General features: G+C 56.2%; 53 protein-coding genes (2 of these 53 cut by a window edge). 39 read left to right on the forward strand and 14 right to left on the reverse strand.

Annotated elements, in window-relative coordinates:
- Positions 1 to 235, reverse strand: partial view of a GSH-dependent disulfide bond oxidoreductase gene (yfcG, locus tag QRN24_RS06545; RefSeq protein ID WP_020883132.1) — the 5' portion only. 395 nt of this gene lie to the left of the window's left edge; 235 of the gene's 630 nt are visible here — the first part of the coding sequence; its start codon is at positions 233 to 235; the stop codon falls past the left edge of the window.
- Positions 236 to 375: 140 nt separating this feature from the next.
- Between yfcG and yfcF the strand changes: the two genes are divergently transcribed.
- The 3 genes from yfcF to yfcD are packed head-to-tail and all read left to right on the forward strand — an operon-like array spanning position 376 to position 2,236.
- The gene (gene yfcF, locus QRN24_RS06550) at positions 376 to 1,020 is read left to right on the forward strand and encodes a glutathione transferase (protein ID WP_044857736.1); all 645 of its coding nucleotides are present in this window, start codon (positions 376 to 378) and stop codon (positions 1,018 to 1,020) included.
- Between the two features lie 54 nt (positions 1,021 to 1,074).
- Positions 1,075 to 1,626 (forward strand): phosphodiesterase, encoded by a 552-nt coding sequence (gene yfcE, locus QRN24_RS06555; RefSeq protein WP_020883134.1) that lies wholly within the window; start codon positions 1,075 to 1,077, stop codon positions 1,624 to 1,626.
- Between the two features lie 55 nt (positions 1,627 to 1,681).
- On the forward strand, positions 1,682 to 2,236 hold the full coding sequence (gene yfcD / locus QRN24_RS06560; protein ID WP_014171016.1) for an NUDIX hydrolase YfcD: 555 nt from the start codon (positions 1,682 to 1,684) through the stop codon (positions 2,234 to 2,236).
- 3 nt (positions 2,237 to 2,239) lie between these two features.
- Here yfcD and QRN24_RS06565 read toward each other — a convergent pair whose 3' ends face one another.
- On the reverse strand, positions 2,240 to 3,259 hold the full coding sequence (locus tag QRN24_RS06565; RefSeq protein ID WP_014171015.1) for a LacI family DNA-binding transcriptional regulator: 1,020 nt from the start codon (positions 3,257 to 3,259) through the stop codon (positions 2,240 to 2,242).
- Positions 3,260 to 3,497: 238 nt separating this feature from the next.
- Between QRN24_RS06565 and QRN24_RS06570 the strand changes: the two genes are divergently transcribed.
- The 5 genes from QRN24_RS06570 to QRN24_RS06590 all read left to right on the forward strand — a co-directional run bounded on the left by QRN24_RS06570 (position 3,498) and on the right by QRN24_RS06590 (position 7,479).
- Positions 3,498 to 3,941, forward strand: a complete 444-nt coding sequence (locus tag QRN24_RS06570; protein WP_032678615.1) for a PTS sugar transporter subunit IIA — start codon at positions 3,498 to 3,500, stop codon at positions 3,939 to 3,941.
- 79 nt (positions 3,942 to 4,020) lie between these two features.
- Entirely contained in the window at positions 4,021 to 4,293 is a 273-nt protein-coding gene (locus QRN24_RS06575; RefSeq protein ID WP_014171013.1) for a PTS sugar transporter subunit IIB, read from the forward strand.
- A 21-nt stretch (positions 4,294 to 4,314) separates the two neighbouring features.
- A complete protein-coding gene (locus tag QRN24_RS06580) occupies positions 4,315 to 5,706 on the forward strand; it encodes a PTS ascorbate transporter subunit IIC (protein ID WP_020883137.1) in 1,392 nt (463 codons plus the stop codon).
- Entirely contained in the window at positions 5,703 to 6,533 is an 831-nt protein-coding gene (locus QRN24_RS06585) for a transketolase (RefSeq protein WP_073396196.1), read from the forward strand. The genes QRN24_RS06580 and QRN24_RS06585 overlap by 4 nt, the downstream gene beginning before the upstream one ends.
- Positions 6,526 to 7,479, forward strand: a complete 954-nt coding sequence (locus QRN24_RS06590) for a transketolase family protein (RefSeq protein ID WP_025203581.1) — start codon at positions 6,526 to 6,528, stop codon at positions 7,477 to 7,479. The genes QRN24_RS06585 and QRN24_RS06590 overlap by 8 nt, the downstream gene beginning before the upstream one ends.
- A 44-nt stretch (positions 7,480 to 7,523) precedes the next feature.
- Here QRN24_RS06590 and pta read toward each other — a convergent pair whose 3' ends face one another.
- Positions 7,524 to 9,665: a phosphate acetyltransferase gene (gene pta, locus QRN24_RS06595; RefSeq protein WP_014171009.1), complete on the reverse strand. Its 2,142-nt coding sequence runs from the start codon at positions 9,663 to 9,665 to the stop codon at positions 7,524 to 7,526.
- 76 nt (positions 9,666 to 9,741) lie between these two features.
- On the reverse strand, positions 9,742 to 10,944 hold the full coding sequence (gene ackA / locus QRN24_RS06600) for an acetate kinase (protein WP_014171008.1): 1,203 nt from the start codon (positions 10,942 to 10,944) through the stop codon (positions 9,742 to 9,744).
- Positions 10,945 to 11,281: 337 nt separating this feature from the next.
- Between ackA and yfbV the strand changes: the two genes are divergently transcribed.
- From yfbV to QRN24_RS06620, 4 genes are all read left to right on the forward strand, one after another.
- On the forward strand, positions 11,282 to 11,737 hold the full coding sequence (yfbV, locus tag QRN24_RS06605) for a terminus macrodomain insulation protein YfbV (RefSeq protein ID WP_008502875.1): 456 nt from the start codon (positions 11,282 to 11,284) through the stop codon (positions 11,735 to 11,737).
- Between the two features lie 92 nt (positions 11,738 to 11,829).
- Positions 11,830 to 12,324 (forward strand): YfbU family protein, encoded by a 495-nt coding sequence (locus tag QRN24_RS06610; protein ID WP_020883140.1) that lies wholly within the window; start codon positions 11,830 to 11,832, stop codon positions 12,322 to 12,324.
- An 11-nt stretch (positions 12,325 to 12,335) separates the two neighbouring features.
- Complete coding sequence (locus QRN24_RS06615) at positions 12,336 to 12,995, forward strand: sugar phosphatase (protein ID WP_044857016.1); 660 nt, start codon at positions 12,336 to 12,338, stop codon at positions 12,993 to 12,995.
- 75 nt (positions 12,996 to 13,070) lie between these two features.
- Complete coding sequence (locus tag QRN24_RS06620; RefSeq protein ID WP_014171004.1) at positions 13,071 to 14,903, forward strand: SLC13 family permease; 1,833 nt, start codon at positions 13,071 to 13,073, stop codon at positions 14,901 to 14,903.
- A gap of 40 nt (positions 14,904 to 14,943) precedes the next feature.
- Here the strand turns inward: QRN24_RS06620 and yfbR are convergent, their stop codons facing one another.
- Positions 14,944 to 15,543, reverse strand: coding sequence for a 5'-deoxynucleotidase (gene yfbR, locus QRN24_RS06625; protein WP_014171003.1), 600 nt, complete (start codon positions 15,541 to 15,543; stop codon positions 14,944 to 14,946).
- A 93-nt stretch (positions 15,544 to 15,636) separates the two neighbouring features.
- Entirely contained in the window at positions 15,637 to 16,851 is a 1,215-nt protein-coding gene (gene alaA, locus QRN24_RS06630) for an alanine transaminase AlaA (protein WP_284942516.1), read from the reverse strand.
- 941 nt (positions 16,852 to 17,792) lie between these two features.
- Between alaA and lrhA the strand changes: the two genes are divergently transcribed.
- The 14 genes from lrhA (at position 17,793) to nuoN (ending at position 34,303) form a co-directional block, all read left to right on the forward strand.
- Positions 17,793 to 18,731 carry a transcriptional regulator LrhA gene (gene lrhA, locus QRN24_RS06635; RefSeq protein WP_014171001.1) on the forward strand — a complete coding sequence of 313 codons (939 nt, stop codon included), beginning with the start codon at positions 17,793 to 17,795 and terminating at the stop codon, positions 18,729 to 18,731.
- Between the two features lie 630 nt (positions 18,732 to 19,361).
- A complete protein-coding gene (gene nuoA, locus QRN24_RS06640; protein WP_014171000.1) occupies positions 19,362 to 19,802 on the forward strand; it encodes an NADH-quinone oxidoreductase subunit NuoA in 441 nt (146 codons plus the stop codon).
- 15 nt (positions 19,803 to 19,817) lie between these two features.
- On the forward strand, positions 19,818 to 20,492 hold the full coding sequence (gene nuoB, locus QRN24_RS06645; protein ID WP_003861482.1) for an NADH-quinone oxidoreductase subunit NuoB: 675 nt from the start codon (positions 19,818 to 19,820) through the stop codon (positions 20,490 to 20,492).
- An 89-nt stretch (positions 20,493 to 20,581) separates the two neighbouring features.
- A complete protein-coding gene (nuoC, locus tag QRN24_RS06650; RefSeq protein ID WP_014170999.1) occupies positions 20,582 to 22,384 on the forward strand; it encodes an NADH-quinone oxidoreductase subunit C/D in 1,803 nt (600 codons plus the stop codon).
- A gap of 2 nt (positions 22,385 to 22,386) precedes the next feature.
- Positions 22,387 to 22,887, forward strand: a complete 501-nt coding sequence (nuoE, locus tag QRN24_RS06655) for an NADH-quinone oxidoreductase subunit NuoE (RefSeq protein WP_014170998.1) — start codon at positions 22,387 to 22,389, stop codon at positions 22,885 to 22,887.
- Positions 22,884 to 24,221 carry an NADH-quinone oxidoreductase subunit NuoF gene (gene nuoF, locus QRN24_RS06660; protein WP_014170996.1) on the forward strand — a complete coding sequence of 446 codons (1,338 nt, stop codon included), beginning with the start codon at positions 22,884 to 22,886 and terminating at the stop codon, positions 24,219 to 24,221. The genes nuoE and nuoF overlap by 4 nt, the downstream gene beginning before the upstream one ends.
- Before the next feature lie 53 nt (positions 24,222 to 24,274).
- Complete coding sequence (gene nuoG, locus QRN24_RS06665) at positions 24,275 to 27,001, forward strand: NADH-quinone oxidoreductase subunit NuoG (RefSeq protein WP_040018032.1); 2,727 nt, start codon at positions 24,275 to 24,277, stop codon at positions 26,999 to 27,001.
- Positions 26,998 to 27,975 carry an NADH-quinone oxidoreductase subunit NuoH gene (gene nuoH, locus QRN24_RS06670; RefSeq protein WP_014170994.1) on the forward strand — a complete coding sequence of 326 codons (978 nt, stop codon included), beginning with the start codon at positions 26,998 to 27,000 and terminating at the stop codon, positions 27,973 to 27,975. Before nuoG ends, nuoH begins: the two co-directional genes overlap by 4 nt.
- A gap of 13 nt (positions 27,976 to 27,988) precedes the next feature.
- Positions 27,989 to 28,531 carry an NADH-quinone oxidoreductase subunit NuoI gene (nuoI, locus tag QRN24_RS06675; protein WP_003861491.1) on the forward strand — a complete coding sequence of 181 codons (543 nt, stop codon included), beginning with the start codon at positions 27,989 to 27,991 and terminating at the stop codon, positions 28,529 to 28,531.
- Between the two features lie 10 nt (positions 28,532 to 28,541).
- Complete coding sequence (gene nuoJ, locus QRN24_RS06680) at positions 28,542 to 29,096, forward strand: NADH-quinone oxidoreductase subunit J (protein ID WP_014170993.1); 555 nt, start codon at positions 28,542 to 28,544, stop codon at positions 29,094 to 29,096.
- Positions 29,093 to 29,395 carry an NADH-quinone oxidoreductase subunit NuoK gene (nuoK, locus tag QRN24_RS06685; RefSeq protein ID WP_003861496.1) on the forward strand — a complete coding sequence of 101 codons (303 nt, stop codon included), beginning with the start codon at positions 29,093 to 29,095 and terminating at the stop codon, positions 29,393 to 29,395. Before nuoJ ends, nuoK begins: the two co-directional genes overlap by 4 nt.
- A complete protein-coding gene (nuoL, locus tag QRN24_RS06690; protein ID WP_014170992.1) occupies positions 29,392 to 31,233 on the forward strand; it encodes an NADH-quinone oxidoreductase subunit L in 1,842 nt (613 codons plus the stop codon). The genes nuoK and nuoL overlap by 4 nt, the downstream gene beginning before the upstream one ends.
- A 76-nt stretch (positions 31,234 to 31,309) precedes the next feature.
- Complete coding sequence (gene nuoM / locus QRN24_RS06695; protein WP_014170991.1) at positions 31,310 to 32,839, forward strand: NADH-quinone oxidoreductase subunit M; 1,530 nt, start codon at positions 31,310 to 31,312, stop codon at positions 32,837 to 32,839.
- Between the two features lie 6 nt (positions 32,840 to 32,845).
- A complete protein-coding gene (gene nuoN, locus QRN24_RS06700; RefSeq protein WP_014170990.1) occupies positions 32,846 to 34,303 on the forward strand; it encodes an NADH-quinone oxidoreductase subunit NuoN in 1,458 nt (485 codons plus the stop codon).
- 102 nt (positions 34,304 to 34,405) lie between these two features.
- On the opposite strand, the gene QRN24_RS06705 is transcribed toward nuoN, so the two are convergent.
- Complete coding sequence (locus QRN24_RS06705) at positions 34,406 to 35,410, reverse strand: chemotaxis protein (protein ID WP_284942517.1); 1,005 nt, start codon at positions 35,408 to 35,410, stop codon at positions 34,406 to 34,408.
- 64 nt (positions 35,411 to 35,474) lie between these two features.
- Positions 35,475 to 36,392, reverse strand: a complete 918-nt coding sequence (rbn, locus tag QRN24_RS06710) for a ribonuclease BN (protein WP_284942518.1) — start codon at positions 36,390 to 36,392, stop codon at positions 35,475 to 35,477.
- 70 nt (positions 36,393 to 36,462) lie between these two features.
- On the opposite strand from rbn, the gene QRN24_RS06715 reads away from it, so the two are divergent.
- From QRN24_RS06715 to menE, 8 genes are all read left to right on the forward strand, one after another.
- Positions 36,463 to 36,924: a GNAT family N-acetyltransferase gene (locus QRN24_RS06715; RefSeq protein WP_284942519.1), complete on the forward strand. Its 462-nt coding sequence runs from the start codon at positions 36,463 to 36,465 to the stop codon at positions 36,922 to 36,924.
- Positions 36,925 to 36,977: 53 nt separating this feature from the next.
- Positions 36,978 to 37,283, forward strand: a complete 306-nt coding sequence (gene elaB / locus QRN24_RS06720) for a stress response protein ElaB (RefSeq protein WP_020883147.1) — start codon at positions 36,978 to 36,980, stop codon at positions 37,281 to 37,283.
- A gap of 95 nt (positions 37,284 to 37,378) precedes the next feature.
- Entirely contained in the window at positions 37,379 to 38,674 is a 1,296-nt protein-coding gene (menF, locus tag QRN24_RS06725; protein WP_068794837.1) for an isochorismate synthase MenF, read from the forward strand.
- Between the two features lie 88 nt (positions 38,675 to 38,762).
- Complete coding sequence (gene menD, locus QRN24_RS06730; RefSeq protein WP_047356567.1) at positions 38,763 to 40,433, forward strand: 2-succinyl-5-enolpyruvyl-6-hydroxy-3-cyclohexene-1-carboxylic-acid synthase; 1,671 nt, start codon at positions 38,763 to 38,765, stop codon at positions 40,431 to 40,433.
- Positions 40,430 to 41,206: a 2-succinyl-6-hydroxy-2,4-cyclohexadiene-1-carboxylate synthase gene (gene menH, locus QRN24_RS06735; RefSeq protein ID WP_284942520.1), complete on the forward strand. Its 777-nt coding sequence runs from the start codon at positions 40,430 to 40,432 to the stop codon at positions 41,204 to 41,206. The genes menD and menH overlap by 4 nt, the downstream gene beginning before the upstream one ends.
- Positions 41,203 to 42,060 carry a 1,4-dihydroxy-2-naphthoyl-CoA synthase gene (gene menB / locus QRN24_RS06740; RefSeq protein ID WP_284942521.1) on the forward strand — a complete coding sequence of 286 codons (858 nt, stop codon included), beginning with the start codon at positions 41,203 to 41,205 and terminating at the stop codon, positions 42,058 to 42,060. Before menH ends, menB begins: the two co-directional genes overlap by 4 nt.
- Positions 42,060 to 43,025: an o-succinylbenzoate synthase gene (menC, locus tag QRN24_RS06745; protein ID WP_284942522.1), complete on the forward strand. Its 966-nt coding sequence runs from the start codon at positions 42,060 to 42,062 to the stop codon at positions 43,023 to 43,025. The genes menB and menC overlap by 1 nt, the downstream gene beginning before the upstream one ends.
- The gene (gene menE, locus QRN24_RS06750; protein WP_284942523.1) at positions 43,022 to 44,383 is read left to right on the forward strand and encodes an o-succinylbenzoate--CoA ligase; all 1,362 of its coding nucleotides are present in this window, start codon (positions 43,022 to 43,024) and stop codon (positions 44,381 to 44,383) included. Before menC ends, menE begins: the two co-directional genes overlap by 4 nt.
- On the opposite strand, the gene QRN24_RS06755 is transcribed toward menE, so the two are convergent.
- The 3 genes from QRN24_RS06755 to QRN24_RS06765 are packed head-to-tail and all read right to left on the reverse strand — an operon-like array spanning position 44,384 to position 47,333.
- On the reverse strand, positions 44,384 to 45,898 hold the full coding sequence (locus QRN24_RS06755) for a tripartite tricarboxylate transporter permease (RefSeq protein WP_014170979.1): 1,515 nt from the start codon (positions 45,896 to 45,898) through the stop codon (positions 44,384 to 44,386).
- 11 nt (positions 45,899 to 45,909) lie between these two features.
- Entirely contained in the window at positions 45,910 to 46,341 is a 432-nt protein-coding gene (locus tag QRN24_RS06760; RefSeq protein ID WP_020883153.1) for a tripartite tricarboxylate transporter TctB family protein, read from the reverse strand.
- A gap of 11 nt (positions 46,342 to 46,352) precedes the next feature.
- Positions 46,353 to 47,333: a Bug family tripartite tricarboxylate transporter substrate binding protein gene (locus tag QRN24_RS06765; RefSeq protein WP_014170977.1), complete on the reverse strand. Its 981-nt coding sequence runs from the start codon at positions 47,331 to 47,333 to the stop codon at positions 46,353 to 46,355.
- A 150-nt stretch (positions 47,334 to 47,483) separates the two neighbouring features.
- Here QRN24_RS06765 and tctD point away from each other — a divergent pair, with 150 nt between their 5' ends.
- The 4 genes from tctD to QRN24_RS06785 all read left to right on the forward strand — a co-directional run bounded on the left by tctD (position 47,484) and on the right by QRN24_RS06785 (position 51,517).
- Positions 47,484 to 48,158 (forward strand): transcriptional regulator TctD, encoded by a 675-nt coding sequence (gene tctD / locus QRN24_RS06770; RefSeq protein ID WP_014170976.1) that lies wholly within the window; start codon positions 47,484 to 47,486, stop codon positions 48,156 to 48,158.
- A complete protein-coding gene (locus QRN24_RS06775; protein WP_284942524.1) occupies positions 48,145 to 49,554 on the forward strand; it encodes a sensor histidine kinase in 1,410 nt (469 codons plus the stop codon). Before tctD ends, QRN24_RS06775 begins: the two co-directional genes overlap by 14 nt.
- 129 nt (positions 49,555 to 49,683) lie before the next feature.
- Entirely contained in the window at positions 49,684 to 50,223 is a 540-nt protein-coding gene (locus QRN24_RS06780) for a YfaZ family outer membrane protein (RefSeq protein WP_284942525.1), read from the forward strand.
- A gap of 94 nt (positions 50,224 to 50,317) precedes the next feature.
- Positions 50,318 to 51,517 carry a nicotinamide mononucleotide deamidase-related protein YfaY gene (locus QRN24_RS06785; RefSeq protein ID WP_284942526.1) on the forward strand — a complete coding sequence of 400 codons (1,200 nt, stop codon included), beginning with the start codon at positions 50,318 to 50,320 and terminating at the stop codon, positions 51,515 to 51,517.
- A gap of 33 nt (positions 51,518 to 51,550) precedes the next feature.
- On the opposite strand, the gene glpC is transcribed toward QRN24_RS06785, so the two are convergent.
- The 3 genes from glpC to glpA are packed head-to-tail and all read right to left on the reverse strand — an operon-like array spanning position 51,551 to position 55,579.
- Positions 51,551 to 52,741: an anaerobic glycerol-3-phosphate dehydrogenase subunit GlpC gene (gene glpC / locus QRN24_RS06790; RefSeq protein WP_134178562.1), complete on the reverse strand. Its 1,191-nt coding sequence runs from the start codon at positions 52,739 to 52,741 to the stop codon at positions 51,551 to 51,553.
- Positions 52,738 to 53,955, reverse strand: a complete 1,218-nt coding sequence (gene glpB, locus QRN24_RS06795; protein ID WP_032680567.1) for a glycerol-3-phosphate dehydrogenase subunit GlpB — start codon at positions 53,953 to 53,955, stop codon at positions 52,738 to 52,740. The genes glpC and glpB overlap by 4 nt, the downstream gene beginning before the upstream one ends.
- Positions 53,945 to 55,579, reverse strand: coding sequence for an anaerobic glycerol-3-phosphate dehydrogenase subunit A (glpA, locus tag QRN24_RS06800; RefSeq protein ID WP_284942527.1), 1,635 nt, complete (start codon positions 55,577 to 55,579; stop codon positions 53,945 to 53,947). The genes glpB and glpA overlap by 11 nt, the downstream gene beginning before the upstream one ends.
- 255 nt (positions 55,580 to 55,834) lie before the next feature.
- Here glpA and glpT point away from each other — a divergent pair, with 255 nt between their 5' ends.
- Positions 55,835 to 57,056, forward strand: partial view of a glycerol-3-phosphate transporter gene (gene glpT / locus QRN24_RS06805; protein WP_020883160.1) — the 5' portion only. The gene runs 131 nt beyond the window's last position; 1,222 of the gene's 1,353 nt are visible here — the first part of the coding sequence; its start codon is at positions 55,835 to 55,837; the stop codon falls past the right edge of the window.

Consider the following 57,056-nt stretch of genomic DNA (forward strand, 5'->3'; position numbering starts at 1 on the left):
GATAGAGCAATATTTCTCCGGATTCAAACAGGCTCAACGGCTTGCCCCCATCGGCAGGATGGTTATCAATAATGGCCGGGATTTTATTGTTTGGCGATATAGCCAGAAAGAGAGGACTGAACTGATCGCCTTTGCTGATATCCACGCGAATGATCCTGTAATCCAGTTCGGCTTCCTCAAGAAAGAGGGTGATCTTATGGCCGTTCGGGGTAGGGGCATAATAAAGGTCGATCATTCTCAACTCCTGTCAGTGAAAATAGTGACGCCATGAAAAATGAGTATAGGTGGTTGTTGTAAATCGTGAGTTTTCATCAAGTGACAGCGAGGCAAAGAGATTATATGTTGAATGAAAACCGATCAGCCGATGAGGATGTTATGAACCAGCCCGTAATCACGTTATGGTCCGATGCAGATTTCTTTTCTCCCTATGTTCTGAGCGCGTATGTGGCGCTGGCCGAAAAAGGACTGTCATTTACGCTAAAGACGGTGGATCTGGACGGCGGTGAACATCTGAAACCCCAGTGGCAGGGCTACGCCCTGACCCGTCGCGTGCCGGTGCTGGACATTGATGGCTTCGCGCTGAGTGAATCGTCGGCGATCGATGAGTATCTGGAAGATCGGTTCGCACCACCTGAGTGGGAGCGCATTTACCCTCACGATCTGCAAAAACGTGCCCGCGCTCGTCAGATCCAGGCGTGGCTGCGCAGCGATCTGGTGCCGATTCGCGTGGAACGCTCCACGGATGTGGTGTTTGCCGGGGTGAAAAAACCGGCGCTGAGTAAAGACGGTGCGGCCAGTGCCCAAAAACTGATCGATACCGCGACTTCTCTGCTGGCTCATGGTAATCCGAATTTATTCGGCGAGTGGTGTATTGCCGATACCGATCTGGCGCTGATGCTGAACCGTCTGATCCTCAATGGGGATGAGGTGCCTCAGCTGCTGGTGGATTATGCCGCGTTTCAGTGGCAACGCGCCTCAGTGCAGCGCTATGTGGCACTCTCCGCTAAGCGGGCGGGCTGATATAGCCTGACGCTTCAGGTATGATAGGGCAGTCTGATTTCCAGGGAGTGACTGATGAAACTGATGTTTGCGTCTGATATCCATGGTTCGCTGCCCGCGACCGAGCGTGTTCTTTCTCTGTTTGCTCAAAGCAGGGCGCAATGGCTGGTGATTCTGGGGGATGTGTTAAATCATGGTCCGCGCAATGCGCTGCCGGAAGGCTATGCACCGGCGCAGGTAGCGGAAAAACTCAATCAGTATGCTTCGCGCATTATCGCCGTTCGCGGTAACTGCGACAGTGAAGTGGACCAGATGCTGCTGGATTTTCCCATCACTGCCCCCTGGCAACAGGTGCTGATGGAAAATAGCCGTCTGTTCCTGACCCATGGTCATCTTTTTAGCCCGGAAAATCTCCCGGCACTGGCGGCTGGCGATGTCCTGGTTTACGGTCATACTCATATTCCGGTGGCAGAAAAACGCGGCGAGATATATCACTTTAACCCCGGTTCGGTCAGCATACCGAAAGGTGGAAATTCAGCAAGCTATGGCATGCTCGATGAGAATACGTTAAGCGTAATCGCACTTAATGATCAGCAAGTTATTGCGCAAATAGCGATTAATCCGTAAGTTACACCTCAACTGCAAACGCGCCGAAAGAGCGCTTAGACGAGAAGGTTTCCCGATGGTGGAGCAGAGTCATTTGGCAAGTACAGAGTGGGTTGACATTGTCAACGAAGAGAATGAAGTGATCGCGCAGGCCAGCCGCGAACAAATGCGCGCGGAGCGTCTGCGTCACCGTGCGACATACATCGTTGTGCATGACGGGATGGGCAAAATTCTGGTTCAGCGCCGCACGGACACCAAAGATTTTCTCCCTGGTATGCTGGATGCAACTGCAGGCGGCGTTGTTCAGGCGGATGAAGTTCTGCTGGACTCCGCGCGTCGTGAAGCGGAAGAAGAGTTAGGGATTGCCGGCGTGCCGTTTGCCGAGCATGGTCAGTTCTATTTCGAGGACGAGCATTGCCGCGTCTGGGGCGGGCTGTTTAGCTGCGTTTCCCATGGCCCGTTCGCCCTGCAGGAAGAAGAAGTGAGCGAAGTGAACTGGATGACGCCGGAAGAAATTACCGCGCGTTGCGACGAGTTCACCCCGGATTCGTTAAAAGCGCTGGCGCTGTGGATGACCCGCAACGCTAAAAACGAATCCACGAAAGCGGAAAAAGAGGAAGAGGCGGAGTAAGCCTCAACAGCTCTCCCGCAGACACAGGCTGGACGCGATAGGTTTATGATCGCGCCAGTCTCCATCATTCAGACGTTCCAGTAACGCGCGTCCCGCTTCAATCCCAATCTTACGATGTGGCACAGCCATGGTCGTCAGCGGTGGCTGACAGACCCGGCTGACGTCGCTATCGCCAAAACCTACCACGGCCAGATCGTCCGGTACTTTTATACGCCGACGCTGGCATTCATAAAGTGCCCCGCAGGCCAGTTCATCCGACACGCACACCAGTGCATCCAGCTCCGGCCACGCCAGCAGGAACTCCGGCAGTTGCGCCGCACCCGTGGAAAAACTCGGTGGCATGGCGGCGTTAATCACCCGGTTTGGTGACATATGGTGGCGAAGCATCGCTTTGTACCAGCCCTGTAAATGCTGCTGGAAAATCCACTGCTCCTGGTTAGCGCACAGCAGGCCAATATTCTGGTAGCCACGCTTAATAACCATCTCCGTCAGTTCGTACATCGCCGCGACGTTATCAATCCCGATATTCATATCGATAGGATCGGCGCGCATGGCCCCCATTTCCATGACCGGAATGGAGGCGTTTTTCAGCCAGTGGCGGACAGTATCGGAGTGTTCAACGCTGAGCAAAATCGCAGCGGCAATGTTCGACGCCAGCAGCGTCTCCAGCAATTTTTCTTCCTGCTCGAGTCGATGCTGTGATTCGGCCAGCATGATCTGGTATCCGGCAGGCTGCAGTACCTGCTGAAGCCCGGCGAACATCTCCGAGCAACCGGATTCGGAGAGATTAGGAACGACCATCGCAATCGTCCATGACGATGCCGAGGCCAGCGCGCTGGCAGCGAGATTAGGCATGTAACCCAATTCCTGTACAGCGGCTTCTATTTTTTCTCGCAGTTTATCGGAAACCTGTTCAGGCGTGCGGAGTGCACGGGACACGGTCATCGTGCCCACCCCGGCAAGCTGTGCGACATCGGCGAGTGTCACTTTACCGGTACTGCGCCGTTTTCGGGTTAGAGACATACACCTTCCTGCTGACCAGACGCGTTTTTATTATCATCCTTCGTTTCACGTGAAACGCAGTATACGCCTTAAATCCCTTTTTTTGCTGTGAATTCACACCATGATTACAATTTGATAGCGCTATCACACTTCTGAATGTTAGCGATTGGTAGCGCTATCTTTGTGATCCCGATCGCAGTCAATAAGGGATGTGTTGAATAAAGTTTGCTCATCTTTTGCATTGTGGCGGGACGGAGAAATGCTGAAAAAGTGGATATATGATACAACCATCACGCTGCAGGAGAGCGTGGAAAGCTGGCCGCAGGCGCTGGAAATATGCGCGAAACCGTTGCTGAATCTGCAGGTGATTGGCCCGGAATACGTGACGGCCATCATTGAGCAGCATCATGCATTAGGACCTTATTATGTGCTGGCACCAGGGCTGGCCATGCCGCATGCGCGGCCGGAAGAGGGGGCCAAAGGATTAGGCCTCTCATTATTAAAACTGAAAAAGGGAGTCTCTTTTGGTGCCGGCGAGTTCGATCCCGTGGATGTTATTATTATGCTCGCGGCGCCGGATAAACACAGTCACATCGACATGATCTCTGCCCTCGCTGAATTATTTTCCAGCGACGACGATATGGCTGAATTGCATCAGGCGAATACCCTGGAGGACATTAAAACGATTATTGACCGCTTCTGATTTAATTCTCTCATCCGATTTATCACAACATTACGTTTAGCGTGATGGGGCGTGCTCTACTCAAAAAAAGGGGACAACAATGAAAATTATGGCTATTTGCGGTTCAGGCCTGGGCAGTAGTTTTATGGTCGAAATGAATATTAAAAAGGTGCTCAAGAAGCTGGCCATTGACGCCGACGTTGAACACTCCGATCTCTCCTCGGCAACGCCGGGTGCCGCCGATCTTTTCGTGATGGCGAAGGACATTGCCGCCAGTGCCAGCGTGCCGGAAAGCCAGCTGGTGGTGATCAACAACATCATTGATATCAACGAACTCGAAGCGCAGCTCCGCGCCTGGTTCGACAGACAATAATCCTGATAAGGCGAGGTGGATATGTTTATCCTTGAAACGCTGAATTTCGTTGTTGATATATTAAAAGTCCCGTCGGTGCTGGTGGGCTTAATAGCCTTAATTGGCCTGGTCGCTCAAAAGAAATCTTTTTCTGATGTGGTGAAAGGGACCATTAAAACCATACTCGGTTTTATTGTGCTCGGCGGCGGGGCCACGGTGCTGGTTGGGTCATTAAATCCGTTAGGCGGAATGTTTGAACACGCCTTTAATATTCAGGGCATTATTCCCAATAACGAGGCAATTGTTTCCATTGCGCTGGAGAAATACGGTGCCTCTACCGCGCTGATTATGGCATTCGGTATGGTGGCAAATATCATTGTCGCCCGCTTTACGCGTCTGAAGTATATCTTCCTGACCGGGCATCATACCTTCTACATGGCATGCATGATTGGGGTCATCCTCACCGTGGCGGGCTTTGAGGGCGTTGGTCTGGTCTTTACCGGGTCGCTGATCCTCGGTCTGGTGATGGCCTTCTTCCCGGCGCTGGCGCAGCGTTACATGAAGCGCATTACCGGCAACGATGACATCGCTTTTGGTCACTTCGGTACCCTGGGCTATGTTCTCTCCGGCTGGATTGGCAGTAAGTTCGGCAAAGGCTCTCGCTCGACTGAAGAGATGAACCTGCCGAAGAACCTGAGCTTCCTGCGCGACAGCTCTATCTCCATCTCGCTGACCATGATGATCATCTACCTGATCATGGCGGTGAGCGCCGGGCGTGACTACGTTGAGGCGACCTTTAGCGGCGGTCAGAACTACCTGGTCTATGCCATCATCATGGCCATCACGTTCGCCGCGGGGGTGTTCATCATCCTGCAGGGTGTGCGCCTGATTCTGGCGGAAATCGTCCCGGCCTTTACCGGCTTTTCTGAAAAACTGGTGCCGAATGCACGTCCGGCTCTGGACTGCCCGGTTGTCTATCCGTATGCGCCAAATGCGGTGCTGATTGGCTTCCTGTTCAGCTTCCTTGGCGGGCTTGTGGGTCTGTTTATCTGTGGGCAGTTCAGCTGGGTGCTGATTCTGCCTGGTGTGGTGCCGCACTTCTTCACCGGCGCTACCGCGGGCGTGTTTGGTAACGCCACCGGGGGACGTCGTGGAGCGATGATTGGTGCGTTTGCCAACGGCCTGCTGATCACCTTCCTGCCGGTTCTGCTGCTGCCGGTGCTGGGGGCAATTGGATTTGCCAATACCACGTTCTCGGACGCTGACTTTGGCGCTGTCGGGATCGTGCTGGGTAACCTGGCGCGCTTCCTGTCGCCGCTTGCCATCACCGGCCTTGTTGTGGCGTTGTTCGCACTGCTGGTGGCGTACAACGTATTCGCTAAAAACAAATCTGCGGGCGATAACGCGCAGGAAAACACCGGAGCCAAATCATGAATGAGAATGAGATAACCCATCTGGCGCGTCAGATCCGCCTTGAAACGCTGAAAATGCTGACCCAGCTGGGCTTTGGTCACTACGGCGGCAGTATGTCGGTTGTTGAAACCCTGGCCGTGTTGTACGGAGCAGTGATGAAAATTGACCCGGCCGACCCGGACTGGCCAGAGCGTGACTACTTTGTCTTGTCAAAAGGACATGCTGGTCCCGCGCTGTACAGCACCCTGGCGATCAAAGGCTACTTCCCGATGGAAGAACTGAGCACGCTGAACCAGAACGGTACGCGTCTGCCGAGCCATCCGGACCGGCTAAAAACGCGCGGGGTGGATGCCACCACCGGCTCGCTGGGGCAGGGGATTTCCATCGCCGGTGGAATGGCGCTGTCGCATAAGCTGGCGGGACGCCCCAACCGGGTTTTCTGTATCGTCGGCGACGGCGAGCTGAACGAAGGGCAGTGCTGGGAAGCGTTCCAGTTTATTGCACACCATCGACTGAATAGCCTGACGGTATTCGTTGACTGGAACAAACAGCAGCTTGATGGCGAACTCGACGACATTATCTGTGCGTTCGATCTGGAAGGAAAATTCCGTGCCTTCGGGTTTGACGTGGTGACGGTGAAAGGAGATGACATTCCGGCACTGCTGGAGGTGACATCGCTGGTTCCGGCGGCGGATGCTCGCCCGCTGGTGGTGATCCTCGACAGTATCAAAGGGCAGGGCGTGCCGTATCTGGAGCAACTGAGTAACTCGCACCATCTGCGATTAACCGCCGAGAGCAAGGCGGCCCTCAACGAGACGATTCGCCAACTGGAGGCTTCACATGATTAAGGTTGCACCTGCAGGTCAGAAAGACGCCGTCGAGATGCGTAAAGTCTACGCGGGGTTTGTGGCACAGCAGATTGAAGCCGGGAGCGACATTATCGCCCTCGAGGCGGATCTGATGAGCTCAATGGCGATGGATGGCGTGGCACGTGATTATCCGCAGCATGTGATTAACTGCGGCATCATGGAAGCTAACGTTATGGGGACGGCGGCGGGGCTGTCGCTGACCGGACGCAAGCCGTTCGTGCATACCTTTACCGCCTTCGCCAGCCGTCGCTGTTTCGACCAGCTGTTTATGTCCCTGGACTACCAGCGTAACAATGTGAAGGTCATTGCTTCAGATGCCGGCGTGACGGCCTGTCATAACGGCGGCACGCATATGTCGTTTGAAGATATGGGCATCGTGCGGGGGCTTGCCCATTCGGTGGTGCTGGAGGTAACGGATGCGGTGATGTTTGAAGATGTACTGCGCCAGCTTATTGACCTCGAAGGTTTCTACTGGGTGCGTACCATCCGTAAGCAGGCCCCGAGCGTGTATGCGCCGGGTTCGACATTTACGCTTGGCAAGGGCAACGTACTGCGCGAAGGCAGTGACATCACCCTGATTGCCAACGGCATTATGGTGGCGGAAGCGCTTGAAGCGGCGCGTCAGCTCGAACAGGAGGGCGTCAGCGCCGCGGTGATCGACATGTTTACCCTTAAGCCGATTGACCGGATGCTGGTGAAAAACTACGCCGAGAAAACCGGACGTATCGTGACCTGCGAAAACCACAGCATTCATAACGGGCTGGGATCGGCAGTGGCGGAAGTGCTGGTGGAAACCTGTCCGGTGCCGATGCGTCGGGTGGGCGTGAAGGAGCGTTACGGCCAGGTGGGGACACAGGACTTCCTGCAGAAGGAGTATGGCCTGACGGCACACGACATTGTGTCGGCGGCGAGGGAGTTGTTGTAAATAAAAAAGGCGACCCTCGGGTCGCCTTTTTAGTCAGTAACGTATTACTGCTGTTGTGAAGACTGGATCGCGGTCAGAGCGATGGTGTAGACGATATCGTCAACCAGCGCGCCACGGGACAGGTCGTTCACAGGTTTGCGCATACCCTGCAGCATTGGCCCGATGGAGATCAGGTCTGCAGAACGCTGTACCGCTTTGTAGGTGGTGTTACCGGTGTTCAGATCCGGGAAGATGAACACGGTAGCGCGACCCGCAACCGGTGAGTTCGGTGCTTTGGATTTCGCAACGTCAGCCATAACCGCGGCATCATACTGCAGTGGACCGTCGATCATCAGGTCAGGACGTTTTTCCTGCGCCAGACGCGTCGCTTCACGGACTTTCTCTACATCGCTACCTGCACCAGAAGTACCGGTGGAGTAGGAGAGCATTGCCACGCGAGGTTCAATACCGAAGGCAATCGCGGAATCGGCAGACTGAATAGCAATCTCAGCCAGCTGCTCTGCAGTTGGATCCGGGTTGATCGCACAGTCACCGTAAACGTAAACCTGTTCAGGCAGCAGCATGAAGAACACGGAAGACACCAGAGAACTGCCTGGCGCCGTTTTGATCAGCTGCAGCGGTGGACGGATGGTGTTCGCCGTGGTGTGAACCGCACCGGAAACCAGACCGTCAACTTCGTCCTGCTCCAGCATCAGCGTGCCCAGCACAACGTTGTCTTCAAGCTGCTCACGCGCAACGGCTTCGGTCATGCCCTTGCTCTTACGCAGCTCAACCAGGCGCGCAACGTAGCTTTCGCGAACCACTTCCGGGTCGACGATTTCAATACCTGCACCCAGCTCAACGCCCTGAGAGGCAGCAACGCGGTTAATTTCATCCGGGTTACCCAGCAGCACACAGGTCGCGATGCCGCGCTCTGCACAGATGGCAGCCGCTTTAACGGTACGTGGTTCGTCGCCTTCTGGCAGAACAACACGTTTGCCCGCTTTACGCGCCAGCTCGGTCAGCTGGTAACGGAAGGCCGGAGGAGACAGACGACGGCTGCGCTCGGAGGTCGCCGTCAGGGATTCAATCCAGTCTGCGTTGATGTAGCCCGCAACGTATTCCTGCACTTTCTCGATACGCTCATGGTCATCAACCGGCACTTCCAGGTTGAAGCTCTGCAGGCTCAGAGAGGTCTGCCAGGTGTTGGTGTTCACCATAAAGACTGGCAGGCCAGTGGCGAACGCACGTTCGCACAGCTTGCTTACGCGTGGATCCATCTCGTAAGCACCGGTCAGCAGAATGGCACCGATTTCCACACCGTTCATCGCGGCCAGGCACGCAGCAACAAGCACGTCAGGACGGTCAGCGGAGGTCACGAGCAGGGAGCCTGCGCGGAAGTGTTCCAGCATGTGCGGAATGCTACGCGCACAGAAGGTCACAGACTTCACGCGGCGGGTGTTGATGTCGCCTTCGTTAATCACGGTAGCGTTCAGGTGACGCGCCATGTCGATTGCACGGGTAGCAATCAGGTCGAAGCTCCATGGCACCACGCCCAGTACTGGCAGCGGGCTGGAATCCTGCAGAGTCGCCGGATCAACTTTAACCACTTTCGCTTTAGAAGAGTCATCGAAGATTTCGGACAGGTCAGGACGGGTACGACCTTGTTCATCAACCGGTGCGTTCAGTTTGTTAACGATAACGCCAGTGATGTTGGTATTTTTCGCGCCGCCGAAGCTGCTGCGGGTCAGTTCGATACGCTCTTTCAGCTGTTCCTGGTTATCGGTACCCTGGGACATGACGAACACGATTTCAGCATTCAGCGTTTTCGCGATTTCGAAGTTCAGAGACTGAGCGAACTGGTGTTTGCGGGTCGGGACCAGGCCTTCAACCAGCACCACTTCCGCGTCTTGCGTGTTAGCGTGGTAGTTGGCGATGATCTCTTCCATCAGCACGTCTTTCTGGTTGCTGGAGAGCAGAGATTCAACGTGGCTCATCTTCAGCGGTTCAGCCGCTGGCAGATTGGAGTTCTTACGCACGATGGTGGTGGTCTGGTCTGGCGCATCGCCACCGGCACGAGGCTGGGCGATAGGCTTAAAGACGCTCAGACGAACGCCTTTGCGTTCCATAGCACGGATAACGCCAAGGCTGACGCTGGTCAGACCGACGCTGGTTCCGGTAGGGATCAGCATAATAGTACGGGACACGGTTTATCCTCTTTCGTTACCGCCGACAGGGGGCGGGCTACAAAACAGCACCGCCAGCATTGCTGGCGGTGTGGAATCAGGCAGTCAGGCGGTGCGCGTCTTGCGCGATGACCAGCTCTTCGTTAGTTGGGATAACGATAGCCGGACGGGTGCCTTCTTTGTTGATGAAGCCAGACTTGCCGAAGCGGGCAGCCAGGTTACGCTCGTGGTCAACTTCGAAGCCCAGAACGCCCAGTTTACCCAGGGACAGTTCACGAACCATTGCCGCGTTCTCACCGATACCACCGGTGAAGATTACCGCGTCCAGACGACCATCCATCAGCGCAGTGTAAGAGCCGATGTACTTCGCCAGACGGTGGCAGTAAACGTCCATTGCACGTTTAGCGTCTGCTTTTTCTGCGTAGTTGTCTTCAACATAACGGCAGTCGCTGGTGACTTCGGTCAGACCCAGCAGGCCAGACTCTTTGGTCAGCATTTTGTTGATCTGATCAACGCTCATGCCCAGGGTGTCGTGCAGGTGGAAGATGATCGCCGGGTCGATGTCACCGGAACGGGTACCCATCACCAGACCTTCCAGCGGGGTCAGACCCATGGATGTATCAACACATTTACCGTTGCGGATAGCAGAAACAGAACCACCGTTGCCCAGGTGGCAGGTGATGATGTTAACTTCTTCAACCGGCTTGTTCAGCACTTTAGCGGCTTCCTGAGTCACATAGAAGTGGCTGGTGCCGTGCGCGCCGTAGCGACGAACGCCGTGCTCTTTGTACAGGCTGTACGGCAGGGCATAGAGGTAAGATTCTTCCGGCATGGTCTGGTGGAACGCAGTGTCGAACACAGCCACGTTTTTGTCTTTCAGCTGCGGGAAGGATTTCAGCGCTTCAGCGATACCGATCAGGTGAGCTGGGTTGTGCAGCGGTGCGAAAGAGGCAGAGTCTTTAATGCCCTGAATAACCGTTTCGTCGATAACGACGGAACGGGTGTATTTTTCGCCGCCGTGGACGATACGGTGACCAATCGCAGTCAGCTGAGCAGACAGTTCTGGTTTTTGTGCCAGAATAGTGTTAACGATAAAGTTCAGCGCTTCACTGTGAGCGGCGCCTGCACCTAAAGCCGCTTCCTGTTTGCTGCCGTCCATCTTCCACTTGATACGTGCTTCAGGCAGATGGAAACATTCGGCCAAACCAGAGAGGTATTCGTCACCGTTGAGCGCATCGATGATGGCGAATTTCAGTGAGGAGCTACCGCAGTTCAGAACCAGTACTAACTTACTCGACATGGAAGTACCTATTATTGATACGTGGCTAAAAAAACGTCAGGGAGTCTAAAAGCGTAACGCATAATGACTCAGACATTTATGATTAACATCATGCCAAACGAACATTGTGGCATGATGGAAGAAATACATATGATTTTATGCCATTTTGAACATTTTTCAGCCAATGGCATAATATGCGATAATTTGACGAGTTAATGGTTCTCGTCTAAGGGCCTATCAGGCTGGCACAGAATACCCGATACGGGGTGCTGATGACAAAATATTTTGAACGTTGTCATAGCCTGTTGTGGTTTTGCACGAAAATTTTAATTTTTATATGTGAAGTTGAGGTACAGCCATGTCGACACCAGAGAACCCGTCCGTGAATTTTTTCAGTCTGTTTCGTCGGGGACAGCATTACGCAAAGACGTGGCCAATGGAAAAGCGCCTTGCGCCCATGTTTATTGAGAACCGCACGATCCGCGCCACGCGCTATGCGATTCGCTTTATGCCACCTGTCGCCATCTTTACGCTCTGCTGGCAAATCGCGCTGGGCGGGCAGCTTGGCCCGGCCGTTGCGACGGCACTTTTCGCGTTAAGTCTGCCGATGCAGGGTCTGTGGTGGTTAGGTAAACGTTCTATCACGCCACTCCCGCCTTCTATTTTACACTGGTTTTATGAAGTTCGCGGGAAACTGGAGGAAGCCGGGCAGGCGCTTGCCCCGGTCGAAGGCAAGCCCGATTACCAGGCGCTGGCTGACACGCTCAAGCGCGCTTTTAAGCAACTCGACAAAACATTCCTCGATGACTTGTGATTGATCATCGAAACGACGAATAAAAGAAGGCACAGTAACTCAACGTTACCGTGTCTTTTTTTTACAGTGCAATGCGCTACAGGAGTCGAAAGATGGAAATGACCCATGCTCAACGTCTGATTTTGTCCAACCAGTACAAAATGATGACTATGCTTGATCCCGATAACGCTGAGCGCTACAGCCGCCTGCAGACAATCGTCGAACGTGGCTTTGGTTTGCAGATGCGTGAACTGGACCGCGAGTTTGGTGAGATGAAAGAAGAAACCTGCCGCACCGTGATCGACATTATGGAGATGTATCACGCCCTGCATGTTTCCTGGACCAATCTCAAAGATCAGCAGTCCATTGACGAACGTCGCGTCACCTTCCTGGGCTTTGATGCCGCAACGGAAGCGCGTTATCTGAGCTATGTGCGTTTTATGGTGAACACAGAAGGGCGCTATACCCATTTTGACGCGGGCACACACGGCTTCAATGCGCAGACCCCAATGTGGGAAAAATATCAGCGCATGCTGAGCGTCTGGCACGCCTGCCCGCGCCAGTACCATTTAAGTAACAATGAGATTCAACAAATTATTAATGCCTGACGGAGGTGCTTGTGCAGTGTAGAGGTTTTCTGTTTGATTTGGACGGTACGCTGGTGGATTCGCTGCCGGTTGTGGAGCGTTCATGGTGCCATTGGGCGGACAGACATGGCATTGACCATCAGGAAGTACTGAATTTTATCCATGGCAAACAGGCCATAACCTCATTGCGGCACTTCTTAGCAGGACGTTCTGAGGAAGAGATTCAGGCGGAGTTCAGCTATCTTGAGCACATTGAAGCCACCGACACGGATGGCATCACAGCGCTGCCGGGGGCGCGTGAACTGCTTGAACATCTGAACGAAGCCCAAATCCCGTGGGCGATCGTCACCTCCGGCTCGGTGCCCGTTGCCCATGCCCGCCACAAGGCCGCAGGGTTACCGACGCCCGACGTGTTTATCACGGCAGAGCGCGTGAAGCGCGGCAAGCCTGAACCGGATGCCTTTTTACTCGGTGCCGAACTGCTTGGCCTGGCACCAGCCGATTGTGTGGTGGTGGAGGATGCGGCAGCAGGCGTCCTGGCGGGGTTGAACGCCGGAAGCCACGTCATCGCCGTTAACGTTCCGGCGGGTTCACCCCGCCTGATCGAGGCGGATCTGGTGCTTAACACGCTGACGGCGATTAACGTTGCGAAGGCACCGGACGGAGTTGTAACCGTCTCGCTTAAAATGTAATCCCATGATATAGCCCCACATTGTTGGGGCTTTTTTATGGCAAAATTTTGTCTCCTCCACTGACAAGGATATGTTGTGAACGGTGAACTGATTTGGGTCCTGAGCCTGCTTTTAATCGCCATCCTTCTCTTTGCCTCAGGCAAGGTGCGCATGGATGCCATCGCCTTGTTTGTCATCGTTGCCTTTGTGCTGAGCGGTACGCTCACGCTGCCGGAGGCTTTCTCCGGATTTAGTGATCCCAACGTTATCCTGATTGCCGCCCTGTTTATTATTGGCGACGGGCTGGTGCGCACTGGCGTGGCGACCATTATGGGGTCGTGGCTGGTCAAGGTGGCCGGCAACAGCGAAACCAAAATGTTGATCTACCTGATGCTGACGGTTGCCGGGCTGGGGGCGTTTATGAGCTCCACGGGCGTCGTCGCCATCTTTATCCCGGTGGTGCTGAGCGTCTCCATGCGGATGCAAACCTCGCCGTCGCGCCTGATGATGCCTCTGAGCTTTGCCGGTCTTATCAGCGGGATGATGACGCTGGTGGCGACCCCACCGAACCTGGTCGTCAACAGTGAGCTAATCCGCGAAGGGTTTGAAGGCTTTAGCTTTTTCAGCGTGACCCCACTTGGACTGGTGATTCTGGTGCTGGGCGTGGTCTACATGCTGTTAACCCGTTTTGCCCTGAAGGGGGAAAAACAGGATAAAAGCAAAGACGGCTGGAAACGACGAACCTTCCGCGATCTGATCAAAGAGTACCGTCTGACCGGGCGGGCGCGCCGTCTGGCTATCCGCCCCGGCTCGCCCCTCATTGGCCAGCGTCTTGACGACCTGAAGCTGCGCGAGCGCTATGGCGCGAACGTGATCGGCGTAGAGCGCTGGCGTCGTTTTCGGCGGGTGATTGTTAACGTCAACGGGGTGTCGGAATTCCGTGCACGCGACGTTTTGCTGATTGATATGTCCACCGCCGATGTCGATTTGCGCGAGTTTTGCAGTGAACAGTTGCTGGAACCCATGGTGCTACGTGGGGAGTATTTCTCAGACCAGGCGCTGGATGTCGGCATGGCCGAAGTGTCGCTGATCCCGGAATCAGAATTACTGGGTAAAACCGTGCGCGAAATCGGCTTCAGGACCCGCTATGGGCTAAACGTGGTGGGCTTAAAGCGTGATGGCGTGGCGATGGAAGGGGCGGTAGTGGATGAGCCTATCCTGCTCGGTGATATCTTCCTGGTCGTCGGCAACTGGAAACTGATCGGTCAGCTCGGGCAGAAAGGCCGCGACTTTGTGGTACTTAATATGCCGGTTGAAGAGAGCGATGCTTCTCCGGCGCACAGCCAGGCACCGCATGCGATTTTTTGCCTGGTGTTGATGGTCGCACTGATGCTGACTGACGAAATTCCAAACCCCATTGCGGCCATTATCGCCTGTCTTCTGATGGGGAAATTCCGCTGTATTGATGCCGAAAGTGCCTACAAAGCCATTCACTGGCCGAGCATCATTCTGATTGTCGGGATGATGCCCTTTGCCCTGGCGTTACAAAAAACCGGTGGGGTGGATTTGATCGTCAAGGGACTCATGGACGCAGGCGGTGGATACGGGCCTTACATGATGCTGGTCTGCCTGTTTATCATGTGCGCCACGATAGGCCTGTTTATCTCCAATACGGCCACGGCAGTCCTGATGGCACCCATTGCACTGGCGATGGCGAAATCAATGGGGGTTTCGCCGTACCCGTTTGCCATGATCGTCGCTATGGCGGCATCTGCAGCGTTTATGACTCCGGTCTCGTCACCGGTCAATACGCTGGTGCTTGGCCCGGGAAATTACAAATTCAGTGATTTTGTGAAGATAGGCGTGCCCTTCACCGTGCTGGTGATGGTGGTGTGCGTGATACTGATTCCCGTGCTGTTCCCGTTTTAAACCCTGATGCCGGGTGGCGATGTCGCGACCCGGCATACCGTCAGAGAGGGGAGTCCTGACTGATCTCGTCCAGCGACAAATGGAAGCTCGGCACAAACACCTGCATGAAATAATCCATCTCTTCGCTGCGGCGTGATTCCAGCGTTTTTTCCAGACGCGTTTTCGCCAGCAGAAATTCGTTATTCCCCGCGGACAGCTCTTCCAGACATTTCAGGTAAGCGCATAGCGCATCCGCCTGCTTAACCAGCAATTTTTCCTCTTCCGTGTACTGATGCTCATCAATCAGCGGCTCAAAAATATCGCGCAGCTCGTCCGGCACCATGTCGATCAGTTTCTGCTGAGCAATCTTCTCAATGGCCTTATATTCCTGGGCTATCTGCGAGTTGAAATATTTCACGGGTGTCGGTAAATCCCCGGTCAGCACTTCCGAGGCATCGTGATACATCGCCAGCAGGGCAATACGCTCAGCATTAACCTGCCCGTTGAATTTCCGGTTTTTAATGGCAGCCAGAGCGTGAGCGACCATCGCAACCTGCAGACTGTGCTCCGACACATTCTCAGTGCGGACATTGCGCATCAGCGGCCAGCGGTTGATCAGTTTAAGGCGGGAGAGGTGGGCAAAGAAATGACTCTGACTCATAGGTTACCTTTTGTCTTCACTGCGACAGACTTCATTGTGCGGGGAGGGGAGGCAAGATGCAAATCAGGCTACCGAAGTAGCCTGATTTTAAGATTACTGGTGGTAACCTGAGAGGAAACGTCCAAAGCGGCTGATGGCCATCTCGAGGTCATCTTCACGCGGCAGGGTAACGATACGCACGTGATCCGGCCACGGCCAGTTAAAGGCGGTACCCTGCACCAGCAGCACTTTTTCCTGCAGCAGGAAATCGAGCACCATCTTCTGGTCGTCATGAATATTAAAGCGTTTCGCGTCGATTTTCGGGAACATGTAGAGCGCGCCGTTCGGCTTCACGCAGGAGACGCCTGTAATATCGTTGATAAGCTCCCACGCGCGGTTACGCTGCTCATATAAACGCCCGCCTGGCACGATAAACTCGCTGATGCTCTGATAGCCGCCGAGTGCGGTCTGGATAGCATGCTGCGCCGGCACGTTGGCACATAAACGCATAGAGGCGAGCATTTCCAGCCCTTCAATATAGCCTTTCGCATGTTTTTTCGGGCCGTTTAAGACCATCCAGCCCTGACGGAAACCGGCCACACGGTAGGTTTTAGACAGGCCGTTAAAAGTCACGGTCAGCAGGTCCGGAGCCAGTGCGGCGATAGAGTGGTGCTGCGCCGCGTCATACAGGATCTTGTCGTAAATTTCGTCGGCAAAGATGATCAGGTTGTGCTGGCGGGCGATCTCCACGATCTCCATCAGCAGCTCTTTTGAGTAGACCGCGCCCGTTGGGTTGTTCGGGTTAATAATGACGATGCCGCGCGTGCGTGGGGTAATTTTCGCGCGAATATCATCGAGATCCGGGAACCAGTCAGAGGACTCATCGCAAAGATAGTGCACGGCTTTACCGCTGGACAGGGATACGGCCGCCGTCCACAGCGGATAATCCGGCGCGGGAACCAGCATTTCGTCGCCGCTGTTCAGCAGCGCCTGCATGGCCTGCACGATCAGCTCAGAGACGCCGTTGCCGATATAGATATCTTCAACGGTAACATCACGCATATCGCGCGCCTGGTAGTGCTGCATGATGGCTTTTCGTGCGGAGTAAAGTCCTTTTGAATCGCAATAGCCTTGCGCAGTAGGCAGGTTGCGGATCACATCAACCAGAATTTCATCCGGCGCTTCAAAACCAAATGGCGCAGGGTTACCAATGTTGAGTTTCAGAACCTTATTGCCTTCTTCTTCAAGGCGTTTAGCCTCTTTCAGAACCGGGCCACGGATGTCGTAACAGACGTTATCTAGCTTGCTGGATTTTTCGATAGGGGACATGAACCTTTAACCTTTTCGCGATTGTTGCCACTCCCTGCCGTGGAAGTCAGCACGGAATAATGTACTCCCCCCTCGCTTCGTTTTGAAGGGCGGGCAGGAGAAGATTTTGTGGAGTGAATGAAAATGGAGTGAATCTTTTTCGCTATCAGCGAACAATTTAACTGACGTAAAGTAAGGTTAATGGTGTGAAAGTAGGTTTATTGTGCTGTTAAAGAATATAAAAGTTGTATATTGTGCTGATAAAAATAAATAATATCCGCAACCTGCGTGGCAGTTACGCTGAGTGACCTTTCGTAAAACCTGAATGCTTCGTTACGTGGGGTTGTAATAGTGTGCATTGGCTAAAAGTTACTCATGTGAAATTAATGTTAAGTGTTATTAATGAATGGCCTTAATCTAAATTAAAATTTATTTATTATTAACCAACAAAATGCAACTTTAGTTAATTTTAATAAAATTAGTTGAGAAGCTTAACAACCTTCATAAATCCTCAATATTGCAATAAGACTTATAAATAAAGTGGATTTGGGTTAAGATGTCTTTCAGGAAAGCTGGGTACAGATACATATGTATTGTATTTGTGGAACAGGTTTTCTGAATTAATTGATTGTTATTGTTAGAGTTATCTCTGGCCGGAATGGGTTAAACATCTCCTGCTACGTTGACAGCACTGCGAGAAAGATGGCAGAAAGGGTGTATCACCCTTAATGGAATTTACATAAACCTGCAAACATCTAAATATCCTGAACGTTTAAGAGAATAAAAATAACGTCATGAAACGTGCTTTCTGACTGTTGATATTAAAACAGCACAATAACTATCTGTCAGGCAGTCTGCCGGGCCGGGATGCGAGGGAAAACCTTCAGAGGGAATTGCTTAACTGTTACACACACAGCTTCAACCCGGGCAGCTCCGCACGAGCAACCTGAAAGTGAAAAGATATGATAAATGCAAATCGTCCGATAATGAATCTCGACCTCGATCTGCTGAGAACGTTTGTTGCGGTCGCCGATCTCAACACTTTTGCAGCTGCTGCTGCCGCCGTTTGCCGAACCCAGTCCGCCGTTAGCCAGCAAATGCAACGGCTGGAACAACTGGTTGGTAAAGAGCTCTTTGCCCGTCACGGGCGTAATAAGCTCTTAACGGAACACGGTATTCAGCTTCTGGGTTATGCCAGGAAAATACTTCGCTTTAATGACGAAGCATGTATGTCATTAATGTATAGCAACCTGCAAGGGGTGCTAACGTTAGGTGCGTCTGATGAGTCAGCAGACACAATATTGCCATTTCTTCTCAATCGAATTAGTTCGGTTTATCCGAAGCTTGCGCTGGACGTTAGCGTAAAACGAAATGCTTTTATGATTGAGATGCTAAATGAGAATAAGGTCGATCTGGTGGTGACCACGCACCGTCCAGGGCAATTTAATTGCCTGACGTTGCGCACGTCTCCGACGCATTGGTATTGCGCCGCTGAATATGTGCTGCAAAAAGGTGAGCCAATTCCATTGGTATTACTGGATGATCCGAGCCCGTTCCGCGATATGGTGTTGTCGGCGCTCAATGAGGCCAATATTCCATGGCGTCTGGCTTATGTGGCTTCCACATTGCCAGCGGTACGTGCTGCCGTGAAAGCGGGGCTTGGGGTAACGGCCCGTCCGGTCGAAATGATGAGCCCGGATCTGCGCGTACTGGGTAAATCAGATGGTCTTCCTGCTTTGCCTGATACGGAGTATCTGCTCTGCCACAATACGTCCAGCAATAACGAACTGGCGAAAGTCGTGTTCGAGGCGATGGAAAACTACCATAATCCATGGCAGTTCGAACATGTTACCTCCGAAGGGGGGGATGATTCCCTGATCGTTGAAGGGGACTTTGAGTGATCGACAGCTCAAAATTCTGGTAACAATTTGTAAATGTAAAAAAAAGCCACTCACGCGATTTTCGCCTGCAGTGGCTTTTTTTTGGCAGTAATACCCGCGATCACCGCGTGGATTTTTAGGATAGTGTCTATTTATCAGTGAGATAAATGCTTTTGTTCAAATGTTGTGCGTTTCCCGTTCAGTCTCCCTCCAGCTCGCCTCGATGTTAATAAAACAGGAAATATGTTGCTGGTTTTTTGGGTGAATTAACAAAAGCGTGTCTCAGATCAAGAAAATACTCCTCTTTGGGGGGAGGAATCGTTGGCAAATCCTGTCAAAATAGGAGGGTTATTTTTTTTACTTCCAAAACGGACACGATTCAACAACATGCATTTGACGTAAACTCAGGTACCCACCAGGGTTAAAGGGCACCAAATGTTAATGAGAATCGCTCGATGTAATTTAATGTGAAGAAACCTTTGTTAAAGTTGACAAAAGGTTATAGAAAGGAGTAAAAAACCCCATCATTTTGCTGTCTACGTCTCATTTCTGACAGTTAGTGTAAGGTTTTTCGTTCCTCCCCATGAATCGATGTGATGCCCATCTGCCAGCAAGAGCAGTGTCGTAGGTATCACTTTTGATGAGTAAGCAATGAGTATGTCAACATCCACAGAAGTCATCGCTCATCACTGGGCATTCGCAATCTTTCTTATTGTAGCCATTGGCCTGTGCTGCCTGATGTTAGTCGGCGGCTGGTTCCTGGGCGGTCGCGCCCGTGCAAGGCACAAGAACACACCTTTCGAATCAGGTATTGATTCAGTAGGTTCCGCTCGCTTACGCCTGTCTGCCAAGTTCTATCTGGTAGCCATGTTCTTCGTCATCTTTGACGTGGAAGCGCTTTACCTTTTCGCATGGTCAACTTCCATCCGCGAAAGTGGTTGGGTGGGCTTTGTCGAGGCCGCAATTTTCATTTTAGTGTTACTGGCCGGTCTGGTTTATCTGGTGCGTATTGGCGCGCTTGACTGGACGCCTGCGCGTTCACGTCGTGAACACATCAACCCGGAAAACAGTATCTCTAATCGTCAGCAGTAACAGCGAGGCAATAAGATGGATTATACGCTCACCCGCATAGATCCTAACGGTGAGAATGACCGTTACCCCCTGCAAAAACAGGAGATCGTAACCGACCCCCTGGAGCAAGAAGTCAATAAAAGCGTGTACATGGGCAAACTCGAGCATGCCATGCACGATATGGTCAACTGGGGTCGTAAGAACTCCATCTGGCCTTACAACTTTGGCCTTTCTTGCTGCTACGTTGAAATGGTGACGTCATTCACTGCGGTGCATGACGTTGCGCGTTTTGGGGCAGAGGTACTGCGTGCTTCCCCACGTCAGGCTGACCTGATGGTGGTGGCAGGTACATGCTTTACCAAGATGGCACCTGTTATTCAGCGTCTGTATGACCAGATGCTGGAGCCAAAATGGGTTATTTCCATGGGCGCATGTGCAAACTCTGGCGGTATGTACGACATTTATTCCGTCGTACAGGGCGTAGATAAGTTTATTCCAGTGGATGTTTACATCCCGGGTTGTCCGCCGCGTCCGGAAGCTTACATGCAGGCGCTGATGCTGCTGCAGGAGTCTATCGGTAAAGAACGTCGTCCGCTCTCCTGGGTGGTTGGCGATCAGGGTGTTTACCGCGCCAACATGCAGTCTGAGCGCGAGCGTAAACGCGGCGAACGTATTGCAGTAACCAATCTGCGTACGCCTGACGAAATTTAATTTGCGCCTGTGGGCATGGAGTAAACCTTCGCATATCACTACTCAAATAGCGCGAAGCCACGCCCTACAGTCACCACGGACCATTTGCAATGGTGAACAATATGACCGACTTAACCGCGCAAGAAGCCGCCTGGCAAACACGGGATCATCTGGATGACCCTGTCATTGGCGAACTGCGCAACCGTTTTGGGCCGGATGCCTTTACTGTTCAGGCGACCCGCACCGGGGTACCCGTTGTTTGGGTGAAGCGTGAGCAATTACTGGAAGTGGTCGATTTCCTCAAGAAATTGCCAAAACCTTACGTCATGCTGTTTGACTTACACGGCATGGATGAACGTCTGCGTACGCACCGCCAGGGTCTCCCTGCTGCGGATTTTTCCGTTTTCTACCACCTGATCTCAATAGACCGTAATACGGATATCATGCTCAAGGTGGCATTGTCTGAAAACGACATGCATCTGCCGACGATCACTAAACTTTTCCCGAACGCTAACTGGTATGAGCGTGAAACCTGGGAAATGTTCGGGATGACCTTCGACGGCCACCCGCATCTGACGCGCATCATGATGCCGCAGACGTGGACCGGCCACCCGCTGCGTAAAGACTACCCGGCACGTGCGACTGAATTCGACCCGTTTGAGCTGACGAAAGCCAAGCAGGATCTGGAGATGGAAGCGCTGACCTTCAAGCCGGAAGACTGGGGCATGAAACGCGGGACGGAAAACGAGGACTTCATGTTCCTCAACCTCGGTCCAAACCACCCCTCTGCGCACGGTGCTTTCCGTATTATTCTTCAGCTTGATGGCGAAGAGATTGTCGACTGCGTACCGGACATCGGTTACCACCACCGTGGTGCTGAGAAGATGGGCGAGCGTCAGTCCTGGCACAGCTACATTCCGTATACCGACCGTATCGAGTACCTCGGCGGTTGCGTAAACGAAATGCCATACGTGCTGGCCGTTGAGAAACTGGCAGGTATCACCGTACCGGATCGCGTTAACGTTATCCGCGTGATGCTCTCCGAACTGTTCCGTATCAACAGCCACCTGCTGTATATCTCCACGTTCATTCAGGACGTTGGCGCGATGACCCCGGTCTTCTTTGCCTTTACCGATCGTCAGAAAATCTACGATCTGGTAGAAGCCATCACCGGTTTCCGTATGCACCCGGCCTGGTTCCGTATCGGCGGTGTGGCACACGATCTGCCGCGCGGCTGGGAGCGCCTGCTGCGTGAATTCCTCGACTGGATGCCAAAACGTCTGGCTTCTTACGAGAAAGCCGCACTGCGTAACACCATCCTGAAAGGCCGTTCCCAGGGCGTTGCAGCCTACGGTGCGAAAGAAGCGCTGGAGTGGGGTACGACAGGTGCGGGTCTGCGCGCAACCGGTATTGATTTCGACGTGCGTAAAGCCCGTCCTTACTCTGGCTATGAGAACTTCGACTTCGAAGTCCCGGTTGGCGGCGGTGTTTCCGACTGCTACACCCGCGTGATGCTGAAAGTTGAAGAGTTGCGCCAGAGTCTGCGCATCCTTGAGCAGTGCCTCAACAACATGCCGGAAGGCCCGTTCAAGGCGGATCACCCGCTGACGACGCCGCCGCCGAAAGAGCGCACGCTGCAACATATCGAAACCCTGATCACCCACTTCCTGCAGGTTTCCTGGGGTCCGGTCATGCCGGCGCAAGAATCCTTCCAGATGATTGAAGCGACCAAGGGTATTAACAGTTACTACCTGACCAGTGACGGCAGCACCATGAGCTACCGTACCCGCGTGCGTACACCAAGCTTTGCGCACCTGCAGCAGATCCCGTCTGCCATCCGCGGCAGTCTGGTCTCCGACCTGATTGTGTATCTGGGTAGTATCGATTTTGTTATGTCAGATGTGGACCGCTAATTATGCACGAGAATCAACAACCACAAACCGAGGCTTTTGAGCTGAGTGAAGCAGAACGTGCCGCCATTGAGCACGAGATGCACCACTACGAAGACCCGCGTGCGGCGTCCATTGAAGCGCTGAAAATCGTACAGAAACAGCGTGGTTGGGTGCCGGATGGGGCGATCTATGAGATCGCAAAAGTGCTGGGCATTCCGGCAAGTGACGTAGAAGGCGTAGCCACGTTCTACAGCCAGATCTTCCGTCAGCCGGTGGGTCGCCATGTGATCCGCTACTGTGACAGCGTGGTCTGTCACATTACCGGTTATCAGGGCATTCAGGCAGCGATTGAGAAAAAGCTCAATATCAAGCCAGGCCAGACCACGTTCGATGGCCGCTTTACGCTGCTGCCAACCTGCTGCCTGGGGAACTGCGACAAGGGGCCGACCATGATGATTGATGAGGATACTCACAGTTATCTGACGCCGGAAGCCATTCCTGACCTGCTGGAGCAGTACAAATGAAAACTGTAATTCGTACTGCTGAAACTCATCCACTGACCTGGCGTCTGCGTGATGACAAACAGCCGGTATGGCTCGACGAATACCAGAGCAAAAACGGCTATGCCGGTGCGCGTAAAGCCCTGGGCGGCATGGCACCGGACGACATCGTCAGTGCGGTCAAAGACGCTGGCCTGAAAGGGCGCGGCGGCGCAGGCTTTTCCACCGGTCTGAAGTGGAGCCTGATGCCAAAAGACGAATCCATGAACATCCGTTACCTGCTGTGTAACGCTGATGAAATGGAGCCGGGCACCTATAAAGACCGCCTGCTGATGGAACAGCTGCCGCACCTGCTGGTGGAAGGCATGCTGATCTCCGCGTTCGCGCTGAAAGCGTACCGGGGTTACATCTTCCTGCGCGGTGAATACATCGAAGCGGCTGAAAACCTGCGTCGCGCGATTGCCGAAGCCACTGAAGCGGGCCTGCTGGGTAAAAACATCCTTGGCACCGGTTTTGACTTCGAGCTGTTCGTGCACACCGGGGCAGGGCGTTATATCTGTGGTGAAGAGACCGCACTGATTAACTCCCTGGAAGGCCGCCGTGCTAACCCACGTTCCAAGCCACCGTTCCCGGCAAGTTCTGGCGTCTGGGGTAAACCGACCTGTGTAAACAACGTCGAAACCCTGTGTAACGTCCCGGCAATCCTCGCCAATGGCGTGGAGTGGTATCAGGGCATCTCGAACAGTAAGGATGCCGGTACCAAGCTGATGGGCTTCTCCGGTCGCGTGAAGAACCCTGGTGTCTGGGAACTGCCGTTTGGCACCACCGCACGTGAAATTCTTGAAGACTACGCTGGCGGCATGCGTGATGGCCTGAAATTCAAAGCCTGGCAGCCAGGCGGTGCAGGGACCGACTTCCTGACCGAGGCCCATCTTGATCTGCCGATGGAATTCGAAAGCATTGGTAAAGCAGGCAGCCGTCTGGGTACGGCGCTGGCGATGGCCGTCGACCACGAGATCGGCATGGTATCGCTGGTGCGTAACCTCGAAGAGTTCTTTGCCCGCGAGTCCTGCGGCTGGTGTACACCGTGCCGTGATGGTCTGCCGTGGAGCGTGAAGATCCTGCGTGCTATCGAACGTGGTGAAGGCCAGCCTGGCGATATCGAGACACTTGAGCAACTGTGTCGATTCCTGGGCCCAGGGAAAACCTTCTGTGCCCACGCACCAGGCGCCGTTGAGCCACTGCAGAGCGCGATTAAATATTTCCGCGACGAATTCGAAGCAGGCATCAAGCAGCCGTTCAGCAATACCCATGCAATCAATGGGATTCAGCCGAACCTGCTGAAAGCGCGCTGGTAAAACAGAATTTTGATTAACGCTCAGTTACGACTGAGCCAACTGGAAGCATGCTAATGGCTACGATTCATGTAGACGGCAAAGAGTATGAGGTCAACGGGGCGGACAACCTGCTGGAAGCTTGTCTGTCGCTCGGCCTTGATATTCCGTATTTTTGCTGGCATCCGGCGCTGGGCAGCGTCGGTGCTTGCCGCCAGTGTGCGGTGAAGCAATATCAAAACGCGGAAGACACGCGTGGTCGCCTGGTGATGTCCTGTATGACGCCAGCCACCGAAGGCACTTTTATTTCGATTGATGACGAAGAAGCCAAACAGTTCCGTGAAAGCGTTGTGGAATGGTTGATGACCAACCACCCGCACGATTGCCCGGTCTGTGAAGAGGGCGGTAACTGCCACCTTCAGGATATGACCGTAATGACCGGTCACAGCTTCCGTCGCTATCGCTTTACCAAACGTACCCACCGCAACCAGGATCTAGGGCCGTTCATCTCTCACGAAATGAACCGCTGCATCGCCTGCTACCGCTGCGTGCGTTACTACAAAGATTACGCAGACGGACAAGATCTGGGCGTGTATGGCGCGCATGACAACGTCTATTTCGGTCGTCCGGAAGACGGTACGCTGGAAAGCGAATTCTCCGGTAACCTGGTCGAGATTTGTCCAACCGGCGTCTTCACCGATAAAACTCACTCCGAGCGTTACAACCGTAAGTGGGACATGCAGTTTGCACCAAGCATCTGCCAGCAGTGTTCGCTGGGCTGTAACACCAGCCCGGGTGAACGCTATGGCGAACTGCGTCGTATTGAAAACCGTTATAACGGTACCGTTAACCATTACTTCCTGTGCGACCGCGGTCGTTTCGGCTACGGCTACGTGAACCTGAAAGACCGTCCACGTCAGCCCGTTCAACGCCGTGGTGATGACTTCATCACCCTGAACGCTGAACAGGCGATGCAGGGCGCGGCAGATATTCTGCGCCAGTCGAAGAAAGTGATCGGTATCGGCTCCCCGCGCGCCAGCATCGAAAGTAACTTCGCGCTGCGTGAGCTGGTTGGGGCGGAAAACTTCTACACCGGTATCGCTCAGGGCGAGCAGGAACGTCTGCAGCTGGTACTGAAAGTGCTGCGTGAAGGCGGTATTCATACCCCAGCGCTGCGTGAAATTGAATCTTATGATGCGGTTCTGGTGCTGGGTGAAGATTTGACGCAGACCGGCGCTCGCGCTGCCCTGGCGGTTCGTCAGGCGGTCAAAGGTAAAGCTCGTGAAATGGCGGCGGCTCAGAAAGTGGCTGACTGGCAGATTGCGGCAATCCTCAACATCGGTCAGCGTGCGAAGCATCCTCTGTTTGTGACCAACGTCGACAACACGCGTCTGGACGATATCGCGGCGTGGACCTACTGCGCGCCGGTTGAAGATCAGGCCCGTCTTGGCTTTGCGATTGCTCATGCGCTGGACAGCAATTCTCCGGCCGTTGAAGGTCTCGATCGCGACCTGCAGAACAAGGTTGATGTGATTGTTCAGGCCCTGGCGGGTGCGAAGAAACCCCTGATTGTTTCCGGGACTAACGCCGGTAGCGCAGAGATCATTCAGGCTGCCGCAAACGTGGCTAAAGCGCTGAAAGGCCGTGGTGCAGACGTTGGCGTGACCATGATTGCTCGTGCGGTGAACAGCATCGGTCTGGGAATGATTGGCGGTGGCTCTCTGGAAGCTGCGTTAAGCGAACTGGAATCCGGTGCCGCTGACGCCGTTGTGGTGCTGGAAAACGACCTGCATCGCCATGCTTCTGCCGCACGCGTTGACGCAGCACTCTCCAAAGCGCCGCTGGTGATGGTTATTGACCATCAGCGCACCGCGATCATGGACAAAGCGCACCTGGTGCTCTCTGCGGCAAGCTTCGCGGAAAGCGACGGTACGGTTATCAACAACGAAGGCCGCGCACAGCGTTTCTTCCAGGTGTATGACCCGGCGTACTACGACAGCAACACCATAATGCTGGAAAGCTGGCGCTGGCTGCACTCTCTGCACAGCACCGTTCAGAGCCGTGAAGTGGACTGGACGCAGCTCGACCATGTTATCGACGCGGTCGTGGAAAAACTGCCTCAGCTGGCTGGCATCAAAGATGCGGCTCCTGACGCAAGCTTCCGTATTCGTGGCCAGAAACTGGCGCGTGAACCGCACCGTTACAGCGGTCGTACCGCGATGCGTGCCAACATCAGCGTTCACGAACCTCGTCAGCCGCAGGATAAAGACACGATGTTTGCCTTCTCAATGGAAGGGAACAACCAGCCGTCTGCACCGCGCTCTCAGGTTCCGTTCGCATGGGCACCAGGCTGGAACTCCCCGCAGGCATGGAACAAATTCCAGGCTGAAGTGGGCGGCTCTCTGCGCCACGGTGACCCGGGCGTGCGTCTGATTGAAGCTTCCGACACCGGTCTGGACTTCTTCACCACCGTGCCGGCGAGCTTCCAGGCGCAGGAAGGGAACTGGCGTATTGCGCCGTACTACCATCTGTTCGGCAGTGATGAGCTGTCTCAGCGTTCTCCGGTATTCCAGAGCCGCATGCCGCAGCCGTACATCAAGCTTAACCCGGCAGATGCCGCGAAGCTTGGCGTTAACGCGGGTGCGAACATCGCCTTTAGCTATGATGGCCAGACAATCAGCTTGCCGCTGATTATCTCTGAAAGTCTGACAGCAGGGCAGGTGGGTCTGCCGATGGGTATGCCTGGCATCGCGCCGGTACTGGCGGGTGCGCGTCTTGATAATCTGCAGGAGGCAAAAGCATGAGTTGGTTAACGCCGGATCTTATCGACATCCTGCTGAGCATTCTGAAAGCGATAGTTATCCTGCTGGTGGTCGTCACCTGTGGCGCGTTCATGAGCTTTGGTGAACGTCGTCTGCTCGGTCTGTTCCAGAACCGTTACGGACCGAACCGCGTGGGCTGGGGTGGTTCACTCCAGCTGGTAGCGGACATGATCAAGATGTTCTTTAAAGAGGACTGGATCCCGCGCTTCTCTGACCGTGTGATCTTTACTCTGGCACCGATGATCGCCTTTACCTCGCTGCTGCTGGCGTTCGCGATTGTTCCTGTCAGCCCGACCTGGGTGGTGGCTGACCTGAACATCGGCATTCTGTTCTTCCTGATGATGGCAGGCCTCGCCGTGTATGCGGTGCTGTTCGCGGGCTGGTCCAGTAACAACAAATACTCCCTGCTGGGTGCGATGCGTGCTTCTGCGCAGACGCTGAGCTACGAAGTATTCCTGGGGCTTTCCCTGATGGGTGTGGTGGCGCAAGCCGGTTCATTCAACATGACCGACATCGTCAACAACCAGGCTGACATCTGGAACGTTATCCCGCAGTTCTTTGGTTTTATTACCTTTGCTATCGCGGGCGTGGCGGTGTGTCACCGTCACCCGTTTGACCAGCCAGAAGCCGAACAGGAACTGGCCGACGGTTACCACATCGAATATTCCGGTATGAAATTCGGTCTGTTCTTCGTGGGCGAGTACATCGGTATTGTCACCATTTCCGCGTTGATGGTAACGCTGTTCTTTGGTGGCTGGCATGGCCCGTTCTTACCGCCGTTCATCTGGTTCGCGCTGAAAACCGCGTTCTTCATGATGATGTTCATTTTGATTCGCGCAGCGTTACCGCGTCCGCGTTATGACCAGGTAATGTCCTTCGGCTGGAAAGTGTGCCTGCCGCTGACGCTCATCAACTTGCTGGTAACGGCGGCTGTCATTCTCTGGCAGCAGCCATAAGGGGCTATAGACCATGACCTTAAAAGAATTATTGGTAGGTTTCGGCACTCAGGTACGCAGTATCTGGATGATCGGCCTGCACGCGTTTGCCAAACGCGAAACCCGGATGTACCCGGAAGAGCCGGTATATCTGCCGCCGCGCTACCGTGGCCGTATCGTGCTGACGCGCGATCCGGACGGTTCAGAGCGCTGCGTTGCCTGTAACCTGTGTGCGGTAGCGTGTCCGGTGGGCTGTATCTCTCTGCAGAAAGCAGAGACGGTAGATGGCCGCTGGTATCCTGAGTTCTTCCGCATCAACTTCTCACGCTGCATTTTCTGCGGTCTGTGTGAAGAAGCGTGCCCAACCACGGCGATTCAGCTGACCCCGGACTTCGAACTGGGTGAGTATAAGCGTCAGGACCTGGTGTACGAGAAAGAGGATCTGCTGATTTCCGGTCCGGGCAAATACCCGGAATATAACTTCTACCGGATGGCGGGTATGGCAATCGACGGCAAAGATAAGGGCGAAGCAGAGAACGAAGCTAAGCCTATCGACGTCAAGAGCCTGTTACCGTAAGGAGAGGGCAATGGAATTCGCTTTTTATATCTGTGGCCTTATCGCCATCCTGGCTACGCTGCGAGTGATTACGCACACCAATCCGGTGCATGCGCTGCTGTACTTAATTATCTCGCTGCTGGCTATTTCCGGGGTGTTCTTTGCGCTGGGCGCGCACTTTGCTGGTGCGCTGGAGATCATCGTTTACGCCGGGGCCATCATGGTGCTGTTCGTCTTCGTGGTGATGATGCTGAACCTGGGCGGCTCTGAAATTGAGCAGGAACGTCAGTGGTTAAAACCGCAGGTCTGGATTGGCCCGGCGATCCTGTCGGCCATCATGCTGGTGGTCATTGTTTACGCCATTCTGGGTGTGAATGATCAGGGCATCGACGGCACGCCAATCGGCGCTAAAGAGGTGGGTATTACGCTGTTTGGCCCATACGTCCTGGCGGTTGAACTGGCCTCTATGCTGCTGCTGGCGGGCCTGGTTGTTGCCTTCCACGTTGGCCGCGAAGAGCGTGCTGGTGAGTTGCTGAGCAACCGCACTGACGACCGCGCGAAAAGAAAAACGGAGGAACGCGCATGATCCCCTTAACACATGGACTGATCCTCGCTGCGATTTTATTCGTTCTGGGCTTAACCGGTCTGGTTATCCGCCGCAATCTGCTGTTTATGCTGATCGGTCTGGAAATCATGATTAACGCTTCCGCGCTGGCCTTCGTGGTCGCCGGAAGCTACTGGGGCCAGACCGATGGTCAGGTGATGTACATTCTCGCCATCAGCCTCGCGGCTGCCGAAGCGAGTATTGGCCTGGCGCTGTTACTGCAGCTCCATCGTCGCCGCCAGAACCTGAACATCGATTCAGTAAGTGAGTTGCGTGGATGAACATGCTTGCCTTAACCATTATTTTTCCGCTGATTGGCTTCGTGCTGCTGGCGTTTTCTCGTGGCCGCTGGTCTGAGAATCTGTCCGCCACCGTCGGCATGGGCTCTGTGGGTCTGGCTGCGCTGGTAACAGCGTATGCGGGTATCGACTTCTTTAATAACGGGCGTCAGGCCTTCAGCGTACCGCTGTGGACCTGGATGTCGGTCGGTGATTTCAACATCGGTTTCAACCTGGTGCTGGATGGTCTCTCTCTGACCATGCTCTCCGTGGTGACCGGCGTGGGCTTCCTGATCCACATGTTTGCCTCCTGGTATATGCGCGGTGAAGAGGGTTACTCCCGCTTCTTCGCCTACACCAACCTGTTTATCGCGAGCATGGTTGTTCTGGTGCTGGCCGATAACCTGCTGTTGATGTATCTCGGCTGGGAAGGCGTGGGTCTCTGCTCTTATCTGCTGATCGGCTTCTACTATACCGATCCGAAGAATGGCGCAGCGGCCATGAAAGCGTTTGTCGTGACCCGTGTGGGTGACGTCTTCCTCGCCTTCGCGCTGTTCATTCTCTACAACGAACTGGGCACGCTGAATTTCCGCGAAATGGTGGAACTGGCGCCAGCGCACTTCGCTGCCGGCAATGACATGCTGTGGTGGGCAACGCTGATGCTGCTGGGTGGTGCCGTGGGTAAATCCGCGCAGCTGCCGTTGCAGACATGGCTGGCCGACGCGATGGCAGGTCCAACGCCTGTCTCCGCGCTGATCCACGCCGCAACCATGGTTACCGCTGGGGTCTACCTGATTGCGCGTACGCATGGTCTGTTCCTGATGACGCCGGAAATTCTGCATCTGGTGGGTATCGTTGGTGCGGTAACGCTGGTGCTGGCAGGCTTTGCCGCGCTGGTTCAAACCGACATCAAACGCGTTCTCGCGTACTCCACCATGAGCCAGATTGGTTATATGTTCCTGGCACTGGGTGTTCAGGCATGGGACGCAGCCATTTTCCACCTGATGACGCACGCGTTCTTTAAAGCGCTGCTGTTCCTCTCATCCGGTTCCGTGATTCTGGCCTGCCACCACGAGCAGAACATCTTCAAGATGGGCGGACTGCGTAAGTCCATTCCGCTGGTTTATGTCTGCTTCCTGGTGGGCGGCGCGGCGCTGGCGGCACTGCCGCTGATTACCGCGGGCTTCTTCAGTAAGGACGAAATCCTTGCCGGTGCCATGGCGAATGGTCATATCAATCTGATGGTTGCGGGTCTGGTCGGTGCGTTCATGACCTCCCTGTATACCTTCCGTATGATTTTCATCGTATTCCACGGTAAAGAACAAATTCACGCTCACGCAGGGAAGGGGATTACTCATCACCTGCCGCTGATTGTGCTGCTGGTACTCTCCACCTTCGTTGGCGCACTGATTGTGCCACCGCTGCAGGGCGTACTGCCGGACACCACCGAGCTTGAGCACGGTCGCGTTCTGACGCTTGAAATCACCTCGGGTGTGGTCGCTATCGCGGGCATCCTGATCGCAGCATGGCTGTGGCTGGGCAAACGTACGCTGGTGACTGCCGTTGCCAACAGTGCGCCAGGCCGCCTGCTGGGGACCTGGTGGTACAACGCGTGGGGCTTCGACTGGCTGTACGACATGATCTTCGTCAAGCCGTTCCTGGGCATTGCGTGGCTGCTAAAACGCGATCCGCTGAACTCCCTGATGAATATCCCGGCGATCCTTTCCCGCTTTGCAGGTAAAGGCCTGCTGTTCAGCGAGAACGGTTACCTGCGCTGGTATGTGGCGTCCATGAGCATCGGTGCGGTTGTCGTGCTGGCGCTGCTGATGGTGTTGCGTTGATCGTTAAGTGAATTTTATTCGAATTCGTTGAAAATCAGGCCCCTGCTGGGGGCCTTAAAAAGGAATGTAAATCGCCATGTTACTACCCTGGCTAATATTAATTCCCTTCATCGGCGGCTTCCTGTGCTGGCAGACTGAACGCTTTGGCGTGAAGATGCCGCGCTGGATCGCGCTGATCACCATGGGATTGACGCTCGCGCTTGGTCTGCAACTGTGGTTGCAGGGTGGCTACTCTCTGACGCAGTCTGCGGGGATTCCGCAGTGGCAGTCTGAATTTATTCTGCCGTGGATCCCGCGTTTTGGGATAACCATTCACCTGGCTATCGACGGTCTGTCGCTGCTGATGGTGGTGCTGACGGGTCTGCTCGGCGTTCTGGCGGTACTGTGCTCCTGGCGAGAAATTGAAAAATACCAGGGCTTCTTCCACCTGAACCTGATGTGGATCCTGGGCGGCGTTATCGGCGTGTTCCTTGCCATCGACATGTTCCTGTTCTTCTTCTTCTGGGAGATGATGCTGGTGCCGATGTACTTCCTGATCGCGCTGTGGGGCCATAAGGCGTCCGACGGTAAAACGCGTATCACGGCGGCAACCAAGTTCTTCATCTATACCCAGGCGAGCGGTCTGGTAATGTTGATAGCGATTCTGGCGCTGGTGTTTGTTCACCACACGGCGACCGGTATCTGGACCTTCAACTATGAAGACCTGCTGAAGACCCCGATGTCTCACGGTGTGGAATACCTGCTGATGCTGGGCTTCTTCATTGCCTTCGCGGTGAAAATGCCGGTGGTTCCCCTGCACGGCTGGCTGCCAGACGCGCACTCACAGGCGCCAACGGCGGGTTCCGTTGACCTGGCGGGGATCTTGCTGAAAACCGCGGCCTACGGTCTGCTGCGTTTCGCTCTGCCGCTGTTCCCGAATGCGTCCGCTGAGTTCGCGCCAATTGCGATGTGGCTTGGTGTGATCGGTATCTTCTACGGTGCCTGGATGGCCTTCACGCAGTACGACATTAAACGTCTGATTGCGTACACCTCCGTTTCTCACATGGGCTTTGTACTGATTGCCATCTACACCGGCAGCCAGCTGGCTTACCAGGGTGCGGTTATCCAGATGATTGCGCACGGTCTGTCCGCAGCCGGTCTCTTCATCCTGTGTGGTCAGCTGTACGAACGTCTTCACACCCGTGACATGCGTATGATGGGCGGTCTGTGGAGCAAAATTAAATGGCTGCCAGCGCTCTCTATGTTCTTCGCGGTGGCCACGCTGGGTATGCCAGGCACCGGTAACTTCGTCGGCGAATTTATGATTCTGTTCGGCAGCTTCAAAGTGGTGCCGGTCATTACCGTGATCTCCACCTTTGGTCTGGTGTTCGCTTCCGTTTACTCGCTGGCGATGCTGCATCGCGCTTACTTCGGTAAAGCGAAGAGCGAAATTGCTGCAAAAGAACTGCCGGGGATGTCGCTGCGTGAGCTGTTCATCATCCTGCTGCTGGTCGTACTGCTGGTGCTGTTGGGCTTCTTCCCGCAGCCAATTCTGGATACCTCGCACTCCGCGATGGGGAATATCCAGCAGTGGTTTGTTAATTCTGCTTCTACTACAAGGCCGTAATTCGCCATGACAATAACTCCACAACAACTGATCGCGCTGCTACCGCTGCTGATCGTCGGATTGACGGTGGTGGTTGTGATGCTCTCCATTGCGTGGCGACGCAATCACTTCCTGAATGCCACGCTGTCGGTCATCGGTCTGAACGCCGCATTAGTCTCTCTCTGGTTTGTTGGCCAGGGCGGGGCGATGGACGTCACTCCACTGATGCGCGTTGACGGCTATGCCATGCTGTACTCGGGTCTGGTTCTGCTGGCGAGCCTGGCAACCTGTACGTTTGCGTACCCATGGCTGGAAGGCTACAACGACAACAAAGAAGAGTTTTACCTGCTGGTACTGATTGCCGCGCTGGGCGGTATTCTGCTGGCGAATGCGAACCATCTGGCTGCGCTGTTCCTCGGTATTGAGCTTATCTCTCTGCCGCTGTTCGGTCTGATTGGTTACGCCTTCCGTCAGAAACGTTCTCTGGAAGCGAGCATCAAGTACACCATTCTGTCTGCTGCCGCGTCGTCTTTCCTGCTGTTTGGTATCGCGCTGCTGTACGCACAGTCCGGTAATCTCTCTTTCATGGCGCTCGGCAAGAGCCTCGGCGACGGTATGCTGCACGAACCGCTGCTGCTGGCGGGTCTGGGCATGATGATTGTTGGCCTTGGCTTTAAGCTCTCTCTGGTTCCGTTCCACCTGTGGACGCCAGACGTCTACCAGGGCGCGCCTGCTCCTGTCTCAACCTTCCTGGCGACGGCGAGCAAAATCGCTATCTTCGGGGTGGTGATGCGTCTGTTCCTGTATGCGCCGGTGGGTGACAGCGAAGCGGTTCGCGTGGTGCTGGGCATCATCGCGTTTGCTTCCATCATCTTCGGTAACCTGATGGCGCTGAGCCAGACCAATATTAAACGTCTGCTGGGCTACTCATCTATCTCCCATCTGGGCTACCTGATGGTGGCACTGATTGCGCTGCAGAGCGGTGAGATGTCGATGGAGACCGTCGGTGTTTACCTTGCCGGTTACCTGTTCAGCAGCCTCGGCGCGTTCGGCGTGGTGAGCCTGATGTCCAGCCCGTACCGTGGTCCGGATGCAGATTCCCTGTTTTCCTACCGTGGTCTGTTCTGGCACCGTCCGATTCTGTCCGCCGTTATGACCGTAATGATGCTCTCTCTGGCGGGTATTCCGATGACGCTGGGCTTTATCGGTAAGTTCTACGTGCTGGCAGTGGGTGTGCAGGCACACCTGTGGTGGCTGACGGCGGGCGTGGTTATCGGCTCTGCAATCGGTCTCTACTACTACCTGCGTGTGGCCGTGAGTCTGTATCTGAGTGCACCTCAGCAACTGAACCGCGATGCGCCGCGTAACTGGCAGTACAGCGCCGGTGGTATCGTGGTACTGATCTCCGCGCTGCTGGTACTGATCTTCGGTATCTATCCACAGCCGCTGATCACCATCGTGCAGCACGCGATGCCGCTGATGTAATCACGTTGCTGTTTGACCGCAGTGAATAAAAAAACCCGCCTCGGCGGGTTTTTTGTTGGCTTGCGGCCTTGCCCTGTCGGGAAGGCGTGAGCCTGCTGAAAGTTAAGCCAGCTGTTTACGGCTAATCAGCGGACCGTCAATCTTCTTCATTGACCGATCCAGAACTTCTTCAATGACTGACGAGAGTTCATTGAGTTCAAACTTTGCCACGTAACCGTCGGCTTTCACCTTGCGAATATGATCTTCGTTAGCATTGCCGGAGAGGGAAGAGTGGATCACCACCGGAATATCTTTCAACAGCGGGTCGGTTTTGATTTTACGCGTCAGGGTAAAGCCGTCCATCTCCGGCATTTCCAGGTCGGTCAGCACCAGTGCGATCTTATCGGTAATCGGCACACCTTCAGCCTGAGCCTGTGCCGCCAGCACGCTAATTTTCTCCCACGCGTCTTTGCCGGTGATATGCAGCTGCGCCGGGATCTCCATCGCCTGCAGACCTTTTTCCAGCATCGAGCGTGCCACTTTAGAGTCTTCGGCGACAATCGCGACGGCACCGGGCTTGATGTGGAATTTCGTGGTCTTCAGATCCGTGGCATGCAGGTCGTGGTTGGCCGGGGTGATGTCATACAGGATCTGCTCAACGTCGAGCACCATCGCCAGCTCATTGGTATCGGTCTTCTCATCCAGACAAGCGATACTGGTGATGTACCGCCCGCTGACGGCAGTTTCCGCCGCGTGCACCTGCTTCCAGTCAAGACGCATGATGTTCTCAACGGATTCCACCGCAAAAGCCTGCACGCTGCGGGCATATTCCGTGATCAGCAGGATGTTCAGCCCGGTGGTTGGCTTACAGCTCGCCACGGCAGCCAGGTCGATTACCGGGATAACCTGATCGCGAATATTCACCATGCCCATCAGCGGTGATTTCATCCCGGCGGGTTTCGTGAACTCTGGCATCGGCACAATTTCACGCAGCTTAAAGACGTTAATGCCAAACAGCTCGGATTTATTTGCGTTCAGAGAGGTGCCAAGACGGAACAGCAACAGTTCAAAACGGTTCGACAGGGTGAGATTCGCCCTGTCATCAATATCTTTCTGGAAATTATCCATTCTACCCTCGAGAGAAATGCTGACCTTTTAATCGTTATCGGCACTCTGAGAGAAAAATGAAGGACTAAACGCTGACCTTAGCGAAATCTTCGGCCAGCTCACATTCCTGGAACCGTTCACGGCACTCTGCCAGCAGGCGTTGACAGCCCCGGGCGTCGTAGCGCGAGCTGACATGGGTGACGATCAGTTTCCCGACGCCCGCGTCACGCGCAAGCTGCGCCGCCTGGTGCGTAGAGCTATGGCCCCGGCTGTTGGCTTTCTCTTCCATCGCCGCCTCCAGGGTGGCTTCATGCACCATGAGATCCACACCCTGCGCCAGCAGCAACGCCGCCGGGCACGGGGCTGTGTCGCCAAGAATCGCCAGTTTTTTCCCGGGCTGCGGGGCGGCGAGATAATCCTGCCCGTTGATGATGCGCCCGTCTTCCAGCGTCACGGTTTCGCCCTGCTTCAGGCGCTGGAACAGCGGCCCGGGTTTTATTCCGTCGGCCAGTAACGCCGACGCATTGAGCGCGCCGGGTTTATCCCGCTCCTCAATGCGATAACCATAGCACTCCACCGGATGGCTCAGGGGTTGGGCTGTCACCCGATAAACCCCGTCATCCAGGACCAGACCGGCGGTTATCTCCACCACCTCCAGGGGGTAATCTGTCCATGAGCCGCTCAGACGCAGCGTGGTGTCGACAAATTCCCGAATACCCGCAGGCCCGTAAATCGTCAGCGGGTTGGCATTGCCCGCCATTGAGCGGCTGCACAACAGACCAGGCAGGCCAAACAGATGGTCGCCATGCAGATGGGTAATGAAAATTCTATCCAGTTTGCCGGGATGATACGGGGTATGTAGCAGCTGATGCTGCGTCCCTTCACCGCAGTCAAAAAGCCATAATCCACCCCGCGTCGGGTGCTGCAAATCCAGCAGAATCGCGGTCACATTTCGTGATCGGGTTGGCACTCCAGCGGACGTACCGAGAAAAATCAGTTCCATAACGTAATCAGCCCTTTGCCGAACGGGGAGGGGTTTAGTATAACGTGATGAACCCAGGAAGGAGACTGACATGATCCAGTGGCAAGATTTACACCATAGTGAGCTCAAGGTAACGTCACTTTACGCGCTGCTCAAACTGCGCTGCGAAGTGTTTGTTGTTGAACAAACCTGCCCGTATCAGGATATCGATGGCGATGATCTTATTGGCGAGAATCGCCATATTCTTGGCTGGCGGGACAACGCGCTGGTGGCGTATGCGAGGATTCTGAAAAGCGAAGACGATTTTGAGCCTGTCGTGATTGGTCGCGTGATTATCAGCGGCAACGCGCGTGGTGAAAAACTGGGCTATCAGCTGATGGAAAAAACGCTGGAAGCGTGCCAAAAACAGTGGCCGGACAAGGCGTTATATCTGGGCGCGCAGGCGCACCTGCAACCGTTTTACGGGCATTTTGGGTTTACCCCCGTGACGGACGTGTACGATGAGGACGGTATTCCACACATCGGCATGGCGCGGGAAGCGAAACAGGCGTAATGGCGAGTCGTTGGCTATAGTTAGCGGACTGGTGTACTAACATGGAGAAAAATATGTCATTTCAATCCTGGGATACCCGTATCGATGACGACCTGGCCTTGCTGAGCGAAACGCTGGAAGAGGTGTTACGTTCGTCGGGCGACCCTGCCGATCAGAAATATATTGAGCTGAAAGCCCGTGCCGAAAAAGCGCTGGATGATGTTAAAAATCGCGTCAGCCATGCTTCGGACAATTACTACTACCGCGCGAAAAAGGCGGTATACCGTGCCGATGATTACGTCCATGAAAAACCATGGCAAGGCATCGGGGTAGGGGCAGCTGTCGGACTGGTGCTGGGGCTGCTTTTAGCCCGCCGTTAACGTTCCATATACGGTTAACCACTCCCTATACGTGGGTACTGCTATTTATGGTCAGTACCCCGTATAATATGCGGTTTTAACAGGGAGAGGTTCGCGTGAATTCGATTTCCACCGCGCTGGAGCATCTGCGTAGCCAGCTTACGCAAGCGTTACCCACTGCACCCGGTTTACATCACTTCGACGTCTCTTTCCCGTTAAACGACGCCTTCGATCCCCTGGCCTGGCTGGGCGTTCAGCATTGCTATCCTCAGTTTTACTGGCAACAGCGTAACGGTGATGAAGAACTTGCTGCGCTTGGTGCCGTCGCGCATTTCTCCTCTCTGGCATTTGCCTCACAGTTTTTGCAGGCGCATGATGCGGCCCGTGACACGCGTATCTGCGGCCTGAATGCGTTTAATCCCGAGCAGGGCAGTCTGTTTTTACCGCGTCTGCTGTGGCGACGTACCGCCGGACAGGCCACGTTACGCCTGCAGCTGTGGAGCGACAGTTCACTTCACGATGATGCCCGCGCCGCGCTGGATTTTCTCCAGCAGCTCGGTGAGGCAAGACCCATTCGTCCGCTGTCCGTTGAGGTTGTGCAGGAAAAGCATCATCCGGAACAACCCGAATGGCTGCGCCTTATCCGCAAGGCAACCCAGACCATCGCTCGCGGTGATTTTGAAAAGGTGGTGCTCGCCCGGGCAACCGACCTGCAGTTTAAGCACTCTGTTAACCCTGTCGCACTGATGGCTGCCAGCCGCGCCCTGAACCTGAACTGCTACCATTTCTGCATGGTATTCGATGCCAGCAACGCGTTTCTCGGCTCGACCCCCGAGCGCCTGTGGCGCAGACGCGGCAAGCTGCTGCGCACGGAAGCGCTGGCAGGCACCGTCGCCAGCCATACCGATGATAAACAGGCCGAACGGCTGGGCGACTGGCTGATGAACGACGACAAAAATCAGCGTGAAAATATGCTGGTAGTGGAAGATATTTGCCAGCGGCTCCAGCACCATACCCAGACGCTGGAGGTGCTGCCCGCCCAGGTTGTACGGCTGCGTAAAGTACAGCATCTGCGTCGCTGTATCTGGACCGAGCTCAAACACGCTGACGATGCACAATGCTTGCATGTTCTGCAGCCCACGGCGGCCGTCGCCGGTCTGCCGCGTCAGGCGGCGCGCGACTTTATCCACCACAACGAGCCGTTCGACCGCGAGTGGTACGCCGGTTCTGCCGGGTATTTATCCCCTGAACAAAGCGAGTTCTGCGTGGCGTTGCGTTCTGCCCGTGTTTACGAAGACGCCCTGCGGCTGTACGCCGGGGCGGGAATTGTCAGCGGCTCTGACCCGGAGCAGGAGTGGCAGGAGATAGAAAACAAAGCGGCCGGACTGCGCTCTCTGCTCCTAAGGGATTAAGACTGATTCGCGCAATCCCGATTCATATCAAAATTCCAATTTTTTCTATTATTTATACTGTGTCGCATTCTTGATACCGGACAATCTCATGTCAGTAAGTTCTTTTAACCGACGCTGGGCGGCGGTGATCCTTGAAGCCCTGACTCGCCATGGCGTCAGGCACGTGTGTATTGCACCGGGTTCTCGTTCAACCCCGCTGACGCTGGCGGCCGCTGAAAACCGGGCATTTATTCACCACACTCATTTTGATGAACGCGGGCTTGGCCATCTGGCGCTGGGGCTGGCGAAAGTCAGCAACGAGCCTGTGGCGGTGATTGTGACCTCCGGTACCGCGGTGGCAAACCTCTATCCGGCGCTGATCGAAGCCGGATTAACCGGGGAGAAACTGATCCTGCTGACCGCGGATCGTCCCCCCGAGCTTATCGACTGTGGTGCCAACCAGGCCATTCGTCAGCCGGGCATCTTTGCCTCGCATCCTTCACAGGCAATCGCGTTACCGCGTCCTACTCAGGATATTCCGGCAAGCTGGCTGGTCTCGACAATCGATCATGCCATCGGGACACTGCGCAGCGGGGCGCTGCATATTAACTGTCCGTTTGCCGAACCGCTGTATGGCGAAATGGATGACACCGGTCTTGAATGGCAGCGCACCCTGGGTGAGTGGTGGCAAAGTGAAAAGCCGTGGCTGCGTGCACAACCGCATCCTGAAAGCGCCAGACAACGTGACTGGTTCTTCTGGCGGCAGAAACGTGGCGTGGTGGTTGCCGGGCGCATGAGCGCCGCGCAAGGCAAGCTGGTTGCGGAATGGGCGCAAACCCTTGGCTGGCCGCTGATTGGCGACGTACTTTCCCAGACCGGTCAGCCGCTGCCGTGTGCCGATCTCTGGCTGGGGAATGCGAAGGCGGTCACCGAGCTTGCGCAGGCGCAGATTATTGTCCAGCTCGGCTCAAGCCTGACCGGTAAACGGTTACTGCAGTGGCAGGCTACCTGTGATCCAGAAGAGTACTGGCTGGTGGACTCGCTGGACGGGCGGCTCGACCCGGCACACCATCGTGGTCGTCGTCTGGTCAGTGAGATTGACGCCTGGCTTGCGCTCCATCCGGCTGAAAAACGCAAGCCCTGGGCCGTTGCGATCCCGGCGCTTTCGGAACAGGCCTGGGCGTTAACCCAGGCGAGCTGCGAAACGTTCAGTGAGGCCGGGCTGGCACACCGTATTCGTCAGTATCTGCCCGAGCAGGGGCAGCTGTTTGTCGGCAACAGCCTGGTGGTTCGCCTGATAGATGCCTTTTCAAAGCTGCCAGCCGGTTACCCGGTCTACAGTAACCGGGGGGCCAGCGGCATTGACGGGTTGATCTCCACGGCGGCGGGCGTACAGCGTGCCAGCGCGAAGTCTACGCTGGCGATCGTCGGCGATCTCTCCGCACTGTACGACCTCAATGCCCTGGCGCTGCTGCGTCAGGTTTCGGCACCGTTTGTGCTGATTGTGGTTAACAACAACGGTGGACAGATTTTCTCCCTGCTGCCCACCCCGCAGAGCGAACGTGAGCGTTTCTATCTGATGCCGCAGAACGTGCAGTTTGAACACGCCGCGGCAATGTTCAGCCTGAAATACCATCGCCCGGAAAGCTGGGAAGCGCTTGATGCGGCCCTGAGCAGCGCCTGGCGACAGCCCGGTGCAACGCTGATCGAGCTGGTGGTGAACGATGCTGACGGCGCGCAGAAACTGCAAAGCCTGCTGGCCCAGGTAAGCCACCTGTGATCCTCGCGGGCGTGCAGCAGGCTGGAAAGCCAGGTTATCCCTGGCTGGTGTTTTTGCACGGTTTTTCCGGGGATTGCCGCGAGTGGCAGACGGTCGGGGCGGCGCTGAGCGATTACCCGCAGCTGTATCTCGACCTGCCGGGGCACGGTGATTCCGGCAATACTGGCGTAACCGGGTTCGAGGAGATGAGCGATTTGCTGACCCGAACCCTGCTTAGTTACAACATACTGAATTTCTGGCTGGTGGGGTACTCCCTCGGCGGCCGCATTGCGATGTTCCATGCCTGCCAGCAGCCAGAGGGGCTGAAGGGCATTATTGTGGAAGGCGGCCATCCCGGGCTACAGGATGCCGGTGAGCGGAGTGCGCGGCTGGCATCCGATCGCCGCTGGGCGCGGCGCTTTCGCACCGAATCGCTCGACGTGGTTTTCACCGACTGGTACCGACAACCCGTATTTGCTTCCCTGACGGACGTTCAGCGGCAGGCGCTTATTCGCCTGCGTAGCCAGAACAATGGCGCGAATCTGGCGATGATGCTCGAGGCCACCTCGCTGGCCATGCAGCCTGATTTGCGTCCGGCACTGAGCGCCTGCAACGTCGCTTTTGATTATTTATATGGTGAACGTGATGAGAAGTTCAAAGCCCTTGCGGCTGAACTGCACGCCGTACGCCATGCGATTCCCCATGCCGGACACAACGCCCACCGGGAAAACCCCGCTGCGGTTGCTGCGAGTCTGGCTCAGATACTGCGTCTTCGAATAAAGGACTCTCTATGATCTATCCTGATGAACACATGCTCTATGCGCCGGTTGAATGGCAAGACTGCTCCGAAGGTTACTCCGACATTCGTTACCACAAATCCGCAGACGGCATTGCCAAAATCACCATCAACCGCCCGCAGGTGCGTAACGCGTTCCGTCCGCTGACCGTCAAAGAGATGATTCAGGCGCTGGCAGACGCGCGCTATGACGACAACATCGGTGTTATCGTCCTGACCGGCGAAGGTGAAAAAGCCTTCTGTGCCGGTGGCGATCAGAAAGTGCGCGGCGATTACGGCGGATACCAGGATGACTCTGGCGTTCACCACCTGAACGTGCTCGATTTCCAGCGCCAGATCCGCACCTGTCCAAAACCGGTGGTGGCGATGGTGGCAGGCTACTCCATCGGCGGCGGCCATGTGCTTCACATGATGTGTGACCTGACCATTGCCGCAGAGAACGCCATCTTTGGCCAGACGGGCCCGAAAGTGGGGTCGTTCGATGGTGGCTGGGGTGCTTCCTACATGGCGCGTATTGTCGGTCAGAAAAAAGCCCGCGAAATCTGGTTTCTGTGCCGTCAGTACACTGCTCAGGAAGCGCTGGATATGGGTCTGGTGAACATCGTGGTGCCAATTGCCGACCTCGAGAAAGAGACCGTGCGCTGGTGTCGTGAAATGCTGCAAAACAGCCCAATGGCGCTGCGCTGCCTGAAAGCGGCCCTGAATGCCGACTGTGACGGTCAGGCAGGTCTGCAGGAGCTGGCAGGTAACGCCACCATGCTGTTCTACATGACCGAAGAAGGGCAGGAAGGTCGCAACGCCTTTAACGAAAAACGCCAGCCTGACTTCAGCAAATATAAACGGAATCCGTAATGCGTCGCGCGCAGGTTTACCGCTGGCAGATACCGATGGACGCGGGCGTGGTGCTGCGTGAACGGCGGTTAAAAACCCGTGATGGCATGCTGGTGCATCTGCAGCAGGGCGAGCAGGAAGGCTGGGGCGAGATTTCGCCGCTGCCGGGCTTTAGCCTTGAATCGCTGGAGGACGCGCAGACGGTATTGCTGGCGTGGGCCAGTGAGTGGCGTGAGGGCGCGAACCCGGCGTTGCCGGAGGTGCCTTCCGCGGCTTTTGGTATTAGCTGCGCGCTGGCGGAGCTGGACGGTCGCTTGCCTGCAGAGGCTAATTACCGCGCGGCACCGCTCTGTACGGGCGATCCGGATGAGCTGTTTGCGCTGCTCGCCGCCATGCCGGGCGAGAAAGTGGCGAAAATCAAAGTCGGTCTCTATGAAGCGGTGCGCGATGGGATGGTCGCTAACCTCTTACTGGAAGCATTGCCCGACCTGCATCTGCGTCTGGATGCTAACCGCGCCTGGACGCCGCTGAAGGCGCAGCAGTTCGCGAAGTACGTAAACCCGGCGTACCGCAGTCGTATCGCGTTTCTGGAAGAGCCGTGTAAAACTCGCGACGATTCCCGGGCGTTTGCCTGTGAAACCGGCATTGCCATCGCGTGGGATGAAAGCCTGCGTGAAGACGGCTTTGCGTTTGTCGCCGAACCGGGTGTCCGCGCGGTGGTCATTAAACCGACGTTGACCGGCAGCCTTGCTAAGGTACGTGAGCAGGTCGCGGCGGCCCATGCCGCCGGGCTGACGGCGGTCATCAGCTCTTCGATTGAGTCCAGCCTGGGGCTGACGCAACTGGCGCGCGTTGCCGCCTGGTTAACGCCAGACACTGTCCCCGGTCTCGATACGCTGAACCTGATGCAAAATCAGCTTATCCGTCCGTGGCCAGACAGCACGCTGCCGCTCCTTGACGTTGAGGGGCTGGAGCCGTTGCTATGAGTTTTACCGACTGGCCGTGGCGACACTGGTGCGCGCAGTATGCTGATAAACCGGCCCTGAGGCTGAACGATGAGACGCTCAGTTGGCAACAGCTGTGTGCGCGCATCGACAGACTGGCCGCGGGCTTTCAGCTGCAGGGTTTGCAGGAGGGCGACGGCGTACTGCTGCTGGCGCATAATCACCCGCAAACCCTGATGGCGTGGCTGGCATTGCTTCAGTGCGGGGCACGTATTCTTCCCGTTAACCCGCAGCTGCCGCACCCGCTGCTGGACGTGTTGCTCCCGCAGATGACGCTGCGCTTTGCCTTGGTGCTGGACGGCGTCTACGACGGGCTGGTCGCGCTCAGCATGCGCGAGGCGCCGGGCGGGTGTCGCGTGGCGTGGCAACCATCGCGGCTGGCTTCCATGACGCTGACATCCGGTTCAACCGGTTTACCCAAGGCGGCGGTACATACCTGTGCCGCCCATCTTGCCAGTGCGCGCGGCGTGCTTTCGCTGATGCCCTACGGCGATGAAGACGACTGGCTGCTCTCCCTGCCGCTGTTTCATGTCTCCGGGCAGGGGATTTTGTGGCGCTGGCTGCAGGCTGGCGCGCGCTTAACCGTCCGCGAGAAGCAGCCGCTGGCGCAGGCCCTGCAGGGCTGTACGCATGCCTCACTGGTACCGACGCAGCTCTGGCGTCTGCTTAATGCACACCAGCCTGTCGCGCTGAAAGCCGTACTGCTTGGCGGGGCCGCGATCCCCATTGACCTGACTCAGCAGGCGAGTCAGCGGGGGATCCGCACTTTCTGTGGCTACGGTCTGACGGAGTTTGCCTCAACGGTTTGTGCCAAAGAGGCGGACGGTGAACCGGACGTCGGCGCTGCGCTGCCGGGCAGAGAGGTGCGGGTGGTTGACGGTGAAGTGTGGATCAAAGCGCAAAGTATGGCCGCAGGTTACTGGCGGGACGGTGCATTGATTCCGCTGACCAATGCTCAGGGCTGGTTTGCCACCCGCGATCGCGGGGAATGGCATAACGGGCGCCTGACGATCCTTGGCCGAATGGACAACCTCTTTTTCAGCGGGGGCGAAGGGATCCAGCCGGAAAGCCTTGAGCGGGTTATTGCCCGCCATCCGCAGATAAACCAGGCGTTTATCGTCCCACTCGATGACGCCGAGTTCGGTCAGCGTCCGGTGGCGGTGGTGGAGTGTGAACCGGGAACCGATATCACCGGCTTCCCGGCGTGGGTACAGGGTAAACTGGCGCGCTTTGAGCAGCCGGTGCACTGGCTGATGCTGCCGGCAGAGCTCAAAAATGGCGGGATTAAGATCTCCCGCCAGGCATTAAAACAGTGGGTCACCCGTCTGTTGAAAGGATAATCAACCGATATCCGGTGCCGGTTTGCGCTGGCGGCGACGCAGCAGACGCAATACCGGCGGAACCACAATCACCAGAATGGCCATCGCTAACAGCACCTTCGTCACGCTGCTGTCCCACAGAATAGACATATTGCCGTTGCTGATGGACAAGGCGCGGCGCAGGTTCTGCTCCAGCATCTCTCCCAGCACAAAGCCTAAAATCAGCGGTGACATCGGGAAGTGCATCTTACGCAGGATGTAGCCCAGTACGCCAAGCAGCACCATCAGCACCAGATCGAAAGTGGTGCTGTGTACCGCATACACCCCCACCGCAGAGACGGCCGCGATAGCCGGCACCAGGAACCACAGGGGAATTGTCAGCATCCGGGTGAACAGACCAATCAGCGGAATGTTCATGACCAGCAGCATCACGTTGGCGATCAGCAGCGCTGCAATCAGCCCCCAGACAATATCCGGCTGCTCGGTAAACATGGCCGGTCCAGGCGTAATGTTATAGAGCGTCAGCGCGCCCATCATCACCGCCGTGGTGCCCGAGCCCGGCACGCCAAGGGTCAGCATCGGGATAAACGAACCGCAGGCCGAGGCGTTATTCGCAGCCTCTGGGGCCGCTACCCCGCGAATGTCGCCCTTGCCGAAGCTGTCACTGTTGCCGCTGAGCTTTTTCTCGGTCATGTAAGTGATGGCGCTGGCGATGGTGGCCCCGGCCCCCGGCAGAATGCCGACGAAGAAGCCAATCACCGACGAACGCAGCGTCGCGCCGATACACTGTGCGCCCTCTTTGGCACTGAAAAGCATGCGGCCCGTTTTACGCACCAGCGTCTGTCCGCTGCTGGTATGTTCCAGCATCAATAAAATTTCAGAGACCGAGAACAGGCCAATCACGACCACGATAAACTGTACGCCGTCGGAAAGGTGCACGCTGTCAAAGGTAAAGCGATAAACCCCGGTGTTGGCATCCACGCCGACGGTGGCTAACCCTAAGCCAATCAGCGCGGACAAAAACGATTTCAGCGGATTCTGCGCCATCATGCTGCCGAGACAGGCGATGGCAAAGACCATCAGCGCAAAATACTCTGCCGGGCCAAACGCCAGCGACCACTGGGCCAGCGCAGGGGCAAACAGAATGATACCGCCGATGGCAATCAGTGAACCACAAAACGAACTGACCGCGGAGATGGACAGCGCCACGCCACCGCGACCCTGCCGTGCCATCGGATAGCCATCCAGCGCGGTCATAATGGCCGCCGCATCGCCGGGCACGTTCAGCAGGATGGAGGAAATACGCCCGCCATATTCACAGCCGATATACACCGTCGCCAGCAGGATCAGCGCCGATTCCGCAGGCAGATGCAGGGCAAACGCCAGCGGGAGTAAAATGGCAACGCCGTTAATCGGCCCAAGGCCGGGCAGCAGACCCACAATGGTCCCGACAAAGCAGCCGATCAGGGCTATCACCAGGTTTTCCGGGGTCATCGCCACGGCGAACCCCTGCGAGAGATAAATCCAGGTATCCATAGCGTGCTCCGTTAATTAAACCATGCGCCGAGCGGTAAGGTCACATCCAGCAGGCGGTCAAAGGCAAACCACAGCAAGATCCCCATTACCGCGCCGGAAATCCCCGCCGCCGGGAGGGTGGCGTTAAACAGCATGCCGATCACCATCGTCAGGATGGCGGTTGCCACCGGAAAACCGAGCCACTCAAAACCCCAGGCGTACATCAGCAGAACAATGACCATCACCAGCAGACGCTGCAGAATACGGCGCGGTGGCCACTCTACGGTATCCGGATGACGGAGCAGCAGGGCCACCGAGCAGAGCAGCATCAGTCCAACAATGCCCATCGGGAAAGGGCGCGGCCCCACTGGTTCATAGCTGTATTCGCTGTGGATCTGCCAGGCGACGAACATCCCACCGACGCAGAGCAGCAGCCAAATCCCGGCAAAAATACGATCGCTCATACCGCCTCCGGTTATTTGGCAAGGCCAAAGGCTTTCGCCTGTTCGCGATAGTCATTGACCTGTTTTTTGACGTACTCATCCAGCGGCTTGCCGCTCAGGTTGAACTCAAACAGCCCGCGCAGATCGCGCTGCTTTTTAAACGCTTCGGTCTGCTGGAGTTTATTGAAGGTTTCGACCCACCACTGATATTCGGCATCGGTCACTTTTGGCCCGACGAAGAAACCGCGGATAATCGGCCAGACCAGGTCATAACCCTGTTCTTTTGCGGTAGGGACGTTCGCCAGCTGGCCCGGCAGGCGGTTCTCAGAGAAGACCGCCAGCACGCGGATTTTATCGCCGTTCAGGTAGGGCACCATTTCACTGAGATCGCCAGATACCGCCTGAACGTGATTTCCCATCAGCGCCGTCACCGGTTCGCCGCCCCCTTCAAACGCCACGTAGCGCATCTTGTGAGGATCAACCTTCGCCTGCTGTGCCAGCAGGGCGGCTTTCATCCAGTCCTGGCTGCCGATGGAGGCACCGGCGCCAATCACCACGCTGTTCGGATCTTTTTCCATGGCGGTCAGCAGGTCTTTCAGGGATTTCCACGGTGAATCCGCGCGCACGGCAATCATGCCGTAGTCGGTACCGACGGTTGCCAGCCAGCGCACGTCATCCACGCCGTAGCGGCCAAACTTCCCCTGAGACAAGTTCAACAGCGAGCCACCGGAGAAAGCCACCACCGTGCCGGCTTCCGCAGGGCGTTGCGCGACAATCGCGTTGTACGCAACGGCACCCACGCCGCCGGGCATATAGGTCACACGCATGGGTTTTGCGATAGCGCCGGTCTCCAGCATGCTGACCTGAATGAGTTTGCAGGTGAGATCGAAACCGCCGCCGGGTTTCGCCGGCGCGATGCACTCGGTGCGGGACGGGGCATCCTGCGCCTGAACGACAGAGGCACTTATCATCAATACGCTTGCAGCAAGAGTCGAAAGTAGTTGTTTTTTCATCGTTTATCCTCACGCCGGAGTTCCGGGAGTACGGGTACGGGGCTTTTTTCTGATTATGTGAACCACCTTGTAGCGGTTCCGTTGCGTGATTGTTAAAACAATAACCTTTCATTTCCCTTTCAATGCGACACCAACTTTACAGGATGTGATATGCGTCTCTTACTCGCGGAAGATAATCGTGAGCTGGCTCACTGGCTGGAGAAAGCGCTGGTGCAGGAGGGCTTTGCCGTGGACTGCGTTTCTGACGGGCGCGCCGCCGACCATCTGCTGCAGGGAGAAAGCTATGCGGTTGCCATTCTGGACATCGGAATGCCCGGCTTTGACGGTCTGGAGGTCGTGCATCGTCTGCGTAAACGCGGTCAGACGCTGCCCGTCCTGTTTCTCACCGCGCGCAGCAACGTGGCGGACCGGGTGAAAGGGCTCAACGCCGGGGCGGATGATTATCTGCCGAAACCGTTTGAGCTGGAGGAGCTTGACGCGCGGCTGCGCGCCCTGTTGCGCAGAAGCGAAGGGCGAACGCAGGAGCGTCAGCGCCTTGGGGAGCTGGAATATGACGACGAAGGCTTTTTCCTGCTGCGCGACGAGCCTCTGTCGCTCACGCCGCGCGAACTGTCGCTGCTGAAGGTGTTGATGCATCGCCGGACCCGGCCCGTTTCCCGGCAGCAGCTGTTCGATCAGGTGTTTAGCCTGAATGACGACGTTAGCCCGGAGAGTATCGATCTCTATATTCATCGTCTGCGCAAAAAGCTCAGCGGTAGCGGCGTGAGGGTCACCACCCTTCGCGGACTGGGTTATGTGCTGGAGTGCGGCGATGAGGTGGGTTAAGCCGCAGTCGCTTTACCTGCAACTGCTGCTGTTTCTTGGGCTTCCGTTGCTGTTGCTGTGGGGGTTGTCGGCATTTAACAGCTATGTCAGCGCATTGCAGGCGGCCACGCAGGCTTACGACCGCACGCTGTTATCCTCTGCCCGAACAATATCGGAACGGCTGGAGGTTCACGACGGCAGGCTGGGCGTGAATGTACCCTGGGTGGTGCTCGACAGCTTTGAACTCAATATGAACGACCGGCTCTATTATAAAGTGGTCGATCCCGACGGGCGGGTGATCTCTGGTTATGACGATCTGCCCCGGATGCCCCCGGCAACATCCCGCACCACGCTCTATCCGGCGCTGGCCTGGTTTTATCACACCGAATATCGCGGGCAGGCGATCCGTGTCGCGCGTCTGCTGCAGCCCGTCAATGAAGGGAATATCGTCGGCATGGCGGAGATTTATGTTGCGGAGACGCTCCAGTCCCGCCGCTATCTCGCCAGTCAGTTGCTCTTTTCATCATGGGTCTCTCAGGGATTGCTGGTGCTGCTGACCCTGGTGTTGACCGCGTGGTTGTTGCGTCGCGTACTGCGGCCAATGCGCCAGCTCTCTTCGCTGATGGTGCGCCGTGATCCTGGCCTGCTCGCGCCGCTGCCGGAGTTGTTGCCCTGGTCTGAGACCCGGCTGCTGATTGTGGCGTTCAACCGCTATATCGACAGGCTGCGCGGCGTGCTGTCGCGTCAGGAACGCTTCAACGCGGATGCCTCGCATCAGCTCAAAACCCCGCTGGCGGTGCTGAAAACCCAGGTCTCCGTTGCCCTGACGCGTCAGGATCCCGCCCTGTGGCAGGAGAGCCTGCGGGCAATGAATGCGACCCTGGATGACACCATTGTACTGACCGAACGGCTGCTGCAGCTTTCCGCGGTGAAGCGTAAGGAGCAGGGGGAGGGCCAGTTTGCGCCGGTGGATTTGGTTCAGGTGGTGCAAAACTGCTGCTTCTCCCGGCTGGCGCAGGCGCGCAGTAAAGCGATTGACCTGGGCTATGACGGTCGGCAGCAGCCGGTCATGATCGAAGGCGATGACGTGCTGCTGGGGGAGTTGTGCGCCAACCTGCTGGAGAATGCGATCAAATATACCCCTGCAGAAGGGACAGTGACCGTGTTCCTGCGAACGGACCAGGGCGCCGTTGAGCTGAGCGTGGAGGACAGTGGTCCGGGCATCGAAGAGGACCAGATCCAGCAGGCGATGCTGCCTTTCCACCGGCTGGATAACGTCGGAGATGCCGCCGGGTCAGGTATCGGGCTGGCGCTGGCCGCTGATATTGCCCGTCTGCACCGAAGTCCTTTGCATCTGACGCGCAGCGAAACGCTGGGTGGCCTGAGCGTTAAAATGCGTTTTCTGCTGCTCACGTAAAAAAACACCGGGTATCAAATCGTTACAAACTACTTGTCTGCCGCACGCAGAGTGCTTGATCCCCGGGCGACTCAGGTTAAAATCTCGCGGTTTTGGGACTTCTCTATAAAATTGTGCGGGATCACGACAATGAAAAAAGTGGCATTAGTAGGCTTAGGCCTGATGGTTGTTTCTTCGGTGGCGAACGCCATCAGCTTCAACGGCTCGGCGGGTCAGGATTATACTCACCTCGGCTTTGGCCTTGGGACCGAGACCTCCGGTCTGGCGATGACCGGCGGCTGGACACATAACGATGACGATGGCGATGCGGCAAGCCTCGGCCTGGGTCTGAACATTCCGCTTGGCCCGTTCCTGGCTACCGTGGGCGGTAAGGGGATTTACACTAACCCGAACGACGGTGATGAAGGTTACGCGGCGGCGGTAGGCGGCGGCCTGCAGTGGAAAATTGGCGATAGCTTCGGCCTGTTCGGCGAGTATTACTACTCACCGGATTCGCTCTCCAGCGGTATCGACAGCTATGAAGAAGCCAACGCGGGCGCGCGCTGGACCATCATGCGTCCGATTACGATTGAAGCAGGCTATCGCTATCTGAACCTGGCGGGTAAAGACGGCAACCGCGACAACGCACTGGCTGACGGCCCGTACGTGGGGGTCAGCGCAGGGTTCTAATCACGCCGGCGCGGCATTCTGTCGCGCCAGTTTCTCTCTTCTCCCGACATCCATTTGCGCTATAGTGTTTTGACCATATAAGCGGGAGAACACAATGATTAACGTGGAGATGTTATCCACCGGCGACGAAGTGCTGCATGGACAAATTATTGATACCAATGCTGCCTGGCTTGCCGATCTTTTCTTTGAGCAAGGATTACCGTTAACGCGCCGCAATACGGTGGGCGACAATCTTGAGTCACTGGTGAATGTGCTGCGCGAGCGTAGCGAACACGCCGACGTGTTGATTGTGAACGGCGGGCTCGGTCCCACCAGCGACGATCTCAGCGCCCTGGCCGCCGCGACCGCAAAAGGTGAAGGGCTGGTGCTGCATGAAGAGTGGCTGGCACAGATGGAGCGTTTCTTCTCCGAACGTGGCCGTGTTATGGCTCCCAGCAACCGCAAGCAGGCGGAAATTCCCGCCAGCGCCGAACTGGTCGATAACCCCGTGGGTACCGCGTGTGGGTTTGCCATTACGCTCAACCGCTGCCTGATGTTCTTCACGCCGGGCGTACCGTCAGAATTTAAAGTGATGGTCGAGCAGCAGATCCTGCCGCGCCTTCGCGAACGTTTTACCCTGCCTGAGCCTCCGCTCTGCCTGCGTCTGACCACGTTTGGCCGCTCCGAAAGCGATCTGGCCCAGAGTCTTGAGCATCTCTCCCTGCCACCCGGTGTCTCAATGGGCTACCGCTCCTCCATGCCCATCATTGAACTCAAGCTGACAGGGCCGGCCTCAGAGAAGGCGGCGATGCTGGCGCTCTGGCCGGAGGTGCAGCGCGTGGCAGGTGAAAGTCTGATCTTTGAAGGCACCGAGGGGCTGCCGGCGCAGATTGCGTCACATCTGCAGTCTCGGCAGCTGAGCGTGACCTTAAGTGAACAGTTCACCGGCGGCCTGCTGGCGCTACAGCTGTCGTGCGCCAGTGCGCCGCTGTTAGCCAGTGAAGTGGTGCCGTTCCAGCAGGAAACGCTGGCGCAGACCGCGCGCTGGGCTTCAGAAAGAAGGGTGAAACATTTTGCTGGCCTGGCGCTGTTTGTGGGGGGGCTGGATGAGGAACATCTCAACTTTGCGCTGGCGACGCCGGAAGGCACGTATGCTTTGCGGGTTAAAATGAGCATTACCCGCCACAGTCTGGCGGTACGTCAGGAGGTCTGCGCCATGATGGCGCTGAACATGCTGCGCCGCTGGCTGATGGGTAAAGAGGTGGCCAGCGAGCACGGCTGGATTAATGTTGTCGAATCGCTGTTTGTTGAGTGATGCCTTTGCCGGGGCGTTTTGCCCCGGCATGGTTTAGCCCAGCGCCTTCGCCAGCAGAGTGATCGGATGCTCGCAGCGCTTGCTGGTAGACATCTCTATCTGCCACTTGCAGGTTTCGCAGTCGGTGACCACGATATCTGCGCCGCTCTCTTCAATCTGGCGAAACAGCGGGGCGCCGATCGCCTGTGACGTTTCGTAGTTTTCTCGCTTAAAGCCGTAAGTGCCCGCGATGCCGCAGCAGCGCGAGTCCAGCACCGTCAGCTCCAGGCCCGGAATGAGCCGCAACAGCTCAAGCGTATAGAGCGACCAGCCCATTTTCTCCATATGACACGGTGTGTGATACACCACTTTCAGCGGTAGTTCCCGCAGCGGCAGCGTCTGCCCGTTGTCCAGTTTGCGCCACAGGAAACGCGTCGCCAGCTCAATGTGCTCGCGCAGACCGGTGTTATCCACGTCCAGCAGGTGCGGATACTCATCACGCAGGGTGAAGGTACAGGTGGACGAGGTGGCCAGTACCGGAATTCCTTTATCAACGATGGCCTCGCGCAGGGACGTGACGTTGCTTTTGGCCTGTCTGCGTGCCTTATCGGTAAAACCGTTGGCAATCAACGGCACACCGCAGCACTTCTCTTTATTCAGGAGCTGCACGCCGGTCCCCATCGCGTTGAGTACCTTCAGCAGATCTTTTCCCAGTTGCGGGTGGTTGTAGTTGACATAGCAGCCGTGGAAGAACGCGACCTGATCGGTGTACTGCGCCTGTTCCGCTGCCACGGATGTATACCAGCGTCGGAAGGTACCGTGAGAGTATTTTGGCAGGCTGCGGTGGTGGTCTATCTTCAGCGTCGCATCCAGCAGTTTTCGCACCGGCTTGAGAGACGTTGCAGCATTCACCAGCGGGGCAAAAGGCGTGGAGACACTGCCCATCAGGTCGGTGTGACTCAGGATCGCATCGCGCAGGGACGGCTTTTGCGTGCTGTAACGCGCGCGGGCTCGCTGGATGATATCGCCGATTTTCACGTCAGACGGACAGGCCACTTCGCAACGTTTACAGTTGATGCAGTATTTCAGCGCCTCATCGTACAGCGCACCGTCTTTAAGACGCAGGCGCTCGCCGTCAGGTCCGGCCTGTTTCGGGCCCGGGTAGCGCGGATTCACACCGCTGACCGGGCAGACGGTGGTACAAACTGTGCATTTGATGCAGCTTTCAAACCGGGTATCGTTCATTGCTCAGCCTCCATGCGCTGGCCAATTTGCTCTGCCACATACAGCGCCGTGATGGCGCAGACCCCGCCGCCGCAACCCTGAGCGATGGGATCGTATCCCCCCAGAAGAGAGCCAATGGCATAGAGATTACTGACCGGCTGACCAGAAAGTTGCGGGTGCAGTTGCTTATCGACAATCACGCCGAACTGCTGCCAGGGTTGCGGGGTGAAGAAATCACTCTGATACCAGTCCGCGCGGGAGGGCGTTTGCCGGACATCCAGCCCCATAATGGCCTCCTGGATGCCGTCCCGACGGCTCAGCAGCCCGTTGCTGAAGAAACTGCCGCTTGCCAGCACCGTATAACGCGCGCGAAGCGGAATATCAGCGTGATTACGCGTCCAGACTTCGCTCACCGAGCCATCCGTCAGGGTGATTTTTTTCACCTCGTCACCCGCCATCCACACGCCACCCTGAGCGATAAACCGACGCTGAAGCTGGGTATGCAGGCGAATGCCGGGGACAGAAGGGGGAAGCGTCGGCAGCAGGCCAAGCGAGCAGGGCAGGCGATCCGAGAGCCAGCGCCAGAGCCGGTTGTCGCTTAAGCCAAAGCAGGCGGGCATAAACAGCGTATCGCAACCTTCGGCAAGCGGCCGGATCGCGGCATACAGCAGCGGCCATTTATCGTCGTTGTCGAGAAAACGGGCAATATTCACCGCGCGAAACTCGCTCGGGTTGTCGCGCAGGACGTCAAGCTCAGGAAGCTCTATCTCAGCCGTTTGTGCGTTCACGCCCTGGCGACAGAGCGATGCCGCAGCGAGGTGGGGCTGGAAATCAAGAAAACCGCTAATACCCACGACCAGGACCCGTCCTGCGTTGAAGGGGGCAACAGGCACCTCTTCCGGGCTGAGCCAGGCAGAGCGCAGGGTGCCGAGCGGAGTAACCCGATGATGATTTTTCCGGGCGTTACCCTGCAGCCGTGCGCCGCACTCGGCCAGAAGGGTTTCGGCTTCATGGGCGAAGCGGTCGACGGTGTCTCTGCCCGTCAGGTTATAGGGATGCTCTGGCGGCAGGGCATCGCGATACGCCTCATCCAGCAGATCCAGCGAACCCGACGAGAAGTGCAGTGCGCTCTGGCCCCGGGTGATGATGGCGCAGCGCAGCCCCTGCTTCGTTAGCCTGATACCACAGAGCAGACCCGCCAGCCCACCACCGACAATCACGGTATCAAATTTCATCCTGTTGCTCCTTCTCAAGACCGCACAGCCCCTGGTAGACCCAGCGGGTAAACTCGCTTTCACGCAGGGCATCACCCCAGGCGACAGGCTGAATGCCTTTCCAGCGTTCGTTCAGGAAATCACTGAGTTGTGCCAGCGACTGGGTGGCAGTGGTGGTATGAAAACGTTGTAACAACCCGGCGGCACGGCAGGCGCACAGCTCACCCTGGCAGGTGCCCATGCCCACGCGGGTGCGCCGACGTAAATCAAGCAGGCTGTTGACGGTCAGATTCTCCACGGCGTATTGCACTTCACCCGCCGTGACGGCTTCACATTCACACACCAGGCTACGGCTCAGCCGTCCTTCCCCCAGCCAGACCGGCGTGCGGTCTCCGTGGCGATAAATGGCTGAACCGCGCAGGGGGGCGGAAAGGGAGATGATTTTTTGCAGCGTTTTCTCGGTGGACTGACGCGAGCCGGGCAGAGGTTGCTCTGCGGTCACACACCGTTCGCTATTACCCAGCTTGCGGCAGACGGCATCGGTTGCCCATTCGGCCATCAGGCGGTAGGTCATCAGCTTGCCGCCGGTGATGGTGATAAACCCGTCCAGGCCATCGCGCGCGGCGTGGTCGAGCAGCACGATGCCACGGCTGACGTTGCGCCCGCTCGGGTCGTTATCGCTCGCCACCAGAGGGCGCACGCCGGCATAGGCGCGAAGAATTCGGGTCTGCGCCATCACAGGGGCCAGCTTTTCCCCTTCGCGCAGCAGGATATCCACCTCGTCGGCGGTCACGCGGTTGTAATCAATCTCGCTATAGTCCACGTGGGTTGAGGTGGTGCCGATAAGCGAAATGGTATCGCCCGGCACCAGGATGTCGGCATCAGAAGGTTTGCGGCAGCGGTTGATCACGTGGTTGTTAATGCGGTGGTCGAGGATCAGCAGCGAGCCTTTTGCCGGGAACATGCGCACAGACAGCTCGGCGTACTCCGCGATGCGTTGCCCCCAGATCCCCGCCGCGTTGACCACCACGGCGGCGTACAGTTCGCCATGCTCCTTCTCCTTATACTGCGTATCAAAAACACGTACGCCGCAGACGCGGTTCCCTTCCCGGATAAGCCCGGTCACTTCCTGCCCGGTCAGAACCTGTGCGCCGTGTTCACGGGCGTCCAGCATGTTCGCGGCGGTCAGGCGGAAAGGGTCAACCGTACCGTCCGGGACCTTCACCGCGCCGATAAGGGCCGGGTTGACAGACGGTTCCAGGCGACGCGCGAGTTCGGGGTCGATGACGTCAGCCTCAATCCCTGCAGCGCGGCAGGCGGTCACAAAGGTTGGCTGAAATGAGAGATCGTCTTCGGGAAGCGTAATGAACAGACCGTTGGTCGGTTCAATGCAGTGGCGGGCAATGCGTCTGAGGATCTGGTTTTCAGCAATGCATTCCCGCGCGGATTCGGGGTCGGTCACCGCGTAACGGGCACCACTGTGTAGCAGACCATGATTGCGCCCGGTTGCGCCCGTCGCAATGTCATGGCGCTCCAGAAGCGTGACGCTCAGCCCACGCAGGGCGCAGTCGCGTGCGATGCCGGCGCCGGTCGCGCCACCGCCAATGATAATCACATCGCTGTAGCGAGGATCGTGAATTGTCATTGTTATCCCTCTGTGTTCGTTTTTTACCATTTAGCCACATCAAAACTGTGGTTTGTTTGATTTCGAACATAAACGAACGAAATTCGAAAGTGAAACGTGATTCCATGCGCTTTTCTGCGCACATTGTCATATTTCTGTAACAATTTGTGCGTTGATTCACAGTAACAATCACCGTGATTTCTTAACATCGCCGCCTCTCTGGAGTGTGGGGCAGTTAAACCCCTGTAAATTCAATACCTGGCCACGGAGGCTGTCATGCTCAGTATCTTCAAACCTGCGCCGCATCGGGCGCGTCTGCCAGAGGCAGAAATTGATCCGCTATACCGTCGTCTGCGTTGGCAAATCTTCCTGGGGATCTTCTTCGGGTACGCGGCGTACTACCTGGTACGTAAAAACTTTGCGCTCGCCATGCCGTATCTGGTGGAGCAGGGCTTTTCTCGTGGCGATCTGGGGTTCGCGCTGTCGGGGATCTCTATCGCCTACGGTTTTTCCAAATTCATCATGGGTTCAGTGTCCGATCGCTCGAATCCACGTGTGTTCTTGCCTGCGGGTCTGATCCTGGCGGCAGCGGTGATGCTGTTCATGGGCTTTGTGCCATGGGCAACCTCCAGCATCGCCGTGATGTTCGTGCTGCTGTTCCTCTGTGGCTGGTTCCAGGGAATGGGGTGGCCGCCGTGCGGGCGCACCATGGTGCACTGGTGGTCGCAGAAAGAGCGTGGCGGCATCGTGTCGGTGTGGAACTGCGCGCATAACGTCGGTGGCGGTATTCCACCTCTGCTGTTCCTGCTGGGGATGGCGTGGTTTAACGACTGGAAAGCCGCGCTTTATATGCCTGCCTTTGGTGCCATTCTGGTGGCGGTTATCGCTTTCGCCCTGATGCGTGACACGCCGCAGTCCTGTGGCCTGCCGCCGATTGAAGAGTACAAAAACGACTATCCGGATGATTACAGCGAGCAGCATGAAGAAGAGCTGACGGCCAAACAGATCTTCATGAAGTACGTCCTGCCCAACAAACTGCTGTGGTATATCGCGGTGGCCAACGTCTTCGTGTACCTGCTGCGTTACGGCATCCTCGACTGGTCACCTACCTATCTGAAAGAGGTGAAGCATTTCGCACTGGATAAATCCTCCTGGGCTTACTTCCTCTATGAGTACGCCGGGATCCCGGGGACGCTGATTTGCGGCTGGATGTCGGACAAAGTGTTCCGGGGTAACCGTGGTGCGACGGGCGTCTTCTTTATGACGCTGGTGACCATTGCCACCGTGGTTTACTGGCTCAACCCGCCGGGTAACCCGTCAGTCGATATGGCCTGTATGATCGTCATCGGCTTCCTGATTTACGGCCCGGTGATGCTGATTGGTCTGCATGCCCTGGAGCTGGCGCCGAAGAAAGCGGCAGGTACGGCAGCCGGCTTTACCGGTCTGTTCGGTTATCTGGGCGGTTCGGTCGCGGCGAGCGCCATTGTGGGCTACACCG

It is taken from the genome of Enterobacter sp. MEB024 (assembly GCF_030209635.1).
Lineage (GTDB): Bacteria > Pseudomonadota > Gammaproteobacteria > Enterobacterales > Enterobacteriaceae > Enterobacter > Enterobacter ludwigii.

What these genes read in the sequence shown, in the direction of transcription:
- yfcF (WP_044857736.1), top strand. Translation starts at nt 376, where the DNA reads ATGAACCAGCCCGTAATCACGTTATGGTCCGATGCAGATTTCTTTTCT.
- yfcE (WP_020883134.1), top strand. Translation starts at nt 1,075, where the DNA reads ATGAAACTGATGTTTGCGTCTGATATCCATGGTTCGCTGCCCGCGACC.
- yfcD (WP_014171016.1), top strand. Translation starts at nt 1,682, where the DNA reads ATGGTGGAGCAGAGTCATTTGGCAAGTACAGAGTGGGTTGACATTGTC.
- QRN24_RS06565 (WP_014171015.1), bottom strand. Translation starts at nt 3,259, where the DNA reads ATGTCTCTAACCCGAAAACGGCGCAGTACCGGTAAAGTGACACTCGCC.
- QRN24_RS06570 (WP_032678615.1), top strand. Translation starts at nt 3,498, where the DNA reads ATGCTGAAAAAGTGGATATATGATACAACCATCACGCTGCAGGAGAGC.
- QRN24_RS06575 (WP_014171013.1), top strand. Translation starts at nt 4,021, where the DNA reads ATGAAAATTATGGCTATTTGCGGTTCAGGCCTGGGCAGTAGTTTTATG.
- QRN24_RS06580 (WP_020883137.1), top strand. Translation starts at nt 4,315, where the DNA reads ATGTTTATCCTTGAAACGCTGAATTTCGTTGTTGATATATTAAAAGTC.
- QRN24_RS06585 (WP_073396196.1), top strand. Translation starts at nt 5,703, where the DNA reads ATGAATGAGAATGAGATAACCCATCTGGCGCGTCAGATCCGCCTTGAA.
- QRN24_RS06590 (WP_025203581.1), top strand. Translation starts at nt 6,526, where the DNA reads ATGATTAAGGTTGCACCTGCAGGTCAGAAAGACGCCGTCGAGATGCGT.
- ackA (WP_014171008.1), bottom strand. Translation starts at nt 10,944, where the DNA reads ATGTCGAGTAAGTTAGTACTGGTTCTGAACTGCGGTAGCTCCTCACTG.
- yfbV (WP_008502875.1), top strand. Translation starts at nt 11,282, where the DNA reads ATGTCGACACCAGAGAACCCGTCCGTGAATTTTTTCAGTCTGTTTCGT.
- QRN24_RS06610 (WP_020883140.1), top strand. Translation starts at nt 11,830, where the DNA reads ATGGAAATGACCCATGCTCAACGTCTGATTTTGTCCAACCAGTACAAA.
- yfbR (WP_014171003.1), bottom strand. Translation starts at nt 15,543, where the DNA reads ATGAGTCAGAGTCATTTCTTTGCCCACCTCTCCCGCCTTAAACTGATC.
- alaA (WP_284942516.1), bottom strand. Translation starts at nt 16,851, where the DNA reads ATGTCCCCTATCGAAAAATCCAGCAAGCTAGATAACGTCTGTTACGAC.
- lrhA (WP_014171001.1), top strand. Translation starts at nt 17,793, where the DNA reads ATGATAAATGCAAATCGTCCGATAATGAATCTCGACCTCGATCTGCTG.
- nuoA (WP_014171000.1), top strand. Translation starts at nt 19,362, where the DNA reads ATGAGTATGTCAACATCCACAGAAGTCATCGCTCATCACTGGGCATTC.
- nuoB (WP_003861482.1), top strand. Translation starts at nt 19,818, where the DNA reads ATGGATTATACGCTCACCCGCATAGATCCTAACGGTGAGAATGACCGT.
- nuoC (WP_014170999.1), top strand. Translation starts at nt 20,582, where the DNA reads ATGGTGAACAATATGACCGACTTAACCGCGCAAGAAGCCGCCTGGCAA.
- nuoE (WP_014170998.1), top strand. Translation starts at nt 22,387, where the DNA reads ATGCACGAGAATCAACAACCACAAACCGAGGCTTTTGAGCTGAGTGAA.
- nuoF (WP_014170996.1), top strand. Translation starts at nt 22,884, where the DNA reads ATGAAAACTGTAATTCGTACTGCTGAAACTCATCCACTGACCTGGCGT.
- nuoG (WP_040018032.1), top strand. Translation starts at nt 24,275, where the DNA reads ATGGCTACGATTCATGTAGACGGCAAAGAGTATGAGGTCAACGGGGCG.
- nuoH (WP_014170994.1), top strand. Translation starts at nt 26,998, where the DNA reads ATGAGTTGGTTAACGCCGGATCTTATCGACATCCTGCTGAGCATTCTG.
- nuoI (WP_003861491.1), top strand. Translation starts at nt 27,989, where the DNA reads ATGACCTTAAAAGAATTATTGGTAGGTTTCGGCACTCAGGTACGCAGT.
- nuoJ (WP_014170993.1), top strand. Translation starts at nt 28,542, where the DNA reads ATGGAATTCGCTTTTTATATCTGTGGCCTTATCGCCATCCTGGCTACG.
- nuoK (WP_003861496.1), top strand. Translation starts at nt 29,093, where the DNA reads ATGATCCCCTTAACACATGGACTGATCCTCGCTGCGATTTTATTCGTT.
- nuoL (WP_014170992.1), top strand. Translation starts at nt 29,392, where the DNA reads ATGAACATGCTTGCCTTAACCATTATTTTTCCGCTGATTGGCTTCGTG.
- nuoM (WP_014170991.1), top strand. Translation starts at nt 31,310, where the DNA reads ATGTTACTACCCTGGCTAATATTAATTCCCTTCATCGGCGGCTTCCTG.
- nuoN (WP_014170990.1), top strand. Translation starts at nt 32,846, where the DNA reads ATGACAATAACTCCACAACAACTGATCGCGCTGCTACCGCTGCTGATC.
- QRN24_RS06705 (WP_284942517.1), bottom strand. Translation starts at nt 35,410, where the DNA reads ATGGATAATTTCCAGAAAGATATTGATGACAGGGCGAATCTCACCCTG.
- rbn (WP_284942518.1), bottom strand. Translation starts at nt 36,392, where the DNA reads ATGGAACTGATTTTTCTCGGTACGTCCGCTGGAGTGCCAACCCGATCA.
- QRN24_RS06715 (WP_284942519.1), top strand. Translation starts at nt 36,463, where the DNA reads ATGATCCAGTGGCAAGATTTACACCATAGTGAGCTCAAGGTAACGTCA.
- elaB (WP_020883147.1), top strand. Translation starts at nt 36,978, where the DNA reads ATGTCATTTCAATCCTGGGATACCCGTATCGATGACGACCTGGCCTTG.
- menD (WP_047356567.1), top strand. Translation starts at nt 38,763, where the DNA reads ATGTCAGTAAGTTCTTTTAACCGACGCTGGGCGGCGGTGATCCTTGAA.
- menB (WP_284942521.1), top strand. Translation starts at nt 41,203, where the DNA reads ATGATCTATCCTGATGAACACATGCTCTATGCGCCGGTTGAATGGCAA.
- menC (WP_284942522.1), top strand. Translation starts at nt 42,060, where the DNA reads ATGCGTCGCGCGCAGGTTTACCGCTGGCAGATACCGATGGACGCGGGC.
- menE (WP_284942523.1), top strand. Translation starts at nt 43,022, where the DNA reads ATGAGTTTTACCGACTGGCCGTGGCGACACTGGTGCGCGCAGTATGCT.
- QRN24_RS06755 (WP_014170979.1), bottom strand. Translation starts at nt 45,898, where the DNA reads ATGGATACCTGGATTTATCTCTCGCAGGGGTTCGCCGTGGCGATGACC.
- QRN24_RS06760 (WP_020883153.1), bottom strand. Translation starts at nt 46,341, where the DNA reads ATGAGCGATCGTATTTTTGCCGGGATTTGGCTGCTGCTCTGCGTCGGT.
- QRN24_RS06765 (WP_014170977.1), bottom strand. Translation starts at nt 47,333, where the DNA reads ATGAAAAAACAACTACTTTCGACTCTTGCTGCAAGCGTATTGATGATA.
- tctD (WP_014170976.1), top strand. Translation starts at nt 47,484, where the DNA reads ATGCGTCTCTTACTCGCGGAAGATAATCGTGAGCTGGCTCACTGGCTG.
- QRN24_RS06775 (WP_284942524.1), top strand. Translation starts at nt 48,145, where the DNA reads ATGAGGTGGGTTAAGCCGCAGTCGCTTTACCTGCAACTGCTGCTGTTT.
- QRN24_RS06780 (WP_284942525.1), top strand. Translation starts at nt 49,684, where the DNA reads ATGAAAAAAGTGGCATTAGTAGGCTTAGGCCTGATGGTTGTTTCTTCG.
- QRN24_RS06785 (WP_284942526.1), top strand. Translation starts at nt 50,318, where the DNA reads ATGATTAACGTGGAGATGTTATCCACCGGCGACGAAGTGCTGCATGGA.
- glpC (WP_134178562.1), bottom strand. Translation starts at nt 52,741, where the DNA reads ATGAACGATACCCGGTTTGAAAGCTGCATCAAATGCACAGTTTGTACC.
- glpB (WP_032680567.1), bottom strand. Translation starts at nt 53,955, where the DNA reads ATGAAATTTGATACCGTGATTGTCGGTGGTGGGCTGGCGGGTCTGCTC.
- glpA (WP_284942527.1), bottom strand. Translation starts at nt 55,579, where the DNA reads ATGACAATTCACGATCCTCGCTACAGCGATGTGATTATCATTGGCGGT.